Source organism: Acinetobacter sp. YH12045 (genome assembly GCF_013419925.1).
In the GTDB taxonomy this organism is placed as follows: domain Bacteria; phylum Pseudomonadota; class Gammaproteobacteria; order Pseudomonadales; family Moraxellaceae; genus Acinetobacter; species Acinetobacter amyesii.
Genome location: NZ_VOZE01000018.1, coordinates 1 through 42,800 on the forward strand (window position 1 = coordinate 1; position 42,800 = coordinate 42,800).

At 38.1% G+C, this 42,800-nt stretch carries 38 protein-coding genes, 15 pseudogenes and 1 other annotated feature; of the genes and pseudogenes, 26 read left to right on the forward strand and 27 right to left on the reverse strand.

The window, feature by feature from the left end:
* The 3 genes and pseudogenes from FTU02_RS14870 to FTU02_RS14880 all read left to right on the forward strand — a co-directional run.
* Positions 1 to 75, forward strand: a pseudogene (locus FTU02_RS14870) (IS6 family transposase); the annotation flags it as partial.
* Between the two features lie 82 nt (positions 76 to 157).
* A complete protein-coding gene (locus FTU02_RS14875) occupies positions 158 to 499 on the forward strand; it encodes a hypothetical protein (protein ID WP_167846503.1) in 342 nt (113 codons plus the stop codon).
* Between the two features lie 2 nt (positions 500 to 501).
* Complete coding sequence (locus tag FTU02_RS14880) at positions 502 to 1,002, forward strand: META domain-containing protein (RefSeq protein ID WP_074163995.1); 501 nt, start codon at positions 502 to 504, stop codon at positions 1,000 to 1,002.
* A 699-nt stretch (positions 1,003 to 1,701) separates the two neighbouring features.
* On the opposite strand, the gene FTU02_RS14885 is transcribed toward FTU02_RS14880, so the two are convergent.
* From FTU02_RS14885 to FTU02_RS14895, 3 genes are read right to left on the reverse strand one after another with little or no spacing between them, the layout of a single operon-like run.
* A complete protein-coding gene (locus FTU02_RS14885) occupies positions 1,702 to 2,016 on the reverse strand; it encodes a hypothetical protein (protein ID WP_104505826.1) in 315 nt (104 codons plus the stop codon).
* A 38-nt stretch (positions 2,017 to 2,054) separates the two neighbouring features.
* The gene (locus FTU02_RS14890; protein ID WP_104505827.1) at positions 2,055 to 2,369 is read right to left on the reverse strand and encodes a DNA-binding transcriptional regulator; all 315 of its coding nucleotides are present in this window, start codon (positions 2,367 to 2,369) and stop codon (positions 2,055 to 2,057) included.
* Positions 2,350 to 2,673: a transcriptional regulator gene (locus tag FTU02_RS14895; RefSeq protein ID WP_104505828.1), complete on the reverse strand. Its 324-nt coding sequence runs from the start codon at positions 2,671 to 2,673 to the stop codon at positions 2,350 to 2,352. Before FTU02_RS14895 ends, FTU02_RS14890 begins: the two co-directional genes overlap by 20 nt.
* 88 nt (positions 2,674 to 2,761) lie before the next feature.
* Between FTU02_RS14895 and FTU02_RS14900 the strand changes: the two are divergent.
* The 6 genes and pseudogenes from FTU02_RS14900 to xseB all read left to right on the forward strand — a co-directional run.
* Positions 2,762 to 2,857, forward strand: a pseudogene (locus FTU02_RS14900) (transposase domain-containing protein); the annotation flags it as partial.
* Between the two features lie 133 nt (positions 2,858 to 2,990).
* Positions 2,991 to 3,404 (forward strand): hypothetical protein, encoded by a 414-nt coding sequence (locus FTU02_RS14905; RefSeq protein WP_070155403.1) that lies wholly within the window; start codon positions 2,991 to 2,993, stop codon positions 3,402 to 3,404.
* 2 nt (positions 3,405 to 3,406) lie between these two features.
* Positions 3,407 to 3,721 (forward strand): hypothetical protein, encoded by a 315-nt coding sequence (locus tag FTU02_RS14910; protein WP_070155405.1) that lies wholly within the window; start codon positions 3,407 to 3,409, stop codon positions 3,719 to 3,721.
* Positions 3,722 to 3,915: 194 nt separating this feature from the next.
* A pseudogene (locus tag FTU02_RS14915) lies at positions 3,916 to 4,503 on the forward strand (recombinase family protein); the annotation flags it as partial.
* A 231-nt stretch (positions 4,504 to 4,734) separates the two neighbouring features.
* Entirely contained in the window at positions 4,735 to 5,997 is a 1,263-nt protein-coding gene (gene xseA, locus FTU02_RS14920; RefSeq protein WP_180004301.1) for an exodeoxyribonuclease VII large subunit, read from the forward strand.
* Positions 5,990 to 6,184, forward strand: coding sequence for an exodeoxyribonuclease VII small subunit (gene xseB / locus FTU02_RS14925; RefSeq protein WP_004644823.1), 195 nt, complete (start codon positions 5,990 to 5,992; stop codon positions 6,182 to 6,184). Before xseA ends, xseB begins: the two co-directional genes overlap by 8 nt.
* On the opposite strand, the pseudogene FTU02_RS14930 reads toward xseB, so the two are convergent.
* The 3 genes and pseudogenes from FTU02_RS14930 to istA all read right to left on the reverse strand — a co-directional run.
* Positions 6,181 to 6,693, reverse strand: a pseudogene (locus tag FTU02_RS14930) (DUF4113 domain-containing protein); the annotation flags it as partial. The gene xseB and the pseudogene FTU02_RS14930 overlap by 4 nt on opposite strands.
* Before the next feature lie 75 nt (positions 6,694 to 6,768).
* Entirely contained in the window at positions 6,769 to 7,542 is a 774-nt protein-coding gene (gene istB / locus FTU02_RS14935) for an IS21-like element ISAba8 family helper ATPase IstB (protein ID WP_180157837.1), read from the reverse strand.
* Positions 7,542 to 8,387: pseudogene (gene istA, locus FTU02_RS14940) on the reverse strand (IS21-like element ISAba8 family transposase); the annotation flags it as partial. The pseudogene istA and the gene istB, both read right to left, overlap by 1 nt.
* Here istA and FTU02_RS14945 point away from each other — a divergent pair.
* Positions 8,385 to 8,603, forward strand: a pseudogene (locus FTU02_RS14945) (IS66 family transposase); the annotation flags it as partial. The pseudogenes istA and FTU02_RS14945 sit on opposite strands and share 3 nt — an antisense overlap.
* A 370-nt stretch (positions 8,604 to 8,973) precedes the next feature.
* Here the strand turns inward: FTU02_RS14945 and FTU02_RS14950 are convergent.
* The 7 genes and pseudogenes from FTU02_RS14950 to FTU02_RS14980 all read right to left on the reverse strand — a co-directional run bounded on the left by FTU02_RS14950 (position 8,974) and on the right by FTU02_RS14980 (position 14,772).
* Complete coding sequence (locus FTU02_RS14950) at positions 8,974 to 9,249, reverse strand: helix-turn-helix domain-containing protein (RefSeq protein WP_016658816.1); 276 nt, start codon at positions 9,247 to 9,249, stop codon at positions 8,974 to 8,976.
* Positions 9,242 to 10,546, reverse strand: coding sequence for a type II toxin-antitoxin system HipA family toxin (locus FTU02_RS14955; RefSeq protein WP_180004308.1), 1,305 nt, complete (start codon positions 10,544 to 10,546; stop codon positions 9,242 to 9,244). The genes FTU02_RS14950 and FTU02_RS14955 overlap by 8 nt, the downstream gene beginning before the upstream one ends.
* 214 nt (positions 10,547 to 10,760) lie before the next feature.
* Positions 10,761 to 11,079, reverse strand: a pseudogene (locus FTU02_RS14960) (helix-turn-helix domain-containing protein); the annotation flags it as partial.
* Between the two features lie 301 nt (positions 11,080 to 11,380).
* Entirely contained in the window at positions 11,381 to 11,767 is a 387-nt protein-coding gene (locus FTU02_RS14965; RefSeq protein WP_177155611.1) for a carboxymuconolactone decarboxylase family protein, read from the reverse strand.
* A pseudogene (locus tag FTU02_RS14970) lies at positions 11,767 to 12,165 on the reverse strand (aldehyde dehydrogenase family protein); the annotation flags it as partial. The pseudogene FTU02_RS14970 and the gene FTU02_RS14965, both read right to left, overlap by 1 nt.
* Positions 12,166 to 12,272: 107 nt before the next feature.
* Positions 12,273 to 13,437, reverse strand: a pseudogene (locus FTU02_RS14975) (IS3 family transposase); the annotation flags it as partial.
* Positions 13,046 to 13,162 (reverse strand) — a sequence feature (AL1L pseudoknot). (Overlaps the previous pseudogene by 117 nt.)
* A gap of 162 nt (positions 13,438 to 13,599) precedes the next feature.
* A complete protein-coding gene (locus tag FTU02_RS14980; RefSeq protein ID WP_127800989.1) occupies positions 13,600 to 14,772 on the reverse strand; it encodes a replication initiation protein in 1,173 nt (390 codons plus the stop codon).
* 856 nt (positions 14,773 to 15,628) lie between these two features.
* Between FTU02_RS14980 and FTU02_RS14985 the strand changes: the two genes are divergently transcribed.
* The 6 genes and pseudogenes from FTU02_RS14985 to FTU02_RS15010 form a co-directional block, all read left to right on the forward strand.
* Positions 15,629 to 16,408, forward strand: coding sequence for a ParA family protein (locus FTU02_RS14985; protein ID WP_179990956.1), 780 nt, complete (start codon positions 15,629 to 15,631; stop codon positions 16,406 to 16,408).
* 7 nt (positions 16,409 to 16,415) lie between these two features.
* Complete coding sequence (locus FTU02_RS14990) at positions 16,416 to 17,327, forward strand: ParB/RepB/Spo0J family partition protein (RefSeq protein ID WP_119879449.1); 912 nt, start codon at positions 16,416 to 16,418, stop codon at positions 17,325 to 17,327.
* 430 nt (positions 17,328 to 17,757) lie between these two features.
* Positions 17,758 to 18,141: a transposase gene (locus tag FTU02_RS14995; protein ID WP_179990955.1), complete on the forward strand. Its 384-nt coding sequence runs from the start codon at positions 17,758 to 17,760 to the stop codon at positions 18,139 to 18,141.
* Positions 18,138 to 18,473, forward strand: coding sequence for an IS66 family insertion sequence element accessory protein TnpB (tnpB, locus tag FTU02_RS15000; protein ID WP_179990954.1), 336 nt, complete (start codon positions 18,138 to 18,140; stop codon positions 18,471 to 18,473). Before FTU02_RS14995 ends, tnpB begins: the two co-directional genes overlap by 4 nt.
* A gap of 74 nt (positions 18,474 to 18,547) precedes the next feature.
* A pseudogene (locus tag FTU02_RS15005) lies at positions 18,548 to 19,906 on the forward strand (IS66-like element ISAba25 family transposase); the annotation flags it as partial.
* A 575-nt stretch (positions 19,907 to 20,481) separates the two neighbouring features.
* Positions 20,482 to 20,946, forward strand: a pseudogene (locus FTU02_RS15010) (reverse transcriptase N-terminal domain-containing protein); the annotation flags it as partial.
* A gap of 113 nt (positions 20,947 to 21,059) precedes the next feature.
* Here FTU02_RS15010 and FTU02_RS15015 read toward each other — a convergent pair.
* From FTU02_RS15015 to FTU02_RS15045, 7 genes and pseudogenes are all read right to left on the reverse strand, one after another.
* Positions 21,060 to 21,281: pseudogene (locus FTU02_RS15015) on the reverse strand (cation transporter); the annotation flags it as partial.
* 176 nt (positions 21,282 to 21,457) lie between these two features.
* Positions 21,458 to 21,652 (reverse strand): heavy-metal-associated domain-containing protein, encoded by a 195-nt coding sequence (locus FTU02_RS15020; protein WP_179990953.1) that lies wholly within the window; start codon positions 21,650 to 21,652, stop codon positions 21,458 to 21,460.
* Between the two features lie 748 nt (positions 21,653 to 22,400).
* Positions 22,401 to 23,666, reverse strand: a complete 1,266-nt coding sequence (locus FTU02_RS15025; RefSeq protein WP_000934717.1) for a type II toxin-antitoxin system HipA family toxin — start codon at positions 23,664 to 23,666, stop codon at positions 22,401 to 22,403.
* The gene (locus tag FTU02_RS15030) at positions 23,666 to 23,971 is read right to left on the reverse strand and encodes a helix-turn-helix domain-containing protein (protein ID WP_000366814.1); all 306 of its coding nucleotides are present in this window, start codon (positions 23,969 to 23,971) and stop codon (positions 23,666 to 23,668) included. Before FTU02_RS15030 ends, FTU02_RS15025 begins: the two co-directional genes overlap by 1 nt.
* Before the next feature lie 920 nt (positions 23,972 to 24,891).
* Positions 24,892 to 25,149 (reverse strand): hypothetical protein, encoded by a 258-nt coding sequence (locus FTU02_RS15035; RefSeq protein ID WP_004726728.1) that lies wholly within the window; start codon positions 25,147 to 25,149, stop codon positions 24,892 to 24,894.
* A gap of 349 nt (positions 25,150 to 25,498) precedes the next feature.
* Entirely contained in the window at positions 25,499 to 26,095 is a 597-nt protein-coding gene (locus FTU02_RS15040) for a putative adenosine monophosphate-protein transferase Fic (protein WP_179990952.1), read from the reverse strand.
* Positions 26,096 to 26,107: 12 nt separating this feature from the next.
* A complete protein-coding gene (locus tag FTU02_RS15045) occupies positions 26,108 to 26,275 on the reverse strand; it encodes a YhfG family protein (RefSeq protein WP_000946583.1) in 168 nt (55 codons plus the stop codon).
* A 317-nt stretch (positions 26,276 to 26,592) separates the two neighbouring features.
* Between FTU02_RS15045 and FTU02_RS15050 the strand changes: the two genes are divergently transcribed.
* Genes FTU02_RS15050 through FTU02_RS16545 form a run of 4 tightly spaced genes read left to right on the forward strand, consistent with a single transcriptional unit; the run spans position 26,593 to position 32,741 of the window.
* Positions 26,593 to 27,042, forward strand: a complete 450-nt coding sequence (locus FTU02_RS15050; protein ID WP_002046161.1) for a hypothetical protein — start codon at positions 26,593 to 26,595, stop codon at positions 27,040 to 27,042.
* Positions 27,029 to 29,368, forward strand: coding sequence for a hypothetical protein (locus tag FTU02_RS15055; protein WP_127800787.1), 2,340 nt, complete (start codon positions 27,029 to 27,031; stop codon positions 29,366 to 29,368). Before FTU02_RS15050 ends, FTU02_RS15055 begins: the two co-directional genes overlap by 14 nt.
* Positions 29,369 to 29,372: 4 nt before the next feature.
* A complete protein-coding gene (locus tag FTU02_RS15060) occupies positions 29,373 to 32,573 on the forward strand; it encodes a site-specific integrase (protein ID WP_127800785.1) in 3,201 nt (1,066 codons plus the stop codon).
* A gap of 60 nt (positions 32,574 to 32,633) precedes the next feature.
* Positions 32,634 to 32,741 carry a hypothetical protein gene (locus FTU02_RS16545; RefSeq protein ID WP_372551473.1) on the forward strand — a complete coding sequence of 36 codons (108 nt, stop codon included), beginning with the start codon at positions 32,634 to 32,636 and terminating at the stop codon, positions 32,739 to 32,741.
* A 144-nt stretch (positions 32,742 to 32,885) separates the two neighbouring features.
* Here FTU02_RS16545 and FTU02_RS15065 read toward each other — a convergent pair whose 3' ends face one another.
* Together FTU02_RS15065 and FTU02_RS15070 are read right to left on the reverse strand one after the other, a co-directional pair.
* Positions 32,886 to 33,104: a hypothetical protein gene (locus tag FTU02_RS15065; protein WP_000550047.1), complete on the reverse strand. Its 219-nt coding sequence runs from the start codon at positions 33,102 to 33,104 to the stop codon at positions 32,886 to 32,888.
* A 30-nt stretch (positions 33,105 to 33,134) separates the two neighbouring features.
* Complete coding sequence (locus FTU02_RS15070; protein WP_159153749.1) at positions 33,135 to 34,517, reverse strand: IS200/IS605 family accessory protein TnpB-related protein; 1,383 nt, start codon at positions 34,515 to 34,517, stop codon at positions 33,135 to 33,137.
* Between the two features lie 642 nt (positions 34,518 to 35,159).
* On the opposite strand from FTU02_RS15070, the gene FTU02_RS15075 reads away from it, so the two are divergent.
* Positions 35,160 to 36,359, forward strand: coding sequence for an integrase arm-type DNA-binding domain-containing protein (locus tag FTU02_RS15075; protein ID WP_005245164.1), 1,200 nt, complete (start codon positions 35,160 to 35,162; stop codon positions 36,357 to 36,359).
* Between the two features lie 41 nt (positions 36,360 to 36,400).
* Here the strand turns inward: FTU02_RS15075 and FTU02_RS15080 are convergent, their stop codons facing one another.
* Positions 36,401 to 36,814 (reverse strand): Cd(II)/Pb(II)-responsive transcriptional regulator, encoded by a 414-nt coding sequence (locus tag FTU02_RS15080; protein WP_005245163.1) that lies wholly within the window; start codon positions 36,812 to 36,814, stop codon positions 36,401 to 36,403.
* Positions 36,815 to 36,893: 79 nt separating this feature from the next.
* On the opposite strand from FTU02_RS15080, the gene FTU02_RS15085 reads away from it, so the two are divergent.
* Both FTU02_RS15085 and FTU02_RS15090 read left to right on the forward strand, forming a co-directional pair.
* Positions 36,894 to 37,298, forward strand: coding sequence for a hypothetical protein (locus tag FTU02_RS15085; protein ID WP_180004480.1), 405 nt, complete (start codon positions 36,894 to 36,896; stop codon positions 37,296 to 37,298).
* On the forward strand, positions 37,285 to 38,172 hold the full coding sequence (locus FTU02_RS15090; protein ID WP_127800877.1) for a cation diffusion facilitator family transporter: 888 nt from the start codon (positions 37,285 to 37,287) through the stop codon (positions 38,170 to 38,172). The genes FTU02_RS15085 and FTU02_RS15090 overlap by 14 nt, the downstream gene beginning before the upstream one ends.
* Before the next feature lie 84 nt (positions 38,173 to 38,256).
* On the opposite strand, the pseudogene FTU02_RS15095 reads toward FTU02_RS15090, so the two are convergent.
* Positions 38,257 to 38,481 (reverse strand): annotated as a pseudogene (locus FTU02_RS15095) (efflux RND transporter permease subunit); the annotation flags it as partial.
* Here FTU02_RS15095 and FTU02_RS15100 point away from each other — a divergent pair.
* Positions 38,481 to 38,624: pseudogene (locus FTU02_RS15100) on the forward strand (antitoxin HicB); the annotation flags it as partial. The pseudogenes FTU02_RS15095 and FTU02_RS15100 overlap by 1 nt on opposite strands.
* A 252-nt stretch (positions 38,625 to 38,876) precedes the next feature.
* On the opposite strand, the gene FTU02_RS15105 reads toward FTU02_RS15100, so the two are convergent.
* A complete protein-coding gene (locus tag FTU02_RS15105) occupies positions 38,877 to 39,128 on the reverse strand; it encodes a hypothetical protein (RefSeq protein WP_004658363.1) in 252 nt (83 codons plus the stop codon).
* A 194-nt stretch (positions 39,129 to 39,322) separates the two neighbouring features.
* On the opposite strand from FTU02_RS15105, the gene FTU02_RS15110 reads away from it, so the two are divergent.
* Positions 39,323 to 39,544 (forward strand): helix-turn-helix transcriptional regulator, encoded by a 222-nt coding sequence (locus FTU02_RS15110; RefSeq protein WP_004658364.1) that lies wholly within the window; start codon positions 39,323 to 39,325, stop codon positions 39,542 to 39,544.
* 172 nt (positions 39,545 to 39,716) lie between these two features.
* On the opposite strand, the gene FTU02_RS15115 is transcribed toward FTU02_RS15110, so the two are convergent.
* A protein-coding gene (locus FTU02_RS15115) for an IS3-like element ISAba14 family transposase (protein ID WP_099046175.1) occupies positions 39,717 to 40,861 on the reverse strand; the annotation gives its coding sequence in 2 pieces (ribosomal slippage) (positions 39,717 to 40,597 and positions 40,597 to 40,861; 1,146 coding nt in all).
* A 102-nt stretch (positions 40,862 to 40,963) separates the two neighbouring features.
* A protein-coding gene (locus FTU02_RS15120; protein ID WP_119285041.1) for an IS3 family transposase occupies positions 40,964 to 42,129 on the reverse strand; the annotation gives its coding sequence in 2 pieces (ribosomal slippage) (positions 40,964 to 41,871 and positions 41,871 to 42,129; 1,167 coding nt in all).
* Between the two features lie 192 nt (positions 42,130 to 42,321).
* Between FTU02_RS15120 and FTU02_RS15125 the strand changes: the two are divergent.
* Positions 42,322 to 42,675, forward strand: a pseudogene (locus FTU02_RS15125) (transposase zinc-binding domain-containing protein); the annotation flags it as partial.
* Positions 42,676 to 42,800: the final 125 nt, after the last annotated feature.

A 42,800-nucleotide genomic window follows, 5' to 3' on the forward strand; every position in this document is an offset into this window, starting at 1 on the left:
GGCCAGGCCTCAGCATTTTATTATGGTGATCCCCTGGGCGAAATGCGCCTGGTAAGCAGAGTTTTTGAAATGTAAGGCCTTTGAATAAGACAAAAGGCTGCCTCATCGCTAACTTTGCAACAGTGCCCCTGTTGGTACGTATGTCTGTCATTATGGAATGAAAACTGGTTATAGTTGTGGTACGGTTCAGTCGACCGCATTTAAAGCATTTGGTACTGACAATAAATGTGGACCATCAGGGGCAGGTGTGTGTAATGCAACATGGGTAAAAGTTTCAGGTCCAACGTTGGATTGTTGGGGTGGCGATAGTGGTGGTCCAATCTTTATTGGAAGTGTGGCGGCAGGGTTATTATCTACTGCAACTTATCAAGGCACATGGAGTTCTTCCATGAAAGGTCAGGGGTATTGCGGAGGTGCCGCCAAACCTAATGGATATATGACCTATATGTCTACTGATGAACTCTATAAAGAGGGTTACTCATTATTATACGGACAATAACGATGACTAGAATATTTATACTGATGTTCGTCGTTGGACTTTTGAGCGCTTGTCATAAGCCTTCATCAGCCGATCAGTCCAAGATACAAGAATTACAAGTGATGTCCTTTAGTGAGCAGACCTTGGCGCAATTTTCTTGGGAATTAATCGAGGCAACAAATGCTAATAGTGAACGTATAGATTCATTATTTCTGGCTTCAAAACCTGACCAACCTATCACGCTAAAATTTGCAGAAAAGATGCTGTATATTGGGAATTTGTTTTGTAATATAAATTCGATTGGTATTCATTTTAAGGGCAATCATTTATATGCTGAACAACCAATTGTTGCCACAATGATGGGCTGTCCTGATGATATCAACTTACGTGAAAGTACGATGATAGATATTCTGGTGAATGCTCCCACATTATATCTTCAATCTCGTAAGGGGCAGGCACAACTGCTTATAGAAACACAAAAAAAAGAGAAATTGATTTTTAAAGGTGTTCAAGTCAACAAGTAGTCTAAATTCTTGCAGTACACTGATGAAAATCATAAGGTAAAGTTAGATATGAGGAAGCCCAATCATTTAGTTGGGCTTCTTTGTTTAAATATAATTTTAAGAGCCGGTAACTTATTTTCTGTAAGTTCCCTTTTACTATTTTTCTTTTGAGTATTTTATTAATCTAATTCTTTTACGCACTCAATAAGTATTACCACTATACCAACTCTTAGAAAGAGCTTTGAATTCCCTATTTAACATAATGGTGGTTATACGCAATACACTTGTATATTAATATAAATATCAATCACTTGAAAATTTAGCCATGACTAAGAAAAAGCAAAAAATCGGCTTTTGTAATAAGTTGGTGAGTTTTTAAGCAGATCTGTAATATTTTGCCAGTAAATTTGATTAAAAAACGATCAATTTGGCAATCAGTGCCCATTTCATCGGCTTTCAGGATCCGAAACTATCCCCAATGGCTGTGGATAAAATTTAGGCTATTTTGTACGCCCTGGCGCACAACAATCTCGGCTCTTTGCGGCTACCAGGAACAGTGGAATTTTCCTATGATGAACTCATCAGGAACAGGAAGTTCCAAACAACAAGAATAAGAAAGATCGCACCAGGAGCGTGAGGTAAGACAGGAGTCATACCTAGCAACCCAATATGAGAAACCCCGGCAGGATGCTGGGGTTTTTTATTGTCTGCATTTAAGGTCTAATCAGTCTTAGCCAATTCATTTTGGTTGATAAGTTTAATCAGCGCATTTTGAACAAACTCATCAAGTTCAATCCCTTTTTCTTTTATGATGGTTTCTATCTTTGCTAGCGTTTCACTTTCTAATTCGAACTCGATTTCTGCTGATGTTTCCATGAGTAAATCATAGTTATTTTCGACTATCTTTTTAAAGGTTTCTTCTAGATCTTTTGTTGATGGAATATTGAAAGATAAGCGTAATGAGCTATTGATAATTTCAATATGGGTATACCCTAAATATTCAGTACTTTTTCCCACAAATCCTAAGTGCTTCATAAAAAACCTTAAATAAATATAGTAGAGAGCTGTCTAAATTAAGCCAGACTCTCTTTTACAAATTTTGGATCAACAATAAATAATCGAATAAGGGATGTTGCTGCTCCTGATGGTCTTCTCGCACCTTGTTCCCATGATTCAAGAGTACGTCTTGATACGCCAAGAATCTTAGCAAACTGATCTTGTGTTAGTTGAGCCTTTCTACGAGCTAACGCTACATCTGTCTCAGTGATTACGGTTCTTTTCGCTGCATTACTAGTAAGCATATCGTCGATGCCTTGTAATATTTCAGCTTCAATATCCCTAGTTGCTTCAAAAGCCTCAAGTTCTTTTTCAGTCATTAAACGAGTCATTTAGTTTCTCCACTAATGCTTGAAGAGTCTTCTTACTAAGCTGTACAGTTTGCTTTTTACTGTACAAGGTTAATAACCAAATCTCTCCATTTGCTAAACGATTAAAGTAGATGACTCTGACACCACCACTTTTACCTCTACCACCGCTAGTCCATCTAATCTTACGAATACCACCTGCATTAGGCTCTACATCTCCTGCTTCAGGATTTAATGCTAAGAATGTTTTGAATTCCTCATATTCTTCCTGAGTCCAATAAACAAGACAGTATTTAGTAAATAATGGAGTCTCACATATTGTATACATTGATTGCATTCATACTACCTTGTAGTAGTTTATTTTATACTACTTTGTGGTATTTTTAAATGATAATTCTTAGTTCTCAGGATTAAATGCCTATTTAAGTGATGTGCTGAAAAGGTTGCCGACACATAAAGTGACTCAGATTGAAGAATTGCTACCACACCGCTGGAAACCTGAACCGAATTAAAAAATAGGCATGGGGTTCAGCGGACGCTTACGTTCAATTCGTATAACCGCCATTATGTTAAATAGAATCAAAAAACCTCCAATAAAATCGTTATAGTATTATTATTTATTGAGTAGATAAGAGAATTAAATTAGTGAAATACTCAAATGAACAAATAGTAAAAGCACTCTTACTTGCTCCTTTACCTTTACTTTTTTTAACAACAGTCCTGTTTATCGCAGTGAATCACGAATACAGCCTATACTCGATTTTCGTAGTTCTTGTAGGACACGGTCTTATTTACTTGGCTTATTGTATTTTGACTGTGCCTTTTAGCTACATATTCTCAATTCTTTTAAATCGTTATAACAGTCTTAATTTATTAACCATCTGTATTACCTCTCTAATTATTGCTACTCCATTTTTTATTCTTTTAGGATGGGGGCATACTGGAAAGATTGCTGAAGATTGGTGGAAGATGTATACCAATACATGGGCTAGCTTTCTGGCTCTATTTCCTGGCTTATGTTATTGGCTGTTTTTAATTAACTTAAAAGATAAAGAATAGTTATGAAAAAAATATTATATTTTAATTTTTTAGCGATTATTTTGACTTACGTATCTTTGCTTTATCAAAAAAATATATTAGTTGCTCGCATAGTTGTAGATAAGCTTGAAAAAGTTAAAGTCATAGCTGGGGGATTTCCTCTCCAGTTCCTTATAGATGGTGAAACCTCTCCAGTCGGAAGTATAAGTATCAATCCTTTATTTATTTTCATCGGCATGGATCAATTTGTTTTTCTCAATTTTTTTATTGATTATTTATTTTGGATAAGTATTTTATTTGCTTTTTCTATGATTGTGAAAAAGTACAGAATTGTATAGATCTTCTAAAATTAACATAATACACGTTATACGAATTCCCAAGGCATGGCTTTTAGTTATGCTTTTTTTATCAAAAGAGTATACCCGAATGATAAGGAAACAGTTAGTTACAACGAAATATCATTAGAGTTGTTATGTTGATTTAATGATAGCTATATCATTGTAGTATATTCAATTATCTCAAATGATAAACCATGACGACTAGAATCTACTTAAGAGCTTCAACCAAAGATCAAGATGCACAGAGAGCACTAAACCAATTAGATGACTTAAACCAAAGGCTCAAGTTAGGTGAATCGGTTACCTATATTGAGAATTTCTCAGGGACGAAGTTGGATCGTCCTGAACTAAACAGGTTGCTCACAGAAGCAAACCAAGGCGACACGTTATTGGTAGAAAGCGTTGATCATCTGTCCCGTCTAAGCCAAGCAGACTTCCAAGAGCTTAAGCGTAGAATCCAAGAGAAGGGGCTTCGCTTAGTTGTTGCTGACCTTCCGACTACTCATCAACTAATCCAAACCAATGACAGTATTACAAGTTCGATACTAGATCTCATCAACAATATGCTGATTGATCTACTTGCTACTATGGCTCGTTTGGATAACGAGAAACGTATAGAAAGGATCAAGCAAGGCTTAGAGCGTTCAGGGTACAAACCATCAGGTAAGAAACCAAATGAAGCCAAGCACAAAAGAATCAAGGAGTTGCTTGCTACAAATAACATGACTAAGCAGGAAATTGCGAAAGCTGTTGGTTGTGGGGTAGCTACTGTGTATCGAGTAATGAACCGAGGAGAAGATGCAGGGCTGAATCAGCTTGTCGAATCTCGTGCACAACAAGGCAGGATTCGAGTAGCCATTGAAGACCTTTAGTTGAAATGTTAGCCACTTTTTTGGTCCTAACCGGCATGACTTGCGATACATGAAGTGGCATTATTATCATAACCTATAGGTGTTTGCCTATAAGCCAAACTTTCTATAGTCTTTGACAATTACAATTCATAAAAACTAAGTATGCCTGATCAACAGCTTTCCCTCAGTGAATACCTCGAAACAGTTCAAGAGATCGTAAAGATTGCCTTTGGTGATCCTGTATGGGTTAAAGCTGAAATTAGAAGCCTGAACACCAAGAGTGGTCACTGCTACCTAGAACTTGCTGAAAAAGAAGAGGGCACTGATAAAGTCATTGCATCTTGTAAAGGAACCATTTGGAAGTCCACTGCAGCTAAGCTTCTGTACAAGTTTCAGAACGAAAGTGGAATGGAGCTGTCAAAGGACCTGAATATTCTGATTAAAGTCAAAGCCAGCTTTAGCCCACAATATGGGTTCTCAGTAAACATTGAAGACATTGATTCAAGCTTTACGCTCGGTGATCTTGCGAGACGTTACCAACAGATCGTAAAGCAACTCACAGAAGATGGCTTGATTGACAAGAATAAGAAACTCCCTACACCATTTGACATGAACAAGGTTCTCGTCATTGCACCTGAACAAGCTGCAGGATTAGGAGACTTTAGAAAGGATGCTGATATTCTGTATAAAGCAGGGGTCTGTGAATTCATCTATCACTCAGCAACATTTCAAGGTAATACAGCAGCAGCAAGTATAATTGCTTCTTTAAGCCAAGGATTAAGACAGTGGGCCAATGAATACAAAACACCTCCTGACTTGATTGTCATCATTCGTGGTGGTGGTGCTGTCAATGATTTGGCTTACTTGAATGATTACGATCTAGCTGCTTTGCTTTGCAAACGATCAGTACCTATTTGGGTTGGTATTGGACATGAACGAGATAAGACCATTCTCGATGAAATTGCACATCGATCTTTTGATACACCAAGTAAAGTGATTGGCGGTATTAGAAACCATATTGCTGAACGTGTAGATGAGGTCAAGGTTTTCATTCAATCCATCCAACTGTACTCTCAGCAGCAGATCCAAGCGTACCAAAGCCAAAATGATCAGTTAATGCAAATCACCAAATCTATGGCTCAGGCACAACTTAATCAAGCCAGCAAACAAGCTGACCAAGTGAAGACGAATGTCCATTACTTTGCTCAGCAACAATTGAAACGAGCAACGCTTAATGTGGAAACGCTGATGCGAATGACGCTGATCCAAAACCCTACAAATGTATTGGCTAGAGGTTATGCCATCGTTCGTAGTGGAGGGAAGGCTATAACATCCATTCATCAAGCCAAGGATCAAACTTTGGCGATTCAATTACATGATGGTTTAATCAATACACAAGTTTTACAGGTGAAACCAAATGAGTGAACAACAACTAACATTTAAAGAAGGCTATGACATCTTAAAGAAGAATGCTGAGCTTCTAGAGTCTCAAGAGGAGCCGGACATTGATAACCTGATGAAAGTTGTTGAAGAATCCATGGCAGCTTATAAAAACTGTAAGCAACGCATTGATGCAGTACAACAAGCATTGAATGAAAGCTTTAAGGATTAATCTTTAATTGTTAGCAGTTGATCCCACTTAAAGTAGTTCTGTGTTAGCCGATCTCGTGACATATTCCATGTTCTGTTCGGCATTAAACTCGCGCCCAAGGCAATCTTGGTTTTGCCATACTTAAGATGAATCGCTTCAAGGGAATCCATCAAGGCATTGCTGACTTCGATGTGTTTCATATCAGTGAACATGTCATACACATGGTTTTCCTTTGGTTCGAGACACGTCAGAATCACGCCGCATTTCTTGAATGCTATATCCTTTGCATACAGGCCATCAATCATCGTTGTAGCGAGTTTAGAGAGCACTAATAAGTTGTCGGTAGGTTCTGGTAAAGCTAATGATAAAGACTTGTTGTAGAAGGGCTTTGAGCTATCAAATGGGTTTGATTGAACGAAACCAATCAGACAACCACACAACAAATTATCATCTCTCAGTCTGCTAACCGCATCCATAACATACAAGGAAATGGCTTCTTTAAGATCATCAATGTGGTAGATGCGTTGACCATGTCAACGGCATTCTAAAATTGACCCCTTTTACCTTTCAAATGGCAAAGTAAAATTGACCCCTTTGATCTCGTATTAAATTTCAACCTGGGGCTGAATCCCAATTCTTTTTTTATCCTTCAAACGATAACTCTCACCCGATATTTGTACCACATGACAGTGATGCAGCAACCGATCTAACATCGCAGCGGTCAACGTAACATCATCCGCAAATGACTTAGACCACTGGCTAAAGGGTAAGTTACTCGTCAATATCGTACTGCCTTTTTCATAACGCTTGGCAATCACGTTAAAGAACAGATTCGCTTCTTCACGTCCAAACGGTAAATAACCAATTTCATCGATAATCAGTAACTTTGGTCCCAGTACCGCACGCTGCATATAGGTTTTCAATTTACCTTGCTGATAGGCTGTACTCAGTTGCAGCATTAAATCCGCTGCGGTAATGAACTTGATCTTAATGTTGTTCATGATGGCCTTATAGCCTAATGCCATAGATAAGTGCGTTTTTCCTACTCCGCTAGCCCCCAGAAACACCACATTTTCTGCTCTAGCAATAAAGCTCAGATTGAACAGTTCAATCACCTGTGATTTAGGGGCCCCTAGGGCATAATTAAAATCATAGTCTTCCAGGGTTTTGACTTGAGGCAGGCCTGAGAGTTTCATCAGTACCTGCTGACTGCGCTGTTGCTTGGCAGCATATTCATGCGTCAAGATCGCTTCAACAAAGTCGGCATAACTTCCATCTTGACCTAATGTTTGTTGTGCATGATGTGACCATTGTGATGCGATGGCAGGCAGATTGAGCTTTTGGCAAAGCTGCTCTATACGGTCGTATTGCAGATTCATCAGGAAACTCCCAGCAACTGGTCATATACCGATAAGGGATGCTGCAAACTCTCGTAGGGCATGACATGCTGTGCTGCTGCAACAGGTACAGTGCTAGAACCTGTATCTGATTGCGGTAATGGCGTAAATTTTTGCTGCTCCTGTTGCAGTCGAACAGCCGGTTTTTCTTGCGTGGTGGCATGAATCCGCTGATTGGCGGTTTCATGCAGCCACCGGCCAATGTGGGCATTGGCGACATCAACATCTAACAGTAAACCCGAAGTCTTCAGGCTTGCTTTCAATGGCACAATAAAGCTTGATTTGAGGTATCCATTAAAGCGTTCAACTTTGCCTTTGGTCTGTGCACGGTAGGGCTTACATACGCGAGGACGAAAGCTGTATTTCTTGGCGCAGTCGAGCAGTTTGGGGTTCCATTTATGCTGCCCCTCCTGATAGGCATCCCGTTCAATCATGATCGTTTTAGCGTTATCAAACAGGATTTCTTGAGGTACTCCTGCAAAAAACTGAAATGCATTTTCTAGACCATCGATCCATGCATCCGTACGTTCATGATCATAAAATTTCACGAAAGTCGCTCTGGAATACCCTAATGTTGCGACAAAAGCTTTTAAAGTCGTGTTGTTACGTCGAATCGTGGTGAAATCCACTTGCATTTGTTGGCCAGGTTGGGTTTCAAAACGAATGATCGGTTCCGGTTGAGCAACTGGTTTTAATGTTGCAAGATATTCCCTCAAGATCCTGATCTTTCCTGGATATCCCAACCCTAAAATTTCCTGGTAGAGCACAACAGCAGGAATCCATTCAGGATGAGCTGCGTTTACACGTTGGAGTAAATAGGGTTTATGCGACCTTGGGCCTTAGGGCGCAAGAACTGGCTGTTTGCAGGTTCGCTGCGCAGTGGTCAGCGAGCGGCAAACATCATGACTTTAATCCAGTCAGCAAAGCTGAATGGCTTGGATCCGTATGCCTATTTAAGTGATGTGCTGAAAAGGCTGCCGACGCATAAAGCGACCCAAATAGAAGAATTACTGCCACATCGCTGGAAATCCAACTCAAATTAAAAAATAGGCATGGGGTTCAGCGGACGCTTACGCTTTACAAGCCTGAACGATCTGCTGTTTAAATTCAGCACTGTATGTTCTTCGTTTTTTCGCAAGAGATGCGATGGATGTCTGATTATTTGTAGTCATAAATTTAAGTCCCCACTTGTTTCTAAGTGGGGACTAAATTAAGGCTTATAGGATGAATTCAGAAGGTGTGTTCAGCGGACGCTTACCGTTTTTTAGCAACAGGAGGTGTTGCTGAATATATATCCATGTTCATGGATTAAGTCCCCACTTGTTTTTAGGTGGGAACTAAATTAAGGCTTATAGGATCGCTTGGTAAGGCTGTGTTAGCCGGATGCTTACCTTTGAATTAATAACTTTTAACTCAATATCTAATAACAATCTTTAAACCAAAGGTGCTTAGGAGTTTCATCATAGATTCCAAAGTCGGATTACTATTGGGCTGTTCCATTTTTTGCAAAGTTTGGGGTGCTATTTTTGTGATTTTAGCCATTTCATTTAAAGTCAAATGAAGCTCAGTTCGGATATAACGAGCAACCTTGTAAAATGGCCAGTCAGGATTTTGATTAATCGTCTCCAATATTTCTTGGCGCTTTCTTAACTGCTCAATTGCCGTCATAGGTTTATAGCGCTTATCCACGTGCTAACTCCTGAATCTGCTGGCATATATTTTCAATCCGGTACTGACTATTTTGCAAAATCTCCTGAGAGATCTGCAATTTGTTCATTTCGGCCATCAATCCTCGATAGAGGGGTAATTGCTTGACTAACTCTGCCTGAATTTCATGATGTTCAATACCAGTTTTCGCTGTGACTTGTTCAATCACTGAACGCCAAATTGGCATACCACCATGATCATCTTTTTCCCAACGAGTCGTTCGTGCGATACCATCAGGATGTAACCACATCGGTGCAAAATCGTAGAGTGGAGTCAGTTGTATAATGCCATTATTCAAGCGTTGTATCGCTGTATTGCGGCTATGATTATCTTTATTGCCTAAGGCAACATTGGCCAAATCACGTTTAAGATATTCGAAGATCTCCTCTTTCGGATGACTACAACACTGTGTGAGTAATTCACAGATTTGATTATGAGTCATCCTAATACCAAAACCAGCTTTTCCACTTAGAGATGCAAGACTTTCCTGTGCAATACGCTGGACTTTTCCATCCTGTACGTAGCGATCAAATCTTGGAATAAACAGGGTTTTACCATGTAATTGTAATTCCTCATGTACGCGTAAACCCAAATAATGAGCAATTTTCATATAGTGTGCTTCATTAGTTAAAATTTTATTCAGGCTTTCGTCACTACCACGACTGAACTTCACTAACCAATGTTTTTTTACCTGATGATCTGCAAGTGTGTGATCTAAATAAAATAGGTCATCATGTCCTTGGGAGAGGAGTAGCTTTGGCCATTCACCTTGAACACCTGAAGAGCCGGCAATGAATAAGCCATAAGAGGCGAGCGATTCAATGAAGTGCTCTTTTCGTTCTATAATCTCACTTAGGCTAAAGCCTATATTTTGATCAGTCGGAAAGCTCCTTTGCAGCCACTCATGAGCTTCTTTAATACGTAAATGTCCAATCGGGTTGCCAGCTCCAGCTTTTAAAAGTGCCCAATCTGCTTGTTCTTGTGCATTTTCACTGTAATTTAGTTGTCTTAATAATTCTTTACGACCATAGCCCTGTGGAAGTAAATCCATTAAGAAAGCAGGCCAAGTTTCATTAATTTTATTTTGTACATTCACAGGAAAATGATAGGCGAGTGCATGGCCATCATGTAAGTCCATATAAGAAATTGCATATTCAAATAAATATGAAGTACGAGTTGGTGTTTGCCAACCATGCTCATTTTCACCCATCAACTCAACAATTGCACAGTCAAGCCACTGGTCATCCTGATAAATTTGAATGGTACAATATTTACTCATAACTTTATTAAAATAGTAAAATATATTAAATATTCTTATTATATACCTATTTTAATAAAATAATATTAATTATCTTTCTATTTGCTTGTTAGCCAGTATATTTCTACATGGGAATAACAAGTCATGTGAGTTGATCTCACCGGCTGCTATAGTTTGAGGCAACATCGTCAATAAACATTAGCAGACTACATTTATCAGCATGTCCTTCAAATTAATCATGATATGAGCCGTTAATAAGTCAGCTGCAATCATCCAAGAATGCGGTGTTTTCGTTAAAATATTGAATCCATGAATGCTGGTCAGCTTTTCATGCACTAGATTCAGCCACTTGAGTCTAAAAGGAGCTTGGAATTACAGGTTTGACCATGTGCAGTAGGAGCTGATGCAGATGGACCTTGAGCTTTATATTTTTTCAGTAAGCGTCTGATCTGGCGTTCTGAAATGTGAAGTAGCTGAGCAGCCTGAGATTGGGTGATGCGTTGATCACAGATTTCTTGCAAGACCGACAATCGTTTAAGTTCTTTATCCGACATAAACACCAACATATCAAACCGTACGCTTCGATAATCGCAAAAGCGAGTATTCTTTACTTTGGAGAAACCGGACATTTCTATTTTGGAGTTACAAATGTTGTTGCTGTACTTCGTATAACATTGATTATGTTAAATTGATATCAAGTGGCAAAATTTTCATTAATTTTGATATATGGTAATGATTTACTCACTTTAATTGTCAATATTTCTTATGCTGAAAGTATTCATAGGTTTCAATCGCAAATAGAATAACCGCATTTAATAATGCGGTTATAATTTTAACCTTTGATTGGTAAAATTTTTAAATATTTTCCTGTTCATATTCTAAAATTGCTTCTTTTGCAATACGGAAACTATCTACAGCAGCTGGCACGCCACAGTAAATTGCTACTTGCAAGAGTACTTCTCGAATTTTGTCTTTAGGCACGCCATTACGTAAAGCTCCTTTAACATGTAGCTTCAATTCATGCGGACGGTTTAAGGCTGATATCATAGCCAGATTAATTAGACTACGTTCAGGTTTGCTCAGTTCTTCACGTCCCCAGACCGCCCCCCAACAATACTCCGTGACCAGTTCCTGTAAAGGTAAGTTAAAATCATCAGCATTGTTGATCGAATTATTGACATAAGCTTCGCCAAGCACCTGTTTACGAATCGCTAAACCTTTTTCAAATTTTTCATTACTCATTAGCCTAATCCTCCAAATAAGGTGTATTTGATTTCGAGATAATCTTCAATGCCATATTTTGAGCCTTCGCGCCCTAAACCTGACTGTTTAATTCCACCAAACGGTGCAACCTCATTTGAAATCAAGCCTTTATTAATTCCAACCATACCGTACTCGAGTTGTTCACTCATGCGCCACGCACGACCTAAATCTTGTGTGTAGCAGTAAGCAGCTAAACCAAATTCTGTGGCATTGGCCATCTCAATTGCTTGTTGCTCAGTTTCGAACTTAAAAATTGCAGCTAATGGTCCAAAAGTTTCTTGAGTTGCAACATCCATCTCTGCAGTTACATCGGCAATAATGGTCGGTTCGTAAAATAACTCACCAGCGCTGTGTTGTTTTCCACCTGCAACGGCTTTGTTGCACAAAGATTTCATAACTATATGATTTTAAAAGTTTTGATTATTTTTTGATCTAAAATTAAATCTATTTAAATCAGATGCTTACATATTTATGCAACAAAGCCACCCAGTGCACTGTGTACACGCTCTTTATTGAACCAATCTACCCAGTTTAGTGTCGCAAGTTGTACATCTGCTAAACCTTGCCAATCCGCTTTTAAATATTCAATCACCTCTGTTTTGTATAAGCCATTCACCGTTTCAGCCAAAGCATTATCGTATGAATCACCGGTCGTACCGACTGATGCTCGTAAATTTGCTGCTTCTAAACGATTGGTATAACGAATGGAAAGATATTGCACGCCTCTGTCACTATGATGAATCACGTTCTTTGGCATGCCTCGATCATGCAATGCTTGCTCCAGTGCATCGAGCACCATATCTGTATTCATACGTGTTGATACTTTCCATCCAACAATTGCTCGCGAGAACACATCAATAATAAAGGCGGTATAGACCCAGCCTGAATGAGTTTGAATATACGTGAAGTCAGCGACCTGAGAAGCATTGCTTCGCAAGGGTCAGGATGATCTGCATTAAAATTGCGTTTTACTAAGTCATCTGCTCGTTTTTGATCATCTCGGCTACGGGTGGTTTGTTTATTCTTACCACGCCAAACACCTTGTATACCTAGCTTCTGCATCAATCGAGCAACTGTACAACGTGCGATAACATAACCTTCACGTTTCAATTGTTGCCAGACCTTACGCACACCATATCGACCTAAACTTTCTTTCCAAATACGTTTGATTTGCTCTGCATGATATAAATCATGCAGAGCACGTTTCGCTCGATGTTCTGGGTTATCAACGAGATCTAAAGCCCGATAATAGGTCGAAGCTGCAATCGGTAAAATTCTACAAATCGCTTCAACACCATATCGATCTTTATTGTTCTGGATAAAATCCACCATTATTTGTGTGGGCGGTCGAGCTCCGCCTGGGCGAAAAAAGCGGCTGCTTTACGTAGAATTTCATTGGCACGTTTTAATTCTTTAATTTCACGTTCCATTTGCTTCATTTTTTCTTGGTCAGATATCTGTTGTACTTTGGCAGGATTTAGTTGATCCATATGCTTTAAATACCAAACACGCAATGTTTCAGGAGTACAACCAATCTTAGGTGCAATAGCTGTGATTGCAGCCCAAGTAGAAGGATAATCTTTTTCAGATTCAATCAATAATTGAACCGCTCTTTCTCTGATTTCAGGGGTATATTTTGGTTTTGTCATTGGAACATTCTCTCAAGAAAGTTGGTCTCCGACAAACCCGGTACGGTTCAGTCTCAATTTTCACACTTTATGCAACAGAGTCGTTTTTATCCTAAGGTCCTTACCACTTGTATTCTTTACGAACATATATCTAAAAAGTGTAGCAAGTTGCTACACTTTTCGCTAGATCAACTCTTTACCAAAAATATCATTCAGTCTTTCACGAATACTATGGACGAATTCCGGATTACTTTTAAGTTTATGCTTCATATTTCGTTTAAAGTCATTCAACCCCATACCAATTTCAGCAAAATCCATTTGGAATAAAGTGTCATTAATGACAATATTTGCTTGAGAGTCAGTGAGGCATCCTACTTTTTTAAACCACTTCTTGAACTGCTGATAATTTTCATCATTATTAAAAATATACCAAGAACGTACATTCATATCGAATTTAGCCCCTAATTCTTTTACGGATGCATTGTCTTCAAATGGAACATCAAGATAGATTTTTTCAATCACTGCAAATTCATCCAGTGCCTTATCAGCAATCCGATGATGCAGTTTAAAATTCACACCTACAATTGGACGGCCTTTCTTAACGGTTTCATACTCTAACTGTAGATCTGTATTTTCGTTAATTTCTGCCACTATTTTGTCTAATACATAGCGTCTAAAATCTACCCAGCGATCATATTTGGTTTCATTAATATCAATCAGTGCTTTCAAGTTTTCTAAAAGTAATGGCACTTCATAACTCTTTTGATTGGCGTACTTAAATTCGTTTTTAATGAAATAAGTATAAAGACTCATACTGGCAACAGAATCTAGGGCAAAAAGATGTTTTAGCTGATAGGTAGTAAAATTACCCCCAGCCAGTTGAGTGAAATACGGCAACACCTCACTGGTAAAACGAATCTGAATCGCATTTTTAGAATCATCTTCCCATCTTAACTCACGGATAATGGGAACGACAGAATGTACTTTTTTAGTCTTTCTCTTACCATTATCAGCTGGCTCCTCAATAATAAAATGAGCTACCCGGGATGAAAGCTCTTTATAAATCCGATCTATTGCAACATTAATTGAATTACGTTTATTTAATCCTAGTAAATCTGCCAAATCATCCTTATACAAATAAATATAAGTTTGTTCGGTAATTTCACCATCTACCCTATTTTTCTCACTATAATTCGCAACCGCCATTGCATATAAAAGTGCCTTATATTCATTGGCTGATAATTCGATTGGGCGAATTAAACGGTTACTGGTACTGACAACGCCATTATGGCGAATGTTGCCTATACAGTAAGGAATATAATTCGATTCTTCTTGCAATGGTTCAGATTCTGTCATAACCGTGATATTTATAATTTAACTTAGTTTTTATATACAAAAGTGGAAAAACTTTCAAGACTTTCACCACAATATTCTAAAAGTGGAAAGTTTGTCATCAAAAAGAAGCATTTTAGCCGATTTCCTGCACTTAAAGTGGAATTAATTATAATCTTTCCACCCCATGATGACAGACCTTCCACCTTTAGTCTCGAAATTACAGTTCAGAAGGTCTATTTTTACTTTTTTCATTCAGGTCTAGTTAGGTTAAGTCAGATAAAAACCCTGATGTGACAAGGCTTCCACCTTTTTGTTAGATTTAAAAGGTATAACTGCACATATAATCATCAGGAAATATCCAATAAAAACAGATTATCCACAGGTTAAGAAGATACAGTGACAATCTTTCCACCTTTAAAGCTTAGTTATGAGACTTTATTAACAGCTTAAATATTTGTTTTTTAAATTATTTTTAAATAAAAATAGCAGTTATAAAAATAGTAGTGACAAACCTTCCACCCTAGTGACAGACCTTCCACTTTATAGTGACAAACCTTCCACTTTATAGTGACAGACCTTCCACTTTACGGTGACAGACCTTCCACTTTATAGTGACAAACCTTCCACTTTATAGTGACAAACCTTCCACTTTTAAAGTTACAAGCACTTGTTTTATATAATAAAAATATGATCCTAATTATTAATTAGCTAAATAACTAATTATTCTAATTTTTAATTAAGCTAGCTTAGTTAAAAATTTATTTTTTAAGTTGTTTTACAGCTGAATAAATAGGATTTATAAATTTAAAAACTATAGTAAGATGAATGAAAGTTATTTATATTACTAAACATTGAAATAAGGAAGCATCTGACACGCATGTCTGCAAAAATTATTACTGTTGCTAACCATAAAGGCGGATGTGGCAAAACAACGACTGTTGTACACCTAGCCTCAGAACTTGCCAATCTTGGCTACAAAGTTTTAGTCATTGATTTAGATCCTCAAGCAAACGCAAGTTTACACATTGGGATCCAACATCCAAGCGAAATTGCTGTCACTACAGCAGAATTACTAGTGGGCGATATTTCGTTGTTGGCAGATGCATTACAAGAAGAAACGAACTTTGAAAAAGTATCATTAATTTATGGTTCCTTAAATTTAGGAAAAACTGAAGATCAACTAAAAGAAGAAGCTCCCCGTCCTTCTGAAGAGTTAAATATCAAGTTAAAACTATTAAAAGATCTTTATGATTTTATATTGATCGACTGTCCACCTAGCCTTAAATTATTAACAAGCAATGCCTTGGCATCTTCAACACATGTCATTATCCCTATCGAATCAGGATCACAATATGGATTGTATGGGGTAACAGATCTTTTAAATCATCTTGAAAAAATCAAACGTATTAATCCAGATTTAGAGCTTTTAGGCGCTTTACTAATTAAGCATGATGAACGTCAGAATGTCTGTAAGCTGATTCGGGATGAAGCCTTGAAACAGGTAGGTAAAATTTTAGAAACCACAATTCCTCAAAGTACTAAAGTCAATCAAGCAGCGATTCTGCAACAACCACTTTTGAAAGTAGAAAAAAATTCAAAAGTACGTAAGGCTTTTGAAAGCCTTGCCAATGAAATTGTAGTGAAAATTAAAACCTGAGAGCATTATGGCAAGCACCAAAGAGCTTTTAGCTCAGAAACTGAAACAGAATACAGAAAAACATCAGCAAGCACAGAAAGACAATATTAAAGAGCCGAAAGAGTTTAGACGTAATGTCCCTATTGAGGATATCAGCCGAAGTCCAAACCAGCCGCGTAAAATATTTGAAGAGTCACAGTTAAAAGAACTGGCGGATTCTATTAATGAAATCGGCCTTTTGCAGCCCATTACAGTGCGTAAACTGGATAATCTGAAATATGAACTGATTGCAGGCGAGCGACGCTTACGGGCACATCAATTACTCGGAAAGTCTGTGATTGAAGCCATTATAATTGATGCAAATAATGTAGAAGCATCTTTGTTAACCCTGGCAGAGAATTTAAAGCGTCAGGATCTGACAGATTATGAGATTTTTATTGGCCTGAACTCACTTGATGAGAAATTAAAGAAAAACAAGCAACGTTTAGCCAATTCACTGGGTTTAAATCGCGAAGATATGTACAAGTATTTAGCATACGAAAAACTGCCGCAAGCAATTTTAAATGACCTTGATGTGGAACCAGGCTTGCTAGGCCGTACTGCTGCAACTGCATTCAAAAAATTTCTATCGGATCATCTTGAACAACTCTCTGAAGCCGAAGTGGCCTTACTCGGAGCTTGGGAAAAATTAAAAGACAAAAAACTCGAGCAAAGCAAAGTTACTACTTATGCTGAAAAACTATTGAGTCAGAATCCAGAAAAACTGACCACAACATCCGTGGTCAGAAAAATTGAATATGCCGGTAAGATTGCGGGGAATATCAAACTGAATCAAAAACAGCTTAAGGTTTCTCTGAATATCTCGGAAATTGACGAAGCCAGTCTCTTACAATTAGAAGATTTCTTAAAACAGCTGATTCAAAAAAGCGAAAAAGTGTAGCAAGTTGCTACACTTTCTTAGCACCCTGAAACTAATTACATCCTCATGCATTATTGAAATTTATTTTCTTAAGTATGCTTCTTTACATTTGGTCTTTGAGAGTACTGTTACTTCGGACTGAGATTAAATTCTGCCTTTCTTCTTGTGGAGTAGTTTTATATTTATCCGGAAATATTATATATGTCCATATAAGCACTCCCAGTTTTCAGGTTTTGTATCAAAATAATCAATTCTTATCAGATTTTTCGATAGGGAAGTATATGTGCTGGTGGAACATAAATAATTTGGTGGTGTTTCAAAAGGTATGCTGCCGTTAAAAAAATACGTTATTAAGGTAAAAGAAAGTAAGCATCCAGCTAACACAGCCTTACCAAGCGATCCTATAAGCCTTAATTTAGTTCCCACCTAAAAACAAGTGGGGACTTAATCTATGAACATGGATATATATTCAGCAACACCTCCTGTTGCTAAAAAACGCAGAACATACAGCAAAGAATTCAAATTCAGTATTGTCAATGCCTGCAAAAATCCTAATACCTCGATCGCTTCGGTCGCACTGCAACATAGTATTAATGCCAACCTTGTCAGTCGTTGGATCAGGATCTTCAGCCATCATGATGGTGCCGTGCAGGATCCTACTCATGTGAATCCAGCATTTATTGCTTTGCCTTACACTGCTGCAATCAGCCAACCTATTGATGAGAGGATCACGTTGTGTATCACCGTGCCTCATACGAATAATGATATTCAGCTAAAATGGCAGACATCAGAAATACCTGCCTTGGCAGAATTACTCAAGGCACTGGCAACATGATCCGTATCAATGAAATTTGGCTCTCTACCCAGCCCATGGACATGCGTGCAGGTATGGATACGACCATGGCTCAGGTGGTGAGAGCCTTTGGCTACATCAAACCGCATTGCGCCTACCTGTTCTGTAATAAACGTGGTCATCGTATGAAAGTGCTGGTACATGATGGACTGGGCATCTGGCTGTGTGCCAGGCGGCTGGAACAGGGAAAATTCCACTGGGCTCAAGTTCACCAAGGTGAAACCGTGGTCCTCAACCCGGAACAGTTACAGGCATTAATCCAGGGTTTGCCCTGGCAGCGCATTGGACGACAGCAAGTGGTAACAATGCTCTAAACCAAGCTCGGCTATTCTGCTATTCTCCAAACGTTCTATTTCATTCTCTTCATGACCTCAGGCATACTGCGGTCATGAATACGCTGCCTGACTTAAGCCAACTGACCCATGAACAACTGCTGGAATTTACCCGGCAGTTGGCGATGCAGCATCAGTCTCTAGCACAATCAAACCAGCAATTAGATTCTAAAGTTCAACATCTTTCTATTCTCAATCAAAAATACGAGCATGAACTGGCGCTGTTTAAAAAGCACAAATTCGCCCAAAAGAATGAACACTTAACGGCAAAACAAATCCATCTGTGGGATGAAGCGGTTGAAGAAGATATTGCCGCGGTTGATCTAGAACTGGAACGGCTAAATGCAGATAAAACTAATGCAGCGACACAGAAAGCCAAAACCAATAAACCTAAACGTCGACCACTGCCAGATCATCTACACACCATCCGTATTGAGCATGAACCTGCATCAACCCAATGTGCTTGTGGCTGCCAACTCCGTCGTATCGGCGAAGATGTCAGTGAAAAACTGCATTTCAGACCGGCACAGTTCTATAAGGAACAGCATGTGCGTGGTAAATGGGTCTGTGATCAGTGTGACACTCTGACTCAGCAAGCGATGCCCGCCTATGTGATTGATAAAGGCATTGCTTCACCTGAATTGCTCAGCCATGTGCTGGTATCGAAGTATGCCGATCATTTGCCGCTGTACCGTCAATGTCTGATCTATCAGCGGGCGGGAATCGAACTTTCTAGATCAACTTTATCTGACTGGATAGGTCGCTGCGGTGTAGAACTGGAACCTCTGGCCAATGCCTTAAAAGAGGTGGTACTACAACAGCAGGTGCTGCATGCAGATGAAACACCGGTCACCATCATGCGGATGGGTGAGAATAATAAAAAACCGAAGAAAGGTTATGTCTGGGCCTATGCCACTACACAGTACAATCCAGTTCAGGCGGTGATCTATGACTTTCAGGATAGTCGTTCAGGCCAGCATGCTGAAGAGTTCTTGAAAGGCTGGCAGGGCTATCTAGTCTGTGATGATTACAGTGGTTATAAAGCACGCTTTAAATCAGGCGATGTCATTGAGGTGGGCTGCATGGCGCATGCACGTCGTAAATTCCATGAACTGCATGTAACTGGGAAAAGTCAGGTCGCTGAACAGGCATTAGTGCTGATTCAGAAACTGTATGCGATAGAAGCAGAGCTCAGGAAAAAGACCGATGGTACAGCGGAAGACCGCCGCGAATACCGACAACAGCATAGTCAACCAGTGATGCAACAACTATATGAATGGCTCAACCAACATCATCTGACAGTGCCATCGAGTTCTCCCACCGCCAAGGCCATCAATTACACTCTGAAGCGTTGGCCAGCTTTAAGCCGCTATCTGGATGATGGCAATCTACCGATTTGCAATAATTGGGTCGAGGTGCGACACGAAGTCGCTTAATGAAGTTGTTCCCCCTGCGGGAACCACCCGTGTCACCGGGTGAATCTAGAAGGCTGAATAAAGAGCGCCTTCGACAATGTAACGAGGCACCGCAAGGTGCGGGGTATCAATCGTGAGAGGCGTACCCTTCTGGCAGCCATAGCCGGACAAGGGCTAGATAATCGGTATGGTGAACACATGTGAATCTGCGTAACGATCGTCAAGTTGAACGAGCGGAAATGGCTGATACGCTCGAACCAAAACGGTAATGGAGGTGGGAATTGCGTCTTTCGACTACGCATTCGTGACCCATACGCCTCCCGGTCGATAGCAGGCACCTAAGCCGATGTACTTCAGTAAGCGGAACGTGGAAATCCCGTATTACTCCCATTGGGAAAGCAGTTTGCAAAAACTGCCCATGGTGATGCGGGCGAAGGAACGAGGAAAAAGCGAATGCCAGTCTGTAATGGGTTGGATAGAGGTTGAAACATTACCCCACGCGAAAGCGGGCTGACGTCCTTATGGTCTCTCATCACAAGAGAGTGTGTAGAACCCTTTTAATGGAGGGAGAGCAAATGAATGCAGCAGTATCAGCGTGTGCACCTTCCAGCACATCGTGGGACAGCATCGATTGGATTGCTGTACAGCGTCATGTCAGAGGGCTGCAAGCGCGTATTGTGAAGGCGGTACAAGACGGCAGGCATAACAAGGCGAAAGCTTTGCAATGGCTGCTGACTCACTCGTTTAGTGGCAAAGCATTGGCCGTCAAACGAGTGTCTGAAAACAAAGGCAAAAACACGGCTGGGGTCGACAAGGTGACTTGGAATACACCCAAGGCCAAGACCGGTGCGATGATGTCGTTGAAGAGGCGAGGTTACACGCCCCTTCCGCTTCGGAGAGTCCTTATTCCGAAGAAAAATGGCAAGATGAGACCTCTCGGGATACCCACGATGAAATGCCGGGCCATGCAGGCGCTCCATCTGCTGGCTTTGGAACCCATCGCGGAGACCACTGCTGATCGGAACTCTTATGGATTCAGGGCTTTGTTGCACAAAGATTTCATAACTATATGATTTTAAAAGTTTTGATTGTTTTTTGATCCAAAATTAAATTTATTTAAATCAGATGCTTACATATTTATGCAACAAAGCCCTTCGTAGCCTGCTTTTTCTACGGCTTTAATTAAAGTAGCGCGATCAAGTGGTTGATGCGCATAAATGACTGCTTTTTCGGTAGCCAGATTTACATGAGCCGATTCAACACCCTCAACAGATTTTAAAGCTTTTTCCACACGGCCTACACAAGAAGCACATGTCATCCCCTCAATCTCTAATGTTTCACTGTAGTGTGGCGTATCAGTCATTTCGGTACTCATATACGATCTCTATCATTTAGATATGCTGAGTTCTATATGCGAAGATCAGCTCGAACCAAGATTAGGTGGAATTCAGGGATTACTTTTATTTCAAGCAAGTACAGGTTTTATCTGTACGATGAGGAAAATAAGAGAGTAAAAGTGGTAAGGAATTCCCACTGTTACTCTAACAGAGATTAAGCAGGATCAGCTGTAAATCCACGCTCACTGAGAGTGGCAATGACTTGATCCTGACTCACCGTTGTGTTGATTTCAATAATACGGTTTTGTAAATCAATATCGAGTGAGGCATTCGAGTCGAGCTCTTTAATTGCGGTAGTAATGCCGCGTGCACAACCACCACAAGTCATATTAGCGATGTGAAATTTCATATGTTGCTCCTTTTTAACAAAACATTTGTTTAAAACATTAGAACAGTAACTCTAAACTTTCACCATACAACCAGCCTTTTTCTGAATCAGTTACTCGCTGTAACTTGGTCTGTTTACAACCTTACAGTTTTCTTCAGAGTATTCCAAAGAAGAGTGTTCTAATGACTACAGTAAATAACACTAAATATAAAAAAAATGGAAGAATAATTTACTAAGTTATTGTTTTTAAGTTGATCCTTGTTTTATATGGGGGTGATAATAACTTCTGATTACTAGTTTTTACCTTAAATATACCGATTGAAAGATTCATTTAAAGGCTATGAATACATGAGTTTTACAGTTTGGCTAGGTCAGCATGAGTACTTTTCACAAGATTTAAGATCGACCATGAACGTGATTAAGTTATAGGGGATTGATGAAATAGTTTTTATGAATTTCTGGCTTTCTGGGCTGATTTTATCAAATTCATGTCTATGCAAAATTGCGACATATTTCTCGTGCTGGTAGTTATCCAGAGTTTGGTCTGCATCTATCCATAGTGCAGACCTTTTTTTGGTGACAGTTTTTTCTTAGTGATTTTCGATCTGGATGTAGTGATTTCACGTTTGCAGAATATATCTTGGCGGTGATCCATCTAATATTCGTGATTATAAAGAGAGCTAATTCACAGGTTCTACAGATTATGTAGCGACTAACTATATCAAAGTCTATTTGCAGTTGATGGTTGGCGCTTAGTTTATATTTACGCTTAGGTTTCAGTTAAAAAATCAATATTCTGTTGAATCCGTGATTGAATCATCTGTAGGGTAGATTCTCGAATTTGATGGGGATACAGGCGCTGCGCAATTTGACTAAATTGAAGTGCAATTTCACGCATGGTCAAGATGATCTCATCGACTTCTAGAGTAGTCAGATTAGCTTCTGAAGTACCGAGTTTATGTATGTCATTTCGGGAAATATTGAGCGCTTCTCCCATAATGTCCATTTGATGATAACCACCTGGACCCTCGCAGAAGGTCACATCATAGGCTGGAGCCAATTTCCATTGACCATTTTTCTCCATGAGAAATGAAAAGTTCTTAGTATGGTCATCCCGATTATTGAAAAGCACATTAAACACAGCACGTTTAAAAGCATGCAATCTTTCTCGTACATCTTGCGTACACATCAAGGTTGCCCGGAGAAAATTGCGATAGTCTAGGCTACCTGGAACTTTATAGTCTGCTCCTGTATATGCAGCCAAACTCTGCATTGGAATCCGCATACCATTTTGACGATCGAATCGTTTAGAAGCAAAAGCCGTTAAACCATTGGGCAAATTAAAGAAATGGGTATCTGGAGTCTCAATTGCACAAAGTCGCAAACATTCTGCATAGACGGCTTCAATGGCGCAGACTTCAGGATGCTCTTGCTGAGCAGGAAACTTAATCAGCCAGGCTTCATGTTGATCAGAATCTTGAGTCGAAAACTCTAAATTGACAGGATCTCGGTAAACCAACGCTTTTGGTCTGGCACCTTGAGGGGAGCCACCCATGACCAATAAATGCTGTAGAAATTCACCACCTTCACCTTTGAGTACTTCTTGAACTTCCTGGGCCAGTTGTTGTAAAGGGATATTTTCTGAGGTTTGCATGTCAGCAACACAAGGTTCAAAGGAGAGGGCACCCATTGCGTGACTACTAATATAGGTCAGACGCTCCAAAGGTCCAATTCGTGCTGAATTTAAGCCAATTTTTTTGAAATATCGATCCATCAACATCATGCCCCAACCATCTGGTAAAGCGTCATAGACTGGACCTGGGAGTCCCATTTGATGAGTAGGAAAACCTTGTCTGAATGGTAGACCTTTTAAAGGCAGCAAGTAAGAAGAGAGCTCAACACCTTGCTGTATTGCTTCTGGACTATATTCAAAAGCAATGGTGGGTCTACCTGTCGTGGCTGTTGAACTAATCAGCGTTCCCCATAACCATGATTCGCCCCAACCGTTGTAATAAACATTAAGTCTATTGAGCATTATCCCTTCCTCTTAATACGGTGGCGCTTACTTTGACTCTCATAGCGAAGAATGTCATTCACACTGTTAAGCTGAGGTTTAAATAGTTCCTGAAGTTCGTTTAATCGACCCAAGACCATTGCAATACGGACTAAATTTTCAACAGATACATTTCGTCCCGCTTCAAGATTCGAAACTGTATTCACGCCGACACCAGCGCGTGCTGCTACCTCAGCTTGAGACATCTCCAGAAAGAGTCGTTGCTTACGTAAACGCTCACCTAAAAGAGTCACAACTTCTTCTGGTTTAGTGAAATATAAATCCATTAAATTGGGTCTTAAGAATGAATAATTTAATTAAATCACAAAATAATGGAATTAATCTATAGCTATAGTGTGGCTAAGGAGGGCTTTGTTGCACAGCACATCAGAAGGGTAGGTATAGTCCTTGGGTATCGGTTACAGAAAATCATCAGGATGTACTTTGACTGATTGTTGATACGGAGATTTCAGTATTTTCATTTTTCCTAATAGGTCACATTACTTAGAAAGGGTTCTTCGAAAATTAGTTCATACTTTAAAAATCCTATAAATATTGAGGATATTTTCTTAATGCTTTCAATATAGCATGCGGCTATATGTAACTCGAACGGGCTTAATCTGCCTTTCAGTATAAATTTTTTGGGCGTGAGAGGGGAGAGGTGTGAGGGCAAGCAATTTATATCGTGGATACTTCTAAATTACTTATGTAATAGAAGGTGGTAAACATGGATTTAGAGGTAATAACACTAAATATAAAAAAATTGGAAGAATAATTTATTAAATTATTGTTTTTATGTGGTTATTGGTGATGTTATGAATAATAATAACTTTTTTCTTGATGAATTTTACCTAAAAAAATTGATCAGATAATTTTCTTTAAATGTCATGCATACATAAATTTGACAGTTTGAAGGGATCGGTATGTGCATTTTTCACAAGGTTAAAGATCGACCATAAATGTGATAAACGGCAGAGGATCATTGAAAAATGAATGGATTTAAACACTACATGTATGCACGAAAAAAAGTATCGCTGCGGTTCTGCTGACAGGCTGTATTGAGCATTGAATGCAAATGATGTAGTAATTGTCTACAGGCTATAGGACCAGCATGAAGAAGAATGAAATGTAGTTGCCAATTTATAACCTTGGTTGAAAAGCATAGCATTGTTATTCGGAGAAGTGAGGTAAGCCATCCTTCTCTTATTCATTTAAAATGATTCTTACTCAACTGATCTCGACTCATGGGCTGGTTCCAATTAGACGGATAATAACTTCCATCCCCTATCTTTTTCTTACCACATTTCTTGCATTTAATCCCTTCTTTGGAGATTTGATTCAGCATCACTGTTGTCGGTTGAATCAAATCAATGACATAGTTCGTTGGTTCAGGAAAAGCAGAAGAGGCTGCTTTATTGCAAAAGAGAACATTCGGATCAAATGGATTGGATTGCACAAAAGCCATGATACAGCCACAGAGTAATTCACCTGCATGTAATCTGTAACATCCATTCAGGTCATCAGACGAAGATTAATCTGAAATTTAAGCACTAAACACCATAAATCTATGTATGGGCAGACTTTTTTGAGACATATGTTGATAAACATGCGGCAAGTTACATTGCTTAAAAGTCTATCTAAGTTAACGATCTATTCAATTCTGGATAAGTAATCTGAATATTACGATCCTAAATTACCCGAAGAGTATTAAGATTTCTAAGAATCGTGATTGTTGGTTTATTTGGGAAATTAATCAGTGGATTGAAGCAAAGATGATGGCTCATTAAGGATTGTGGGCTTCGACTACTTAAATTTTAGGTATTTTGAATAAAGCATATTTCAAAAATCTTAATTAATGGATTTAAATTACCATAAAAACCTTCAATATTGGCTTGAATCCATTGTTGTTGAGAGTCAATGCGAGACCAATCAATACCATAACCACAATGAGCAATCAGATGCTCAAAGAAAATCCGTTGTGTACGTCCATTACCTTCACGGAATGGGTGTATGACATTAAGCTCACAATACAAGTCGGCAAGTTGAGGAATCAGTTGTTGTGGTGCTAAGCCTTGAAAGTATTTTTTTTCTTGAAGCGGTTTGAGTAGTTTATTGGTTTCAATTTCAATACGGGAAAAATTACAAAAACGGGTGTCACCTTTGGAAATATCGATTTGTCTTAACTTTCCTGCCCAGTCGTATAAGTCGCCAAAGAGCTGCGCATGAATTGATTTTAAGTATTGTAAGTCGTAAGGTGGTTCAGCATATTCAATTAAGTTACTTGCCAATCCAGACAGTTCTAGTTCAGCTTGTTCTAAAATTTGTTCATCACGAATATTGAGTTTGTTCTTTAGGATATTTGTGCCAGGGTAACAATACAGGCTGTCACCCATTTCCCCATATTTATCCATACATGCACCTGACTAAGATTCGGGTTGCGAATACTTCTTATATTTTTGCAAGATTTCAGCTTTACTTTGTTGAGTTGTTTGAGCTGTCGTTGTAATGCCTTCAAGCTTTAGGCTGGCTTGATAGTTTTGCGAACGTGTCGCTTGAATATATTTTCTTTTCTGTTCAGTGGTTCTGAGCATTTCGAAACTCCATTGATGCTACACGTGAAGTAAGTATAGCAGAGAATCTTTTTGATCAATGCTGCATACACAGCATTTCTAAAATGTAATACAACGGTATTGTTTCATGTAATAACAGAAAACTAAAAAAAAGTGGAAGAATTCTTAAAATTTAGACCGTCATAGATAAGCAAACCGTATGTATTTGTTGAGAATTGTAATTTTGAGAAAATTTAGTTGATAAATTAAATGAAGTTTCATATACAAAGATATGCTCATTTTTTAAATCGATAAAAATGTTAAGATTTGACTATTTGGTAAAAAATATAGAAATTTTTATGGGGCAATTTATCATGCCCTTTTGCTTTGACCGAAAAAATGTTCAACTTGAGATAGTAAAAATTAACTCAGAACTACTGAAAATCAAAAAGATTAAACAGAGTCAGAAAGTAGTAGTACAAGCAAAGTTCAAAATAATCTATGTGAAAATTTGGCAAAAAATCTTGCTATTGATGCAAACGGAGCCAGGCTTACGTGTGCATTCTAATTATGTTGCAATCTTACAGTTGATACATAATCTTGATGATTTTATCGAAAAATCACAACAACACTTGTGCTTTGAAAGAAAAGCTCAGAAAGAACTGGATGCTAAATTTTTTGCAAGATTTTTTAAGCTAACAAAGAATTCAATAAAGGATCAACTTTTACCAAATCGTTCTGATCACAATGAATTTAAACAATGCAACGTGATAAAAATATTAAGCGAAAATGAATATGCCAAACATTGAAACACAAGAGCAATTCTTAGATTTAGCAGAAAAATATCAACAAGATTATTGTCTATTACGTGATGATATTGTAAATACACAATTTGTCGATCTATCAGATGATTTGTATAAAGATGTCTACGCTCTATACAAATTAGCACAACAAATTTATAGCTATATATCAGGCTCCAGACAGATCGGTAAGTATTCTTTTTTAGCTGCTGTGAGTTTTTTTGCATGTCCAGATTCTAGTAATACACAAGAGCTGTCATCGCAACGTTATTTGATTCTACAAGCGAGTTTTTTAACATATCGGCAGTATCAAGAATTTGCAAAAATTGATAAAGCTGAGAATAAGCAAAAACATGTTTGTGACCTATTACGCTATGTCTCACGATATGTGCTGGATTCTAATCATGCTGAATTATTTCATGAATGTAGTAAGCTGCTAAATTGTTATGTCACGTACGAACGTAATTTGAAAAAAGAGGATCGTAATCAACTTTTTAATATTAAAGATTTCGAACAAGTACAAGTCATAGAGTATTTATCGGCTCTATTAATAATTTTTAAAAGACTAGATGATCGTCGTGTAGTTCATCGTCAGCGTAAGTCAAAAAAAAGCAAAGTTTTGCAATGGCCGACGAAAAATGAACTCAAAAAATTTCGTGAAATTAAAACGGGTAAGCAAGTAGATATTGGACATAACGCAAAGATTAGTATTTATGATGCCGCTCTTCACAAAGATGAAGAGGGTGAAGTTGATCTATTAGATCCTGAAATGGAGTTTTATTCAGAAGATGAAAAGTCTAAAAATTTAAATTATATACTCAGCGATAATGCGACGCATCTAATGCGGCATCGCCAGCGCCGTCATGCTCCTTTTGTTACAAATCCACATTATTTGGCGCCAGATATACTGAAGCAAATTGTTTATGTGTTGAGAACCGAGTTATCCGGGCACTGGAGGGATGCTGCAATCGCTGCAGCATGTTTATTGTCACTTTTGACGGGATTATCACCCGTCGCACTGATGGATTTTAACGAGCTTATTCAAGATGGAATTTTGATCCAGAATGGTTCAAGTAGACGTCGCGAATATTTACTCAAATTAAATCTTAAAATTACAGAGCAGAAGATTAAGAGCTTAAATCATGTGCGGTGGAATGAAGTGATGACACATCAACTACATTTACCTTCTGCTTGGTTTGACTATATAGAACAAGCATCGAATCCACTAATTTCATCAACACACATTAATACGAAACTTAAGAATTGGCTTGATAATCGGTTTGTAGGTTCGATCACTGTAGAAAAACTGCAGGCTCAATTATATTTTCATATATATTATGAAACATATAATGAATATCTTGCTCATGTAATTGCTGGGCGGGATAGTCAGCATCACATGCCTGGTATCTATTATGGCGGGCTACCGAAAACTCAACTCAGTAGCACATATCTAGCCTTTTTAGAAAAAGCACTTACACCACATTCCACACATTTTACTGAAGACACGGCTGAACTAAAAATATTGCAACAACAATTCAAAGTGCAATCTGCATTATCTATAGGAAGGATAGGGAGCCAACTGGCACTTGAACCCAATTTTGTGAAAGAGCAATTCCATATTTTACATAGACATTGTCACGAAAACATCCAAGAAGATAAGCACATTATTAATCAACTTAATGCATATGCGTGTTGGATGTGGCATATCAGTTTGTTGAGTTTGGCAAGTCGGCCTAAAAAAAACCTGTTGGGGAATTTGGATGATTATTGTGTTGAGCTCAAGCTTTTATATGTGAATGATAAAAAAAATAGTAAAGCAAGAAAAGATGGTCGTTTTATCCCTTTATCTGATTTTTTCATAAAAACACTGCAAAATTACACTGCCTTTTTAGAACAAATTATTGAAGCGTACGGTTCATTTTTTAGACAAGTCTTTGCAAAGAAGAAGATAACTGTAAATGATCTTTTTGGTAAGGTCATTTTTAGTAAAGATATCTTGCCGATAACTGTCAAAGAATGGCAGAGCAGGAAAATTAAGTTAATCCCTTTATCGAGAAAATGGGTGAATTCATATATGCAAGGAGTCTTTCCAAAGAATATGTATTCGAATTGGTTACGTCATTTTGACATGAACTTTTTGATGCATGAGCAGCAAGAGGGTAAACCAGCATTAGCTTTTCACTTAATTCAGGCCCTGTATGGTCATGACCAACGTGACCGAGAGGCTTTTCATCCGCATTCTTCACTTATCCCGAATGTCTATGTACAGCAAGCCCGCCAGCAATTGCAAGATAATGTCAAATCTTTATCGATTAAACACTTAGAGCGAAAATAGTTGTATGCAAAAAATCAAAGAACTAATAAAACCACAACTAGATGATCTATTTGTTGATATTCATAAAATGGTGAAAAAGTCGCTAGATAGACAGCCTTCTCCACCTGAAGTATTGACGAAAGAAATGCAGCAAAAACTTGATCAGCAGATCGCTGAAAAATGGCATGACATTAAAGATAGTGTTGATTGTTTGAGTCAAAAGTTGAGCCGAGACGAACAATCAAAACTGATGCAATTTACTGAAGATGAATTTAATAAAAGAAGGAAGCAATTCAACCAGAATGTAGATAAAAAATCATACAGAATTAAGCTAAATCCACATACTAAACGGATCGTACTGCCTAGAAAAATTGAGAGTACAGAGTCACGGTTAGAACAGGGGCATCTACATATCCATGTACTTAAGGAATTAAGGCAGTATTGGCAAGATTCATTTGAATATTGGAATGAACCAAAGTACTTATGGGGAAATTTATGCTTAAGTTTTATATATATTTCAGGCTGTGCAGATGAACAGCATTTGATTGCTATTCAGAAGCAATTGCAGGAGGCCATTGAGCTTGGTACAGATCTGAATTGTTTTCGGTTATACCATTCGGACTACAAAAAAATCACTAATCCATTGTTACTACATTATCGTGTTGAAAACTCTCAATATGGCAACGATGTAGAACAGGGAAAGTTGTACCAATGGAAACATGTTTTTTTTAACCCATATGCGCAGTTCATTTTGCAATATTTAAAAAAGTTGAAAGCTGCTCAGAAAGAATTTTGTCTGCAACATTCAGTTGAAGATTGTATTTTAGAAAGCTTGAGTAAGATAGGCAGGAAAAAAAGTCTTGGGGATCTGCAATATCAAATTAAACGCCGTGGATTTCGTGCATTTAATGATGTGCAAATGGTACTCGAATTTAATCCAAACCTCAGCATAGATATATTTTTGAGTAATGTGCTTCAGCAAGAGATTAATACTGTTGCTTTAAGGCCATCCGAATTTAGATTGCTGTGGAATAATGATTACAATCAAGTCACAGAACCAGATAATCGCCCTATTCATTTTGAACAAGAGCAGTTACTTCCTGAAGTTCCGACTGTTCAAAGCAAATTACAAACGATTCCGTATGAGTTGATGTTGTTTGGTCAAAAGAAACGTAAAGGTCAAAAAGTTGAGCGTTTAGATAAAAAGAGGAATAAAGAAGAACGCACGCTACGTTTTTGGCAAGAAACTAGAAGGGTGTTAGAGGAGAAGATAGTTGATGCTAATACGGAGGAAAAGTCTTTAATTGATGCTCAACTACGCTTAATTCACTGGTTAATGCATTTAAAAAAACGAGGGCTTCAATTATCAACTATTGAAAGCTACTTAGGATCGTTTGGCAAAGAATTTATATTTGAGATTTGGCTCAATAAATTAGATTTAAAGCAACAATCCATAGATGACTATGAGGATTTATATCGGCAGCTATTGAAATACAGCAGTGAACGTGATGAAAAAGCAGTTCAACGAGATTCGGTGAAAGGAAAAACCTCTCGTAAGATGCACCAAAGCGCAGAATACCGTTTTGGTCGCCTAAAAGATTTTCATCAATTCTGTATAGAGAATTATGATGCTCCAGGGGTATTGGTGTTACAGAATTCAAGTTTTAAGCATTTACAAATTTGCAATGCACGGCTAGTGAGTCCTTTGCTATTTGGCAAATTATTGGAAAAACTAGAAAATTTAAGTCAAGAGCCAACGGCATCAGAGTGGGTCGATCATCTGAGTTGTTTAAAGCTGATGTATTTACTAAGTTATAGAACTGGACTTCGATTAAATGAAGTTCGTTGTCTTAAAATACAAGATATTATTTGCCCAGAGCTACTTTATAAAGAAAAAGAAAATACAGTTTTTAATAATATCACGCTTCATATCCAAGACAATTCATATCGCCGTCTGAAAACGCGAAGTGCGAATCGTCAAATACCATTGAAAATTGCATTGTCAGAACATGAGTTTTTAGTAGTACAACGTTACATACAACATCGTTATGAGCAATATTTGGTTAATCAGCAGGATGATCTACTTTTTAGTGTGAATCATCGTGTATTAACTGATCAATGTATCAGCAAAATTACAGTAGATTTGTTTAGTCAAATATTAGGTATGCATCATGGCTTTAGTTTTCATACATTACGCCACAGTGCTGCTAACTATCTAGCAATAACTTTGCTCGGTTCAAAAGAAATGATCAAGACCTACACAGATTGTCCTTGGGTAAAAGCAAAAAAGATGAGGGATTTATTGTTTGGTATGAAAGCACGTGCTCAAGAAGAGATTATTCAACATAAATGGCAGGTGCTCGCCTCTTGGATGGGGCATAGCAGTATTGAGCAAACGGCTTCAAATTACCTTCATGTTTTGGATTTATTAGCAGTCGATCGAATTTATAATTCGCCGTGTATCATTTCAAAAAAAGTATTAGAACAGTGTTTTAGTCCAGTGAAGTCAAGTACAGACTACATAAACCTAAATCGTTATACTCAGCAGCAGAAATGGTTTAATTCTTATCAGCAAACACAGCCAGTTACGATGGCTGGCCGACAAGAAAAGAAGTTTAGTATAGAGAAGAGTACTCTGACACCTTTTCAACGTTTGATAAGTTTTAGAGAAGGTCGATTAAGCGAAGATACCCAAGCTCAAGAATGGATGCAACGATGTCAATGGATGAGCACTAAATGGATGGATCGCCAAAAATTTAATTTAAAAACGAATTATGTTTATAGTAAGAATTTAGAAGAGAGTTGGTTTGATGAACTTTACGAAAAGGCTAAAAAACTGACTCGTCCAGATGAAATAATTCCTCTCCTTGATTTTCATTATAAAGATGATAGGCAGCAAGATGCACTGAAAGAAAAGAACATGGTTAAGGCGCTTAAAATATTATTATTATTTGGAAAACTGCGTAAGAATTTTCTACATTTTCAATGCCGAATGAAAGGTGATGAGCAACAAATTGTTAATTTTATTACTGGTATAGAGCCAATGTTAGGAGATCATCTGTATTTAGAAAAACAAAACTACCCAGTTAATTTGGATGCTCCTGAGCGAACCGTTAAATTTAGTTTTCAAAGAGTTGTCGGCTCTAACAAAAAAAATGTTACTCCGCTGGTTATATTTAATTTAATGTTAAAAATGATGCAAAAAGATGAACTCTGGATCAAATAGCCTAAGCATGTTAAAGGGGAATTGTTTAGAAATTTCCCTGTTTATAAGTAAACTGCCTTTATGAAAAGCACCATGCTGACTTGGATTAATAAGCGGAATGTAGTATCACAGTTTGATCGCTGGATTTACGAAAATGGTGTGAAGATTAGCGGTATGGTAAATCGATGAGCTAAAGTGTTGTAGTCCAAACTCGATCTGACAATTACCCATTTTTTAGTGTGCCCGTCAGGTTAAATTTGAACTGAATTTTTCTCAGCCCAAATTCATTTCCAATCAAGTTATGTTTCAAGTGGCGTGCGAACACTGCACAATTTAATTCACGGTGCCTAAGACAGGTATCAACTTCGGACCAGCCATTCTAGCTTTGCTAATGATTTCCACCAGCTCATCATAAGTCAGTTCAAACTTATCCTCACTATCAAATACATAGACCATATTCTTGCCTTCATGTTCAGGTGGAGTAGGTGGTACAAATCGTTTCGGGATAAGAATTTGTGCGAGTTGTTCGTCAGTTAATTTAAATAAGTGCATGTTTTTATCCTACTGTTCCTTAAAATGTATTCAAACATACTCAAGGACTAATTCGCACTCTGTTAATGTCTTGTTGCCAAGCGTGTAACTAGAGCCTGAGTCGGTCAGTTCCGACTTGTAGCGGTCAGTCCGTTCTTGCAATATACGCTTTACAGTTTTGTAAGGCGTATAACGACTTATCTCATTGTCGTTTAATCTTGCAAGCACGTTTCTCGCAGCATTCCAATCAGCTTGCACAACTTCCCCATTGAAACGGTGAAAACGATCTCCCTTACGTGTACCTATTAAAAGGCCATGCAAGAAAGAATCACTTTGCGAAGTATATGCAGAATTGACTAGATGCACCGTAGAACCTCTACGGTGAGATATAGAAGTTAGGGCATTAGCTAACAAACCTTTAGCCCATGTATTTAAGCGTCTATTGGTGTTTTTGCCATAGTTGCGTTTACTTTGAATTGGGGATGTTAAATCTTCCGCAACAATCACTTTGGCTTTATCAACCAACTTGTGAGTTGCTGTAAATATTAATGTTTTGAGCTTTGCTTTTTGAGTATCTTGTCGCTTATCTAGTTTTTTTCGACCTAGATTATTTAACTCAATTTTCTGTTTCTTGTGTGGTTTAGCTTTAGCAATCGCTCTGAGCTTGTTTCTGTGCTTGTACTTTTGATTTAAATAATCTGATTCACTTGAGATCAGCTTGCCTAGACCACTCCCATATACATCGCCATCAGAGTCCACAAAAGCTTCTGAGTACCCTTTATCAACACCTACGGTTTCCTGACCACAATCCTGTGTTTCAACTGCATCATAAGTTGAGTGAACTTCAACATTACCGTTTTTTAGAATGATTCTAAGTGTGCCTTGTGGCGCAAAATCAACAGTCGTATTTAATGGGATTTTAATGGTTTGTCGAGGGATTAGGCTTGGTACTTTAAGCCAACATTGACCATTTAACTCAAAGGTTTTACACATATCCGCACGAACAATAATTTGATTATGTGTGTGATTAACACCATGCTTAAAGTGATTACGCATTTGACGATGGAGGAAATTATCAGTCATCCATTCATCTTTTTTAAGCAAGGTGTATAGTCTTTTTTGTTCATTATTACAGGAGGTGCGTTTTCGGATCGCCTGCTTTACTTTGTCTTTTGATGCTTCTCGATAGGCTTTAATATCACCTATGCAATCACGTAGCGTTTCTTTCCACGCATTTGCAGAAACACCAAAGTCACGACTTTCTTTCATCCACGCATCACGAATAGCTCTGTCACTGATATTCAAACCTGAAATAGCACCATATTTAGCCCACACCTCGCTACGAATACGACCAAGTAAAACAGCTTGTTTCTCAAGCTGTTTGTACTTTTGCACATTCAAGTTTTTACAATGGTGGATGCGTGTTAATTTCACAAAGTCATGCCTAGGTTAAGGGATTGGATAATCAATAGATATGGATGCTAATATACCAAGACACTCACCTAAAATACAAAAGATAATCATTTAAATCTCTAATAAATACCCACCTTGCCACTACTGAATCGACATAGACAAAATGAGAACTTATGCAAATATTTGTCTATATTTTTAGTTATAGTTAATTACTCTCGTAAAACAGCTGACGAAGTCCGAGATAGAATCATTGCGTCAAAACAAACGTGATGCTTATGCACTTATGATGAAAATGAATTAATTATTATTTAATTAAGTTAAAAGACTGCTATATAGCGGTCTTTTTTGTTTTTGAGCTCTACAAATTTTAATGAGTACATATAGTTACTTTTATAAAAATGATAATAAAGGGTAGAGGAGGTCATCTAAGAATTTAAAGCACAAGACTTATTTAACATTGATGACAGAAAAAGTGAGTTGTTGGGAACTTAAAGAAGAGGTGGTACTTATAATGGTTACTAAAATACAAATACTTAAAATATTAAATATATAAAACAATATATTACAAATATATATGATGCGTAGTGTACGCATCATACATAAAGCGTTCTATTTTGATATAATTGATCCAATCAACCCATTGTTAGGTTTCATTTAAATTCCATGAGTCTTACTGAAATTAAAGTTCGCCAAGCTCATTGTAAGGAAAAAACCAGTTTTTTATCCGATGAAGATGGGCTTAGCCTGAAGATTGAGCCGAGTGGAAGAAAATCTTGGTGCTATCGCTATACAGATCCACAAACTAAAAAACGTCGACGCATTCAGTTAGGTCGTTATCCTGATTTATCGCTGAAAAAGGCACGACAAGTCAGAGATGACTTTAAAGACAATGATTTCTGTTTTGAACAAGATACTGCCTCTAATGTCATCACCTTTGGTAAGGTCGGGGAGGAGTGGTTACAGTTCAAACTGAAAAATGCCTTCAACGATCTACCCCGCTGTGGTGTACTACAGTTAGCAGAAAGATGCTTACAGCAAGATATTTATCCAGACCTTCAGGATCTACCTTTTCAAAACATCAAGCGTTATGACCTGGTTTCAGTAATCAAAAAAATAGAGGGACGCCAAGTAAAAGAACCTGTCAAGAAAGCTTGTAGTTATTTGAACCAAATTTATGACTACGCTGTAGCGATGGGTTATTGTGAATTCAACATCGCGCATGGTTTAAATAAAATCGCCATTAACAGTAAAATCAAGAAAAATTATCCGTATTTGAAAGCGGAGGATATATCTGATTTTAAGTATAAATTACAAAAATTGGATGCCCATCCGATTATTAAAAAAGCACTGCTGTTCAAATTACATACTGGCGTGCGAGGGGCTGAATTGTTATTGGCTGAGCCTCATCATTTTGATTTAAATGAAAAAGTCTGGAAAATACCTGCCTTGCATATTAAACAGTTTCGACGAAAAGTCATATTAGGCCATGAGATTCCCGACTTCTTAGTTCCACTTTCAGATCAGGCTTTAGATATTTTAAAAGACGTCATGCAATGGTCATACGGTGAAAAGTACATTTTTGCTAGCCCACGGAAACATAATCAACCGATTCATTTTAATACATTAAATATGGCTATACGTAAGATGGGCTATGGAAAACATCAATTATCCTCTCATGGACTACGTTCCACTTTTAGTACCATTTTGAATGACTCAGGTTTGTTCCAGGATAACTGGATTGAGGCACAACTTTCACATATTGATAAGAACCGTACCCGTGCCAGCTATAATCACGCTGACTATTTAGCCCAGCGGACTGAAATGATGCAGTGGTGGGGTGATTATTTAAGTACTGCTAAGTGAAAATCGTACTTTTATACATAGACTTAAAACATTATGGGGTTTCAAATGGATAGTAAACAATATACTTGCCGTGTTACATGGTCAGCAGAATATAATGAGTATGTTGGGTTGTTCGAACCACAAGCACTAGCCATTTGTTGTAATTCAGCTTTAAGCGCCCTTAATTCTTTCATGCGTTTATTCACTAGTGCAAGTTGCTGATCAATTAATGCATTAACGCTAGAGCAGCTTTCTTCTGGCTTATTTTTTAATTCGATAAGACGTTTAATATCATTGAGTGATATATCTAGGCTGCGACAATGCTTTACGAATTCCAATTGTTTAAGTGCTTTGCTATCATACAGCCTGAAATTACCTTCTGAACGATTTGGATTTAACAGTAATCCTTCTCTTTCATAATATCTAATCGTTTGTATTGAACAGCCCGATTTTTTTGACAATTCGCCTATTTTCATCAATTTCCCCCAGACATTTGACTCTATAGTTACTATAGAGTCTATAGTATAAGTATGCAACGAAAAGGATATATAAAAAATGACTGAGAAATATTTAAACAATACGAATATCGTTAATTTTGAACACAAAGATATCCAATCCTTGATCGATCAACGTAGGTGGAAAAACTTGGATAACTTCAACAAAATTGGTGCCGCTTATCAGTTTGTAAAAGATGATTTTTGTGGTTATGGTGTTGCAACAAAGTGCTTTTCATCACCAGATACAGATTGGCGTGGAGAAAATACCTATATTCAAAAAGAAGGTATTCATGATGACTTTGGGCTTTATGATTCCCCTGATGAGTTCTATTTCGAAAAAGGGACTAACTTGTCGGGGTTCAAACGCTGGATATATCAACGCTTGATACGTCACTTGATTAATATGAATGTATCAAAACTAAGAAATAGAAAAGTACTAGAGGTACAAAATGCACAACCATAATCATAGTCATCAACATGGTAAAGATGACCGTATTGGTTGGGCATTTTTCCTTAATGTGACATTCACTATTATCGAATTTATAGGTGGTTGGCTCACTAACAGTACGGCGATAATGGCAGATGCAGTTCACGATCTTGGTGATAGTCTTTCAATAGGTTTTGCGTGGATTTTAAGTCGTTTTTCAGATAAAGAAGCATCAGATAAGTTTAGTTATGGTTATCGTAGACTTACTCTCTTTGGCGCATTGATAAACAGTATTGTTTTAATCATTGGCTCAATTTGGATTTTATTTGAAGCAATTCCAAAGCTGTCCAATCCTGAAATGCCTGTAGTCGAGGGGATGTTAGGGCTAGCGATACTCGGCGTTGCCGTTAACGGATATGCTGTATTAAAATTAAAAGCGGGTGAAACATTAAATGAGAAAGTGCTGACATGGCACCTTCTTGAAGATGTACTTGGATGGGTTGCCGTTCTTATAGTCTCTATCGTACTGTTGTTCGCTGAACTGCCGATATTAGATCCCCTTTTATCAATAGGGTTCACGCTGTTCATCTTGTTTAATGTTTTCAAAAACCTGAAATCAACACTCGTTTTATTTCTTCAAGCTGCACCCGATAAAGAGACTCAAAAGCGTATTAAACTATCACTAATGGAATTTCCTGAAGTTAATGGTATCCACCACATGCACTTTTGGTCACTAGATGGTGAAAGTCACGTTTTAACAGCGCACCTTGAGCTGAGTGACAACTTTGACGTTAAAGAATTAATTAGGCTTAAACAAGAAGTTGCAGCTAAATTATCTTCCTATCATTTATCGCATACAACGATAGAGTTTGAGTTTTTAAATGAAAATTGTCGGGATGAAGCGCAGTAAGCTTTATCAATAAAATGTTGGGCATACAATATTAAAAGCAGCTTAATTAGGCATAACCTAGTAATTAAGCTGCTTTTTTTGATTTTAAATTTCGTCGGATTGCTGTTTGCTACTCTCAGAGCCATGCGCCCATTGATATAAAATAGGCAATACAAACAAAGTTAAAATTGTAGAAGATACAATACCGCCGATAACAACTGTTGCTAGTGGTCGTTGTACTTCTGCACCAATTCCAGTGTTTAACGCCATTGGAATAAAACCTAAACTTGCGACCAGTGCCGTCATTAAAATAGGTCTTAAACGAATGATGTGCTGAGTTTCCATCATTGTCTTGGCTTGATGCGGATCAGTCTAAAGCATTCTCAGGAATAGAGGAGCTCGTTGCTGATGTTGTCGCTGATATGATTAGCAATAATGAAAAAGTTCCTACACCACTCTCCGGGAAAATATAGTAGGCAGTTTGTTGTCCTTGTTCTCAGTGGTTCAACAAAAACTAGCCCTCGAAGCCGCAGAACGTGGCGTGGACATAAATTGTTTAGTATCAGTAAAAAGAGCGATGTAATTTTAGTACGAGTGAGTGATAGAGCAGGAACCTATGCTTCATATATTCAGTAAATGGTATGTTTTTGAATTAATAGGTATTTTTAAATAAAGCTTTCTTTGATTTAGTGCTTTTTATTTAATAAATTAATTTTAAAAACAACTTAGGCTAATTGATAAACACTATCTGGAAAGATTAAAAGAAAATATTTTTTAATTTCTGCTAATTCATTTAAGGCAGGTTCCCTTTCAAGCAGTTGAAATGTCCAAATAAGTACAGCCTGATGATTATCATAGCAAGTATTTACTCCAAGAAAATTAGCCATTCCATAACTTCTATTGATGTTCATTTCTTTAATTAATTGATTTCCTAAGTCACGAGCTTGCTGGCTGATCAATAACTCATTTGGTAACACGGCGGTCATCTCCACAAAATAATCTAATGCAGGTTCAATCCTTATATTTAAAAAGTTATAATTTAGTTGAAATGGATAAAATATACTTTCTATAAGTTGTAATAACCTGCTGTAGGTTAATTTTAGCAAAGTATTACTCAGTCAACAACTTCAAATAACCCACAGCAAGTTATTTTTTGTAAATTAATTTAAATATGATTACTTGTAAGTTATCTAGCCTCATGGGCGATAGAAAAATTTTAAAATTAAGTGAAGTGGTGCATGCAACAGGTATCAATCGCAACACGCTCACAAGTATGTATTATGACCGTGCTGTACGTATTGAATTACCAGTCGCCGATAAGTTGTGTAAGTACTTTAACTGTACGATGAATGATTTGTTTGAGTTTAAGGAAGAAGTTGAAGAAAAAGATTAACTTAATACTTCGTTTGATAAGTTTTTCGAAGAAAAAGACTAGCCAATACTTAGTTTGATAAGTTTTTCTCTGCAGATCTAATATTGAATTTTATAAAATATCATTACAAACAGAGGTGGTTCCACTTGTTTGAACAACTAAAAGCGTATTTATAAGTGATATTCCGCTCTAGTTAAGCCACCTTGTTTTGTTGGGGTAGCTGATCATAGTAAAACTCATTTGGTGTCATTTTGTCTAGACTCGAATGAGGTCGTTTCAGATTATAAAACTCAAAATATGCACTCAATTGCTTTTTCGCATCTGTGACACTGCTATAAGCTTTGAGATACACCTCTTCATATTTAACGCTCCGCCATAATCGTTCAACCATCACATTATCTACCCATCGACCTTTACCATCCATACTGATTTGAATGCCATTTGATTTCAATACATCAATAAATGCATCACTGGTGAACTGACTGCCTTGGTCTGTATTCAATATTTCAGGTGATCCATATTTTTCAATCGCTTCATTTAAAGCCGAAATACAAAAATCCACCTCCATACTAATCGATACCCTATGCGCAAGTACCTTGCGGCTATGCCAATCAATCACAGCACATAAATAAACAAAGCCTTTTGCCATAGGGATATACGTTATATCCGTAGACCACACTTGATTACTGCGCTGAATAGCCAATCCTTTGAGCAGATATGGATATTTACGGTGAGCTTGATTAGCCTGGCTTAAATTTGGTTTGCAATATAACGCCTGAATACCCATTTTCTTCATTAAAGTACGTGTATGACGTCGTCCTATATGATGCCCTTGACGATTCAACAAATCACGCATCATACGACTGCCTGCAAAAGGATATTGCATATGTAATTCATCAATACATCGCATCAGCTTCAGATCTGATGAGCTAACAGGTTTTGGGCGATAATAATAACAACCACGAGAGACTTTCAGTAACTTAGCTTGTTTAGATACTGAAATCTGAAGTGAGTGATCGATTAACTTTTGTGGTTGAAGCGGCCCAGTTTCTTCAACACACCTTCTAAAAAATCAATTTCTAATGCCTGCTCACCGATTTTTGCATGTAACTTTTTAAGATCAATGGGAGGTTCTGATGGAGCTTTTGATTGATCGAAAGCTTGTGAGGAAGCTGAGATCAATTGATTTTTCCAGTCAATAATTTGGTTTTGATGAACATCAAACTCAGAACTCAATTCAGCAAGTGTTTTTTCTGCTTTGATCGCAGCAAGTGCTACCTTAGCCTTAAAGTCGTTTGAATGATTTCTTCTTGGTCTACGTGCCATAAAATACTCCATATATTGATGTTTATAACATCATTTGAGGAGCAGAGTATCACTTATAGGAGTTGTTCAAATTGATGTGTGCTGAATTAGCAGGAGACTTTCACTTGGGAGATTCTAGGCAGCTAACCGATAAAAGTCTTCTGCCATTTGATTTGGTGTCTTAAAATCCAAGCCTTTTTGAATTCTTCGCTGATTATAAAATAACTCTATATATTTTGTAATATCCGCTTTGGCTTCTTCCCTTGTTTTGTAGTTGCGATGATGGACTAGTTCATTTTTGAGTATGCCCCAGAAACTCTCTATCGGTGCATTATCAAAGCAGTCGCCTTTTTTGCTCATTGAACCCTGAAAATCAAATTTCTCAAGTAAGTTTCGATATTCATTACTGCAATATTGGCTGCCTCTATCTGAATGTACAATGAGATCTTTAGCAGGTTTCTGATTGCGAATAGCCATATTCAATGCATCACAAACAAGCTTGGCTGTCATGCGCTCATTTAAGCTATAGCCAACAACCTGTTTCGTGTAAAGATCTTTGACAGCTGCCAAGTACAACCAGCCCTCAGCCGTCCAAATGTAGGTAATGTCACTCGACCACGCAAGATTAGGCTTCGTCATTGAAAACTGTTGCTTGAGTAAATTGTCATAAATAGAACGGTTGTGATCACTGTTCGTGGTTCTTTTGAAACGCTTATGGCGCTTACAATACAACTGATTTGATTTTTTTATTTGGCGCACAGCATACGTACTTATTTTGATACCTTGCGCTTGTAAATGCTTGGTTAATCGAACATAGCCATAGCTTTGTTTGGTTTCTTCATGGGCTATTTTGACCAAAATTGTCTGCTGATTTCGCTGAATTGATCTTTTACTCATGCCTCGCTTTAGCCAATCATAAAAGCGAGAAACGGATACACGAAGTAATCGAGCCATTAAAATAATCGGAAATAAGTGGCTTTGCGATTTCATATAGGCGTACCTCACTGACTTTCTTTGGCAAAGTACGCTGCTGCCTTTTTTAAAAATTCACGTTCCATTTCAGCTGTTTTGAGCTGTTGTTTAAGCTTCTTATTTTCTTCGAGTAAGGCGTTTAGATCGGGCGAATACTGTTTTGTGCCTGCTAAAGTTCCAGCCTTTGCTTTGTTATTCCAGTTCGAAAGGGTTTGCATTGAAATGCCAAGTTGTCTAGCGGATTCCGATACATTACCTTGGTTCTCTTCAATGGCTTTTATGGCTTCAGCTTTAAATTCTGCGGTGTAAGTCTTCTGTTTCTTGCTCATGGTAAACTCCTAATGAGTATGTATAGTTTACCAAGTTAAACCCTCCTGTTTTTTAAGCACACATCAATAGAGTGGGAGTGACGGGCACTGGCTGGCAATGTCTAGCAACGGCAGGCATTTCGGCTGAGGGTAAAAGAACTTTCCGCTAAGCGATAGACTGTATGTAAACACAGTATTGCAAGGACGCGGAACATGCCTCATGTGGCGGCCAGGACGGCCAGCCGGGATCGGGATACTGGTCGTTACCAGAGCCACCGACCCGAGCAAACCCTTCTCTATCAGATCGTTGACGAGTATTACCCGGCATTCGCTGCGCTTATGGCAGAGCAGGGAAAGGAATTGCCGGGCTATGTGCAACGGGAATTTGAAGAATTTCTCCAATGCGGGCGGCTGGAGCATGGCTTTCTACGGGTTCGCTGCGAGTCTTGCCACGCCGAGCACCTGGTCGCTTTCAGCTGTAAGCGTCGCGGTTTCTGCCCGAGCTGTGGGGCGCGGCGGATGGCCGAAAGTGCCGCCTTGCTGGTTGATGAAGTACTGCCTGAACGGCACTGTTGCAAATAGTCGGTGGTGATAAACTTATCATCCCCTTTTGCTGATGGAGCTGCACATGAACCCATTCAAAGGCCGGCATTTTCAGCGTGACATCATTCTGTGGGCCGTACGCTGGTACT

Bases quoted from the DNA above. Each gene is read 5' to 3' on its own strand.
- FTU02_RS15040 (WP_179990952.1), bottom strand. From the start codon at position 26,095: ATGGATAAATATGGGGAAATGGGTGACAGCCTGTATTGTTACCCTGGC.
- FTU02_RS14910 (WP_070155405.1), top strand. From the start codon at position 3,407: ATGAAAAAAATATTATATTTTAATTTTTTAGCGATTATTTTGACTTAC.
- istB (WP_180157837.1), bottom strand. From the start codon at position 7,542: ATGAATCTGCAATACGACCGTATAGAGCAGCTTTGCCAAAAGCTCAAT.
- FTU02_RS14965 (WP_177155611.1), bottom strand. From the start codon at position 11,767: ATGAGTAATGAAAAATTTGAAAAAGGTTTAGCGATTCGTAAACAGGTG.
- FTU02_RS14995 (WP_179990955.1), top strand. From the start codon at position 17,758: ATGAACATGGATATATATTCAGCAACACCTCCTGTTGCTAAAAAACGC.
- FTU02_RS15080 (WP_005245163.1), bottom strand. From the start codon at position 36,814: ATGAAAATAGGCGAATTGTCAAAAAAATCGGGCTGTTCAATACAAACG.
- xseA (WP_180004301.1), top strand. From the start codon at position 4,735: ATGCCTGATCAACAGCTTTCCCTCAGTGAATACCTCGAAACAGTTCAA.
- FTU02_RS15025 (WP_000934717.1), bottom strand. From the start codon at position 23,666: ATGCTCAATAGACTTAATGTTTATTACAACGGTTGGGGCGAATCATGG.
- FTU02_RS14875 (WP_167846503.1), top strand. From the start codon at position 158: ATGAAAACTGGTTATAGTTGTGGTACGGTTCAGTCGACCGCATTTAAA.
- xseB (WP_004644823.1), top strand. From the start codon at position 5,990: ATGAGTGAACAACAACTAACATTTAAAGAAGGCTATGACATCTTAAAG.
- FTU02_RS14895 (WP_104505828.1), bottom strand. From the start codon at position 2,673: ATGTATACAATATGTGAGACTCCATTATTTACTAAATACTGTCTTGTT.
- FTU02_RS15050 (WP_002046161.1), top strand. From the start codon at position 26,593: ATGGGGCAATTTATCATGCCCTTTTGCTTTGACCGAAAAAATGTTCAA.
- FTU02_RS15075 (WP_005245164.1), top strand. From the start codon at position 35,160: ATGAGTCTTACTGAAATTAAAGTTCGCCAAGCTCATTGTAAGGAAAAA.
- FTU02_RS14980 (WP_127800989.1), bottom strand. From the start codon at position 14,772: ATGACAGAATCTGAACCATTGCAAGAAGAATCGAATTATATTCCTTAC.
- FTU02_RS15030 (WP_000366814.1), bottom strand. From the start codon at position 23,971: ATGGATTTATATTTCACTAAACCAGAAGAAGTTGTGACTCTTTTAGGT.
- FTU02_RS16545 (WP_372551473.1), top strand. From the start codon at position 32,634: ATGAAAAGCACCATGCTGACTTGGATTAATAAGCGGAATGTAGTATCA.
- FTU02_RS15060 (WP_127800785.1), top strand. From the start codon at position 29,373: ATGCAAAAAATCAAAGAACTAATAAAACCACAACTAGATGATCTATTT.
- tnpB (WP_179990954.1), top strand. From the start codon at position 18,138: ATGATCCGTATCAATGAAATTTGGCTCTCTACCCAGCCCATGGACATG.
- FTU02_RS15065 (WP_000550047.1), bottom strand. From the start codon at position 33,104: ATGCACTTATTTAAATTAACTGACGAACAACTCGCACAAATTCTTATC.
- FTU02_RS15020 (WP_179990953.1), bottom strand. From the start codon at position 21,652: ATGAAATTTCACATCGCTAATATGACTTGTGGTGGTTGTGCACGCGGC.
- FTU02_RS15090 (WP_127800877.1), top strand. From the start codon at position 37,285: ATGCACAACCATAATCATAGTCATCAACATGGTAAAGATGACCGTATT.
- FTU02_RS14890 (WP_104505827.1), bottom strand. From the start codon at position 2,369: ATGACTCGTTTAATGACTGAAAAAGAACTTGAGGCTTTTGAAGCAACT.
- FTU02_RS15035 (WP_004726728.1), bottom strand. From the start codon at position 25,149: ATGGCTTTTGTGCAATCCAATCCATTTGATCCGAATGTTCTCTTTTGC.
- FTU02_RS14990 (WP_119879449.1), top strand. From the start codon at position 16,416: ATGGCAAGCACCAAAGAGCTTTTAGCTCAGAAACTGAAACAGAATACA.
- FTU02_RS15110 (WP_004658364.1), top strand. From the start codon at position 39,323: ATGATTACTTGTAAGTTATCTAGCCTCATGGGCGATAGAAAAATTTTA.
- FTU02_RS14885 (WP_104505826.1), bottom strand. From the start codon at position 2,016: ATGAAGCACTTAGGATTTGTGGGAAAAAGTACTGAATATTTAGGGTAT.
- FTU02_RS15085 (WP_180004480.1), top strand. From the start codon at position 36,894: ATGACTGAGAAATATTTAAACAATACGAATATCGTTAATTTTGAACAC.
- FTU02_RS14985 (WP_179990956.1), top strand. From the start codon at position 15,629: ATGTCTGCAAAAATTATTACTGTTGCTAACCATAAAGGCGGATGTGGC.
- FTU02_RS15055 (WP_127800787.1), top strand. From the start codon at position 27,029: ATGCCAAACATTGAAACACAAGAGCAATTCTTAGATTTAGCAGAAAAA.
- FTU02_RS14880 (WP_074163995.1), top strand. From the start codon at position 502: ATGACTAGAATATTTATACTGATGTTCGTCGTTGGACTTTTGAGCGCT.
- FTU02_RS15045 (WP_000946583.1), bottom strand. From the start codon at position 26,275: ATGCTCAGAACCACTGAACAGAAAAGAAAATATATTCAAGCGACACGT.
- FTU02_RS14955 (WP_180004308.1), bottom strand. From the start codon at position 10,546: ATGAGTAAATATTGTACCATTCAAATTTATCAGGATGACCAGTGGCTT.